This is a genomic window from Stenotrophomonas geniculata, assembly GCF_034508895.1.
Lineage (GTDB): Bacteria > Pseudomonadota > Gammaproteobacteria > Xanthomonadales > Xanthomonadaceae > Stenotrophomonas > Stenotrophomonas geniculata.
The window spans coordinates 169,528-224,723 of sequence record NZ_CP140571.1 but is presented as its reverse complement, the minus strand read 5'-3'; the positions used below and the strand labels follow the sequence as shown (position 1 = coordinate 224,723).

The window sequence follows — 55,196 nt, the reverse complement described above, 5'->3', positions numbered from 1 at the left end:
GCGGTGGCCGGCGCCGCGCAATGGACCTCGAACTTCGCGATCACCGTGACCTTCCCGATGCTGCTGGCCGGCATCGGCCTGGCCGGCGCCTACGGCATCTATACGGTGGCGGCCATCCTCTCGATCGTCTTCGTGGTCCGCTACGTGCGCGAGACCAAGGGCAAGGAGCTGGAGCAGATGGAAGGCTGACGGCGACTGGCTTCGGTTGCATTCCGTTGGCGTCTGCCTGTCCAGAGTGTGAGGGGGCAGGCCGCCCTCTCCAGGACACGCAAAAGCCCATCCATGGTGCTCGATGGCGCCATCCATGGCGCCAACGGTCCTGGAGAGGGCGGCCCGCCCCCTCCTGACAGTTTCATGGTGCGTGCGGATGCGGCGAAGTGCTGGTCGGTTGTTGCCGCAGCTCGCGGGAAACCGTCCAGAGTCGGTGGGGTCACCCAGGGCAGGACCGTTGGCGCCAAGGATGGCGCCATCGAGCCCCCATGGATGGGTTCACGGCGTGTCCTGCCCTGGGTGAACCCACCGGCTCAAGTCGATAGCAGGGAGGCGCTACTGCGACCAAGCCGATCGATGCCATCACAACCCCGGAAAACAGAAAAGCCCGCACAAGGCGGGCTTTTTCGGTTCCTGCTGCGGCGACTGGCGCTCCCTAGGGGACTCGAACCCCTGTTTTAGCCTTGAGAGGGCCACGTCCTAACCACTAGACGAAGGGAGCGTAACTGTGTCGCTGCCGAGGCAGGAGCGCTAGTATATGCACCTCGATGCCATTGGGCAATCCCGAAACTTCAACCGGAAGCGCCAACATCATTTCCTCTGCTACATCACCGTTCAGCCTGCGCGTCATCCCGCGCGACCAGCACACGATCTCCCGCAAGGACATCAGCCCGAACGCCCTGCGCGTGCTTTATCGCCTGCGCGATGCCGGCTTCGGCGCCTACCTTGTCGGCGGCGCGGTGCGTGACCTGCTGGTCAATGGCCAACCCAAGGATTTCGACGTGGCCACCGATGCCACGCCCGAACAGGTCAAGCAGCTGTTCCGCAACTGCCGCCTGATCGGTCGTCGGTTCCGCCTCGCCCACGTCGTGTTCGGCCGCGAGATCATCGAAGTCGCCACCTTCCGTGCCAACAGCGATGACGGCAGCGGCGACCGCGAGATGGAAAACGGCATGCTCGTACGCGACAACGTGTACGGCACCATCGAAGACGACGCCATCCGCCGCGACTTCACCTGCAACGCCCTGTACTACGCCATCGAGGACTTCTCGGTGCGTGATTACACCGGCGGCTTCGAAGACGTCCAGGCGCGCCTGATGAAACTGATCGGCGACCCCGAGCAGCGTTATCGCGAAGACCCGGTGCGCATGCTGCGTGCGGTGCGCCTGGCGGCCAAGCTCGGCTTCCAGATTGAAGAGGGCACCGCCGCGCCGATCCCGCACCTGGCTGGCCTGCTCAACGAAGCCGCACCGGCACGCCTGTTCGAGGAGGTGCTCAAGCTGTTCCTGTCCGGGCACGGCGTGGCCAGCTTCGAAGGCCTTGAGCGTTACGGCCTGCTCGACGTGCTGTTCCCGGAAAGCGCCAAGGCATTGAAGTCCAACCGCACCGGTGCGCTGCGCCGCATGCTGGTCGAGGGCCTGGCCAACACCGATGCGCGCGTGGCCAACGACGAGCCGGTCTCGCCGGCGTTCCTGTTCGCGCTGCTGCTGTGGCCGGCGTTCTGCCGCGCGCAGGCGACCCTGCTCAAGCAGGGCGTGGCACCTGAGGAGGCACAGCGCCGTGCTGCCGACCGTGTGACCGTGCAGCAGCTGAGCACCATCGCATTGCCGCGCCGCTTTTCGCTGCCGATGCAGGAAATCTGGCTGCTGCAGTCGCGCTTCAGTTCGCGCCAGCGCAAGCGCGTGTTCCGTACCCTGACCCACCCGCGCTTCCGCGCCGCGTTCGATTTCCTCAGCCTGCGCCAGGTCGCTTCGTCCGAGCATGCAGTGGATGTCGAGTTCTGGCGCGAAGCACAGGCGCAGTCCGGTCGCGAGCTGGAGTCGTCGCTGGATGCGATGCACAGTGAAGACGGCGATGACGAGAGCGGGGCACCGCGCAAGCGCCGCCGTCGGCGTCGACGTCCCGGTGCTGCTGCGGCGGGCGAGTAAGCGATGACCCTGGCCTGGATCGGCCTCGGCGCCAACCTTGGCGACGCGGCCGCGACCGTGGGCGCGGCGATTGCCGCGCTGAACGGCCTGCCAGGAACGCGCCTGCGACAGGCCTCGCGGCTCTATGCAACCCCGGCCTGGGGCAATGAAGACCAGCCGCCGTTCGTCAACGCGGTGGCCTCGGTCGAAACCACATTGCCGGCCGATGAGCTGCTGCAGGCGATGCTGGCGCTGGAGCGGGGCTTTGGCCGCGTGCGCGATCCGGCGGTGCACTGGGGGCCGCGCGCACTGGACCTGGACCTGCTGCTGTATGGCGCGCAGGTGCTCGACCATCCCGGCCTGCAGGTACCGCATCCCTACATGCACGAGCGTGCCTTCGTGCTGGTGCCGCTGGCCGAAATCGCGCCGGATCTGGCCATTCCCGGCCATGGCCGCGTGCAGGATGCAGTGATGCGGGTGGATGCCTGCGGGATCGCGCCGATAGGGTGATAATGCCCAGGTTATCTCCCCCGGTTATCAGCACATGAGCACCCACGCAGACAGCAAGCCCTGGACCGTTCCCGCCCTGGCCGAGGCCAAGCGCAATGGCCAGAAGCTGGTCATGTTGACCGCCTACGACGCCGGCTTTGCCCGTACCTTCGATGCCAATGGCGTCGACCTGATCCTGATCGGCGATTCGCTGGGCATGGTCGTGCAGGGCCATGATTCGACCCTGCCGGTGACCGTGGCCGACATGGTCTACCACACCCGCGCCGTGGCCCGCGTGCTGCAGCGTGCGCTGCTGGTGGCCGACCTGCCGTTCGGTGCCGATGCCACCCCGGAACGCGCGCTGGATGCATCGCTGCAGCTGCTGCAGGCCGGTGCCGAGATGGTCAAGATCGAAGGTGCCGGCTTCAAGGTCGACATCATCCGTTACCTGGTCGAGCGTGAGATTCCGGTCTGCGCTCACCTGGGCCTGACCCCGCAGTCGGTGCTGCGCCTGGGCGGCTTCAAGATCCAGGGCCGTGGCGATGCCGCGCGCCAGCTGGTGAAAGATGCCAGGGCCGTGGCCGCTGCCGGCGCCAGCATCATGGTGCTCGAATGCGTGCCGACCCCGGTCGCCGCCGAAGTGACCGCGGCGGTGGATGTTCCGACCATCGGCATCGGTGCCGGCCCGCAGTGCGACGGCCAGGTGCTGGTGCTGCACGATTTCCTCGGCCTGGACAGTGGCCATCGCCGTCCCAAGTTCGTCAAGGATTTCCTTGCCGAAGGCGGTTCGGTGGCCGGTGCCACCCGCGCCTATGCCGACGCCGTGCGCGACGGCAGCTTCCCCGACGAACAGCACGCCTACGCCCAATGATCCAGACCTTCAACGAGCTCGGCGCGCTGCGCGAGCAGATCGCCCAGTGGAAGCGCGAGGGCCTGCGCGTGGCGCTGGTGCCGACCATGGGCAACCTGCATGGTGGCCACCATTCGCTGGTGACCCTGGCCCGCCAGTACGCCGACAAGGTGGTGACGAGTATCTTCGTCAACCCGACCCAGTTCGGGCCGAACGAGGACTTCAGCCGTTATCCGCGCACGCCCGAGGCTGACGTGGCCGGGCTGGAGCAGGCCGGCTGCGATGCGGTGTGGCTGCCCAGCGTCGAGGCGATGTATCCGCTGGGCGTGGACAAGACCACGCAGATGCACGCGCCGGGTGTCAGTGAAGTGCTGGAAGGCGCCAGCCGCCCGGGCCACTTCGACGGCGTGTGCACGGTGGTGGCGCGCCTGTTCCTGCAGGTGCAGCCGGATGTGGCCGTGTTCGGCCGCAAGGATTACCAGCAGCTGGCCGTGATCAGGCAGATGGTGGCCGAGCTGTCGTTCCCGATCCAGATTGTCGGTGCCGAGATCGTGCGCGACGAGGATGGCCTAGCCAAGAGTTCGCGCAACCAGTACCTCAACGCCGAACAGCGACCGGTTGCGACGACCATTCACCGCACGCTGCTGGGCATGCGCGAAGGCTACGTGGCCGGGCACACGCGGGTGCAGATCGAGGCCGACGCCACGGCGGCGCTGCAGGCGGCCGGTTTCCAGGTCGACTACGCCGTGCTGCGCACGCCCGAGCTGGCCGAGCCGACGTTCGACGGCGGCGGCCGCGTGGCGCTGATCGCCGCGCGCCTGGGCACGACGCGCCTGATCGACAACCTGGAGTTCTGAGCCGCACGCGGCTTGGGGGCGCCCGCAACGGGCGCCTCTGCACTTCCCATGGACGGGAGACCGGAAATGAAAGCGCCCAGCACTGATACCGGCCGCCTCGCCCAAGCCTCGATCCTGGCGGTGCTGGCGGCAGGCATGTTGCCGGCCCAGCTGTTTGGCGGCCTGTTGTTCGCGCTCGAATTCAGGCGTACGCCGATGCCTGCGCTCACCGGTGGTGGGCTGATGTTCGTACTGGCCGTCTGCAATGCCATCGCGGTGTTGCTGCCGATGGCGCTGATCCTGCAGTCTCAGCAGCGCCTGCGCCGGGCCGGCTTCGTGCTGGTCGGCTTCGGGCTGGGCGCGCTGGCCATGGCCACCTGCGCCTGGCCGGGGGAAAACCAGGGGCCCTGGCTGCAGCGCCTGCGCTACGTCGATACCTTCGATGTGATCAGCTATGCCTTGCAGGTGCTGGCCGCGGGAGGCTTCGGGCTGGTCGCCGGGCTGGCCTTCCATACGGTGTTCCGGCTGTCTCTGGAAGGCAGTTCCGGGCACGCAGCGCCGCCGCCGCCGGGGGAGGGCACCTGAACAGCCTTCAGCGTCCTGCTGCAGCCCCCTGACGATGGTCAAGCGGGTGCTAGAATCCGCTCTTTCCTTTGCCGTTGCAGCGCCCCCATGCACCTGTCCCTGCTCAAGACCAAGATCCACCGCGCCACCGTCACCCATTCCGAGCTGAACTACGAAGGCTCGATCGCCATCGATGACAACCTGCTGGCTGCCACCGGCATCCGCGAGTTCGAACAGGTGCACATCTGGGACGTGACCAACGGTGCGCGCTTCTCGACCTATGCCATCCGCGCCGAAGCCGGCAGCGGCGTTGTCTCGCTCAACGGTGGCGCCGCGCGCCACGTGCAGGTCGGTGACATCATCATCATCGCCGCGTTCGCCAGCATGACCGAGCAGGAAGCTGACAGCTTCAAGCCGAAGCTGGTGTACGTTGATGGCAAGAACCAGATCACCCACACCAACGACACGATCCCGACCCAGGCCGCATGACAACGAACAACGGATTCGACTCGCTGCATTCCCATGCCCAGCGCCTGAAGGGCGCAAGCATCCCCAGCCTGCTCGCCGCCGAACCCGGCCGCGTGCAGGATCTGGCGCTGCGGGTCGGTCCGTTGTACGTCAACTTCGCCCGGCAGAAATACGATGCCGCGGCGCTGCAGGCATTGCTGGCTTTGGCCGCCGAGCGTGATGTCGGCGGTGCCATCACCCGCCTGTTCCGTGGCGAGCAGGTCAATCTGACCGAAGGTCGCGCCGCGCTGCACACCGCGCTGCGTGGCGATGTGGTCGATGCGCCGGTGGCAGCCGAGGCCTATGCCACCGCGCGCACGATCCGCCAGCGCATGGGCGTGCTGGTGCGCGCGCTGGAAGACAGCGGCGTCACCGACGTGGTCAGCGTCGGCATCGGCGGTTCCGATCTCGGTCCGCGCCTGGTCGCCGATGCGCTGCGCCCGGTCAGCGGTGCGCGACTGCGCGTGCATTTCGTGTCGAACGTGGACGGCGCCGCCATGCAGCGCACGCTGGCTACGCTGGATCCGGCGAAGACCGCCGGCATCCTGATCTCCAAGACCTTCGGCACGCAGGAAACCCTGCTCAACGGCCAGATCCTGCACGACTGGCTGGGGGGCAGCGAGCGCCTGTATGCAGTCAGTGCCAATCCGGAACGTGCCGCCAAGTCCTTTGCCATCGCCGCCGATCGCGTGCTGCCGATGTGGGACTGGGTGGGTGGCCGTTATTCGCTGTGGTCGGCGGTCGGTTTCCCGATCGCGCTGGCGATCGGCTTCGAGCGCTTTGAACAGTTGCTGGAAGGCGCGGCGCAGATGGATGCGCATGCGCTGGATGCACCGCTGGAGCGCAACCTGCCGGTGTTGCACGGCCTGACCGACATCTGGAACCGCAACCTGCTGGGCCATGCCACGCACGCGGTGATGACCTACGACCAGCGCCTGGCGCTGCTGCCGGCCTACCTGCAGCAGCTGGTGATGGAAAGCCTGGGCAAGCGCGTGCAGCGTGACGGCCAACCTGTCACCACCGACACCGTGCCGGTGTGGTGGGGCGGGGCGGGCACCGATGTGCAGCACAGCTTCTTCCAGGCGCTGCACCAGGGCACCAGCATCGTTCCGGCAGATTTCATCGGCTGCGTGCACAACGACGATCCCTACACGATCAATCATCAGGCCTTGCTGGCCAATCTGCTGGCGCAGACTGAAGCACTGGCCAATGGCCAGAGCAGCGACGACCCGCACCGTGATTACCCGGGCGGCCGCCCGAGCACGCTGATCCTGCTCGACGCGCTGACCCCGCAGGCGCTGGGCGCACTGATCGCCATGTACGAACACGCTGTGTACGTGCAGTCGGTGATCTGGAACATCAATGCCTTCGACCAGTTCGGTGTCGAGCTTGGCAAGCAGCTGGCCAGTGGCCTGTTGCCGGCGCTGCAGGGTGAGGATGTGGCGATTGCCGATCCGATGACCCGCGAGATCCTGGCGCAGCTGAAGGGCTGACCCGGCCTGCGGATGTGCCGGCGCCGGCCGGCCATCCCATGCCTCTCCGGTTGCCTTCGATCCGGTCGCGCATGAGTGTCTGCGCGGCCACTCATTCCGTTCTGTTTCCGTGCTGCACATGCCGCGCATCCGCGTGCCTGCCGCAGCGCAGCTTGACTGCGCATCGCGTGCCAATGCAGTGTGCACGGGCGGCTGTACCTGTCATCCAGTATCGCTCGCAGCATGAAGTTGATGCCAGGGACTGGCCGTATCCGAAGGGACGTGGAATCGATCCATGTCCTCAACGCCTCATGTTGTGAATGACAGGAGATTGCGAATGGATCTGAATGACGATGTTGTGTCCGGCTGGCTCAATGGCTCGGACGATGTGGATGGGTGCGCCAACCCTGCGGGTTCGCTGTTCATCTATGGCGCTGGGGCCACCGAGTCCGCGCTCACGTCGGCCTCCGACACCCTGATCACGGGTGGCGGTACCGAATGCACCACCACGATGTCGGTGGTCAATCACTGCCTGTGCTGTTGATGTAGCCCGAGCCGGCACGCAGCGGCTTGCGCTGCGTGCCGGCGACTGGAACAGACTCTGGACACTTTGCAGGGGGCGTAATGACCGCTTCTCCGGCTGCGGCCGCGTTTGCGCGCATCACCGAACATTTCCTTGCCGAGGCGCGCGCCGCGTTGGCGGCTGGCCTGCGTGACCCCGCCATCGATCTGCGGCCGGACGAGCGCGCGCTCCTGCATGAGCAGGGCGATGCGGCGCTTCGTGAACATGCCCAGCTCAAGCTCAACCGCGTGCTGTTGCTGGAACTGCATGCGGCCGCGCGCGGTGGTGACATCGGCCCGCTTGAGGGCGCCGGTGCGCTGGACGAATTCGTGGCCCTCGCCACCGGCGAGGGCTTCCATGAGCATCTGCAGCGACGCTACCCGGTGCTGCTGCCGCGGCTGTCGCGCATGCTCGAAGGACAATGTGCGGCCGTGGTGGAGCTGGCCGCGCGCATCGGCCGTGATCGTGCGCTGCTGACGGACCTGCTCGGCAGTCCGGCAGGATCGCTGCGTGCGGTGTCGCTGGGGCGCGGTGACCTGCACGGTGGCGGACGGACCGTGGCGCGGTTGCAGTTCGACGGCGGTACGCTGATGTACAAGCCGCGCTCGCTGCGTATCGATGCCACGCTTGATGGCCTGCTTGCCGCCGTCTTCGGCGAGGGCCCTGGCCGGGTACGCGTGCCGCACGTGGTGGATCGTGGCAGCCACGGCTGGGCCGCATTTGCCGCGCACCGCTATTGCTCCGGTGACGAGGAGCTGCGGGCCTATTACCGCGGTCTCGGCCACTGGCTGGCCATCCTGCGCCTGGTGGGCGGGACCGACATCCACCTGGAGAACCTGATCGCGGTCGGGCCGGTGCCGGTGGTGGTCGACGCCGAAAGCGTGTTCTCGCAGGTCATCGACGTCGAACCCTCCGGTCTGGGCGATGCCTACGACACGGCCGTCAAGCTGATGCGCAATTCGGTGCTGCGGACCGGTATCGTGCCGTTCCGCACCACCGGCCTCGGCATGGAAGGCGTGGACCTGTCCGCCGCCGGCGCACTGCCGGGCGAGCAGCCGCGCGTGCAGGTGCCGGTGATCATCGAAGACGGGACGGCGCCGGCGCGGCTGGGCCTGGTCGAGGCAGAGGTCGCCATCGCACAGAACCATCCAAGCCCGCAGCCGGATGTTTCGTTGTACTGGGACCACATCAGCGAGGGCTTCATCGACGCCAGTGGGCGCCTGCGCGCGCTCGATGCCAAGGGCGAACTGATGCCACTCCTGGTGGCTTTCGAAGGCTGTCAGGTGCGCGACGTGCGGCGGCCGACAATGGCCTACGCAGAGCTCGGGCGGATGCTCTGGCATCCAGCCTCGCTGCACAACGAAGCCCAGGCGGTTGAACGCGCGATCGATCTGCTGGTGCGCAATGCGGCGGTGTCGCCGGCTGCGCCATCGGACCTGGACACCGTCCGCGGCGAAGTGGATGACCTGCGCCACGGCGATATTCCGATTTTCACCTCGCAGCTGGATGCGGCCCGTATCCGCGCCATCGCCGACAACTGGCGTGCGATGCGCATCGACCTGGAAGACGTGACCATCCGCAGCACGCTGGTGGCCACCGATCTGAACCAGCATGCGCTGGCCCGCGCCGAGGCCCGGTCGGGCTACAGCTACGCGGCGCGGCAACCGCGCGCGGACGATCTGGATCAGCGCCGACGTACGCTGGCGGCACGTGCGGTGGAGAATCTTCTGCGGCTTGCCGTGCATGGTGAAGACGGTTCGATGACCTGGATCACGCCCGAGGTGACGCGTACCGGGTGGACGGTTCAGCCCGTGCAGCCTGACCTGTACTTCGGGCTGGGAGGCATCGCTTTCGCGCTGGCCGCCTACCGTCGCGAAGTGGAGCAGGGGCGCGCCGACGCCGTGGCGGGGCTGGATCCGGCCATCGAGGGCGCCATCGCGGTGTTCCAGACCATGTGCGAACGGCATCCCGCCGAGATTGATGGCGGATTCGTCGGTACGGGTTCCCAGATCTGGACACTGCTGGCACTGCACGATCTGCTGCAGCGGCCAGCCTTGCTGGCGTTGGCCGAGCACTGCGCGGACGCGGCGGAACGCCGCGGCTTCCAGGGGCCGGTGAAATTCGAACTCATTGATGGCGTGTCGGGCATGATCCTGCCGTTGCTGGCGCTCGCCGAGGCCACCGGCAATACGCGGTGGCTGGCATTGGCGGCTGCAGCGGGGCGCCGCATGCAGGATGCGGCGATCGTCGATGCCGACGGCGCACGCTGGCCGACGCCACAGTTCCGCGAGCCGATCGGTGGCTTCGGCCACGGTGCGATGGGCATGGGCTGGGCGCTGGCACGGCTGGCGCGTTCGGATGCCGGCAGCGTGCCTGAGCGCGCGGCCTGGCGGCAGTTGGCCGAAGGAGCGTTTGCGTTCCAGGCGGCGCTGTTCGAACCGCATACCGGGCACTGGCGCGACATCCATCTCCAGGACGGGCAGAAGAACTTCCCGACCTGGTGTCATGGCAGTGTCGGCATCGGTCTGGCCGCTGCGGATCTGTACGCCCGTACCGGCGATCCGGCGCAGTTGCGCGACATGCGCCGCGCGGTTGCCGATACGCGTGGCAAATGGGGGTTCAGCCACACCCTGTGCCACGGCGATGTGTCCACCCGGGAGCTGCTGGTGCTGGCGGCTGCGCTGGATCCGGAGGGATGTCCCTATCCGCAGGATGAGGCGGCCATCGAGATCGTTTCTTCAATCGAGGAGCACCAGGGCATGGTCGGCGGACTGACCCGCGCGGCCTTCACTCCGGGCCTGATGATCGGCCTGGCAGGTGCGATCTATGGTTTCCTGCGCATGCATCCGGCCTGCGCGCTGCCGTCGCCGTTGCTGCAGGAGACGACAGTGGCCCGGGTCGATGCACCGGCATCGCGTTCCAGTACCGCGCAGGACCGAGCGGTGCTGGCCGAGGTCTGAGCCGGACGGGGCCGCGATCAACGGCTGGGATCGCGTTCCGGGCTCGGTCGCTTGGCCAGCTTGCGCTGCAGCGAACGCCGGTGCATGCCGAGCAGGCGTGCGGCCGCCGATACGTTGCCACCGGTCTCGTGCATCGCCTGCTGGATGTGTTCCCACTGCAGGCGGCTGATCGGCGTCATCGCGTCCGGCACTTCCATTTCGCCATCGTCGGCCGGGCCGTCATCTTCCTCGCCGAGGGCGCGCAGGATCATCGGCACCGTGGCCGGCTTAGGCAGGTAGTCGTCGGCGCCGAGCTTGATCGCCTCCACGGCGGTGGCGATGCTGGCGTAGCCGGTCACCAGCAGGATGCGCATGTCCGCGCGCAGCGCGCGCAGTGGTTGGATCAGTGCCAGGCCGGAATCGCTGCCCAGCTTCAGGTCGATCAGCGCGAACGCCGGCGGATGCTGGCGGGCCAGTGCCAGTGCACTGGCGGCGTCCTGCGCGGTCTGGGTTTCCAGCCCCTTGCGGGCCAGGCTGCGCTGCAGGGTACGCAGGTACAGCTCGTCGTCGTCGACCAGCAGGCCCAGGGTGGAGTGGTGAAGGCTCATGGGGTGTCCTCGCGTGGGGCCAGCGGCAGGCGGAAGCCGACGCGGCTGCCGGCCCCCTGGGCCGGGCGCATCCACATCTCGCCGTCGAGGCGTTCGATGGTGGCATGGGACAGGGCCAGGCCGACGCCCAAGCCCTCGCTTTTGCTGCTGCCGAACAGCTTGCCCGGCAGCACCGCGGCGCGGGCGTCGAAGCCGTGGCCGTAGTCGCGGACTTCGCCGATCAGGTCGTCGCCTTCGATGCGCAGGTCCAGGTCCACGCGCGGCCGGCCGGCCTGTTCGCCGGCATCAGCGGCATTGTTGAGCAGGACCATCAGCAGATGGCCCACGCCCGGGTCGAGTGGCAGCCGCAGCGGCGCATCGTCGTTGCGGTGCAGGTCGATGGTCGGCCGCACCAGGCGCCACTGTTCCAGTACCTGCTGCGCGCTGGAGTGGCTGCGCCCCGGTGCATCGGCCGAGGCCGGTGCGGCCAGCGCCAGCACGCGCTCACGGCACTGCACCAGCAGCTCGCGCAGGGTTTCCATGTCTTCGCGGACTTCGGGCTCTTCGCTGCGCTCGGCGACGTCATCGGCGAGCAGGGTCATGGTCGCCAGCGGCGTGTTCAGTTCATGTGCCACCGAGGCGGCATGGGTGGCCAGGGCGACGATGCCCTCGTTGCGGGCGAAGCGTTCGCGCAGCGCCGACAGTTCCAGTTCGCGCTGGCGCAGCGCCAGCGCCAGGCGGGTGGAGAAGGCCAGCACCACTGCGGCGGAAATCAGGAAATTGGCGACCACGCCCCAGCGGTTGAGGTCCTGCGCACGGAAATAGCCATCCGGCAGCGATTGGCCGAAGATGCCGCTGGCGGCGTAGCCGAGCAGGCAGGCCAGCGCGACCGCCAGCGCCCAGCGCAGGGGCAGGGCGAAGGCGGCCAGTGCGATCAGGATCAGGAACAGTGAACTGAACGGGTTGGCCATGCCACCGCTCCAGCCCACCATCCAGGTCAGGATGATTACGTCCACCAGGATGTGGCCGAATGCGGTCAGCGGCGCGGTGTCGGCCGCTTCCGGGCGCAGCTGGGTATAGACGTTGAACAGGGTCAGCACGGCCACGCCGGCCCACAGCGGCAGCTGCGGCAACGGCAGGCCCAGCACCCAGGTGGCGACCAGGATGGTGGCGGCCTGGCCACCTACGGCAAGCCAGCGCAGGCTGCATAGGGTTCGGAGAAACGGGGCGTCGGGACCGGTCATTCACGCTCATCCTATGCGTTCACGCGTGACCGTGCCTGCGACAATCGGCCGCAGCCGTGCCGCCGGCTGAATGCGAGTCACCCGGAATGCGGGAGCGGGCGGTAGAATGCGCCCATGCACGACGCCGTCACCCGCCCGACTCCCCCCTCCGATGCCACCTCCTGGCCCCGCCGCCAGACCCATGCCGTGCAGATCGGCGGGGTCACCGTAGGTGGAGGCAAGCCGGTGGTGGTGCAGTCGATGACCAACACCGACACGTCTGACGTGGCCTCCAGCGTGAAGCAGGTGGCCGAGCTGTGGCGTGCCGGTTCGGAAATGGTGCGTTTGACCGTCAACACCGTTGAAGCCGCTGCGGCGATCCCGCGCATCGTCGACAAGCTGGCGATGATGGGCATCGACGTGCCGCTGATCGGTGACTTCCATTACAACGGCCACCAGTTGCTGACCGCCGAACCGGCGTGTGCCGAAGCGCTGGCCAAGTACCGCATCAACCCGGGCAACGTCGGCTTCGGCAAAAAAAAGGACCTGCAGTTCGCCCAGCTGATCGAGTTCGCGATCCGCTACAACAAGCCGGTGCGCATCGGCGCCAACTGGGGCTCGCTGGACCAGGCCCTGGCGGCGAAGCTGATGGACGAGAACAACCTGCGCGAACAGCCCTGGGACGCCGGTCGCGTGCTGCGCGAGGCGCTGATCCGCTCGGCGCTGGATTCGGCCGAGCAGGCAGTGGAACTCGGCCTGCCGCGCGACCGCATCGTGCTGTCGGCCAAGGTCAGCGGCGTGCAGGAACTGATCGCGGTGTATCGCGACCTGGCCCAGCGCTCGGACTTCGCCCTGCACCTGGGCCTGACCGAGGCCGGCATCGGCAGCAAGGGCATCGTCGCCTCGTCCGCGGCGCTGAGCGTGCTGCTGCAGGAAGGCATCGGAGACACCATCCGCATCTCGCTGACCCCGGAACCGGGCCAGTCGCGCACGCAGGAAGTGATCGTCGCCCAGGAACTGCTGCAGACCACCGGCCAGCGTGCCTTCACGCCGCTGGTCACGGCCTGCCCGGGCTGCGGCCGCACCACCTCCGAGTTCTTCCAGGAGCTGGCCAAGGTGGTGCAGAACCACGTGCGCGAGAAGATGCCGCTGTGGAAGATCCACCACCCGGGGGCGGAGAACATGACCCTGGCGGTGATGGGCTGCATCGTCAACGGGCCGGGTGAGTCGCGCCATGCCAACATCGGCATCTCGCTGCCGGGCACGGGTGAAACGCCTGCAGCGCCGGTGTTCGTCGATGGCGAGAAGAAGGTGACCCTGCGTGGCGACAACATCGCCCAGGAGTTCGTCGCCCTGATCGACGATTACGTCGAACACAAGTATGTCCGAAGCGCCGGATAAGCCTGCGATCCTCGCTGCACCGGAGTCCGCCTCCGGCTTCCGCCACTGGATGGCGCGCAACGCCTGGCGCCTGGTCCTGCTGTTCGGCGGTGTGTTGCTGCCGCTGGCCGGCTTCGTCGCCCTGGCTGACGAGGTGCACGAGTTTGAATCGTTCCATTTCGACGCGCCGCTGCTGTGGCAGATGCATGGCCTGCATTCGCCGCTGCTGGACCGCTTCTTCGTGCTCATCTCCAAACTGGGCTACGAATGGTTCCTGATCCCGGCCGACGTGCTGATCATCGGCGCGCTCCTGGGCTACCGGCGTTGGCGCGAGGCCACCTTCGTGGCGGTCAGCTTCGTCGGCTCGGCGCTGCTGAACATGGGCAGCAAGCACTTCTTCCAGCGCCAGCGCCCCAGCCTGTGGGAATCGATCGCGCCGGAATCGACGTTCAGCTTCCCCAGCGGCCACGCGATGGGCTCGATGACCCTGGCGGTGACCCTGGTACTGCTGGCCTGGAACACCCGCTGGCGCTGGCCGGTGCTGCTGCTGGCGCCGGCATTCAGCCTGCTGGTCAGCGTGTCCCGGGTCTATCTGGGGGTGCATTACCCCTCCGATATCCTGGCCGGATGGTGTGCCGCGCTGGTTTGGGTGATAGGGTGCTATCTGGTCATGTTCAGTCGCCGGCACCCTTGGCGACGTCACGGCCCGCCGCCAGCGAAGGCCAGCGAAGCATCATCACAGGGGGATTGACGTGGATGGCCCTTGAGGGACGTCTACGTGATAGATCAGTTGTTTCGTTGCAGCAGGTTCTGCAAGACAGGGGGCAAGCACAACGCGCGGTACTGTGATGCGCAAGGCAGATTGCCGGGGTCGCATTCCGAACGCGCTTGCAGGGGTATCGGCACCCCACCTAGCTTGACCTGCAATGGCCGCATTCGAAGAGGTACGTGAATGACGATTCGAGTCTACCTGGTGGATGACCACGCACTGGTCCGCACCGGTATGAAGATGATTCTGTCGGGGGGAAACCGACATCGAGGTGGTGGGCGAAGCCGAGACCGGCGAGGACGCGCTGCGCGAGGTCCGCCAGCTGCTGCCGGACGTAGTGCTGTGCGACCTGCATCTGCCGGGTGTGAGCGGCATGGAAGTGACTGAGCGCATCGTGCGCAGCCACCGCAATACCCGCGTGGTGATCGTGTCGGTGCTGGAAGATGGCCCGCTGCCGAAGCGGCTGCTTGAAGCTGGTGCTGCCGGCTACATCGGCAAGGGCTGCGATGCGCAGGAACTGCTGCGCGCGGTGCGCGACGTGGCCGGTGGCCGTCGCTACCTGGGTACCAGCATCGCGCAGAACCTGGCGCTATCGACGGTGGAAGGCAACGGTTCGCCGTTCGACAGCCTGTCGCCGCGCGAGCTGGAAGTGGCGTTGCTGCTGACCCAAGGCCTGCGCCAGGAAGACATCGCCCGCCGTCTGAGCCTGAGCGCGAAGACGGTGAACACGCATAAGGCGCGGTTGTTCGAGAAGATGGGGATCCACGACAACATCGCGTTGGCGCGGATGGCCAGCCAATACGGGCTGGTGGATCCGGCACGGCCGCTGTAAGGGATTCGGCCTTCTGTAGAGCCGAGCCCATGCTCGGCTGCGCTTCATTCCGCTGGAGTGGAGCCGAGCGTGGGCTCGGCTCTACAGCTGCGTTCGGCTCAGTGGCCGCGAACGCGCTGGATGATCTTGGCGGCGTCAGCGGCGCTGGCGCGCACCTTGTCCCATTCGCCATTGGCGATCCAGTTGCCCGGCACCATCCACGAACCACCAATGCAGACCACGTTCTTCTGTTCGAGGTACTCGGCGGCGGTGTTTTCGGTGATGCCGCCGGTCGGGCACAGCTTCAGGTCGGCGACCGGGCCGGCCAGACCCTTGATCATCGCCAGGCCACCCACGGCCGTGGCCGGGAACAGCTTGCACACGCGGAAGCCGCGCGCATAGAGCGACAGAAGCTCGGTCGGCGTGGCCGCACCCGGCACCACCGGTAGCGGCGCAGCGGCCAATGCATCGGCCAGCGCCGGCGGCGTACCAGGCGTCACCAGGAAGTCCGCGCCCGCATCGATCGACTGCTGCATCTGCTCCACGGACAGCACCGTGCCCGCGCCCACCACCACATCCGGCAGCTCGCGCTTGAGCATCGCCAGCGCTTCCATCGCCACCGGTGTCCGCAGCGTCAGCTCGATGGCCGGCAGGCCACCTTCCAGCAGCGCCGCACTGACCGCCCGCGCCTGGTCCAGCGTATGAATCGTCACCACCGGCAGGATGCCCGCCGCATGCAACAGCTCCGCCGCCTTCACCTGATGTTGTTCGATACCCATGCTTTTGCCCTTGCCTTTGCTCTTCTTGATTCAGTGGCCGCAGCGCAGATGACGCGCCGGGAATTGTCCAAGGGCAGTAGAGCGCCCTGGCCGGGACTGTGAGCGGCATGGATGCCGCGATCGAGCCCCCATGGATGGGTTTACGGCGTGTCCCGGCCAGGGCGCTCTACTGCCCAGGCCGGGAAGCCTGCCGCGGCTTTTCGCTTCAGGCGTCCTTCGCCTCATGCGGTGCCGCCGCCGCCGCGGCATCATGCCCCAGCTCGTACTCCGCGTCGTAATCCCACGGCCCACCATCGGCCGCCGCCGGCCCACACGAAATCGAAATCGCCCCCTGGTCGGCCGGACCCACCATGCGACGGTTGATCGCAAACAGATTGCGGCCCAGGTCATGCGCGGCCGGCGCGGTGTTCGGCGCCAGCGGACGTGCTGCCCATTCCGCCGCATCCACCAGCACTTCCAGCGTGCCGGCCTCGCCATCCAGGCGGATCATGTCGCCTTCGCGCACTTTGGCCAGCGGGCCACCGCGCGCCGCTTCCGGCGTCACGTGGATCGCCGCCGGAATCTTGCCCGAGGCGCCGGACAGGCGGCCGTCGGTGACCAGTGCCACACGCCGGCCCTGGTTCTGCAGCAGGCCCAGCAGCGGCGCCAGCGAATGCAGTTCGGGCATGCCGTTCGCACGCGGGCCCTGGTATCGCACCACCGCCACAAAATCCTGCGGCAGCAGGCCACCGGCGTGCAGCTTGTTCAAAACCTGTGGTGCATCCACCACCACCGCCGGTGCTTCGATCGTGCGGTACTGCGGCTTCACCGCCGACAGCTTGATCAGCGACTTGCCCAGGTTGCCGCGCAGCAGGCGCAGGCCGCCCTGGTGTTCGAACGGGTTGTCGACACCGCGCACTACTTCGTCATCGGCGCTGCGTTCCAGGCCCGGCAGATAGACCAGCTGGCCGGCGCGCAGCTGCGGCTCGCGCGCATAGTCGGCCATGCCGCCACGCGCGACGCTCACGAGGTCGCCGTGCATCAGGCCCGCCTTGATCAGCTCGCCGAACACGAACGCCGGGCCGCCGGCCGCAGCGAAGCGGTTCACGTCGGCGTCGCCGTTCGGATAGACGCGGGCCAGCAGCGGGATCAGCTGCGACAGCTCGTCGAAGTCGTCCCAGGTCAGCACGATGCCGGCGGCGCGTGCCACGGCGATCCAATGGATGGTGTGATTGGTCGACCCACCGGTCGCCATCAGCGCGATGACCGCGTTGATGATCGCGCGCTCGTCGATGATCCGGCCCAGCGGACGGAAGTCATCGCCCAGCGCGGTGATGTCCAGCGCACGTTCGGCGGCTTCGCGGGTCAGTGCATCACGCAGCGGCGTGCCCGGGTTGACGAACGACGCACCCGGCAGCTGCACGCCCATCGCTTCCAGCAGCACCTGGTTGGAATTGGCGGTGCCGTAGAAGGTGCAGGTGCCAGCGCCGTGGTACGACGCGGACTCGGCTTCCAGAAGCTCTTCGCGGGTGGCTTCGCCGGCGGCGTAGCGTTCGCGCACTTCGGCCTTCTGCTTGTTCGGAATGCCCGGGGTCATCGGGCCGGCCGGCACGAACACCGCCGGCAGGTGACCGAAGGCCAGTGCACCGATCAGCAGGCCCGGCACGATCTTGTCGCACACACCGAGGTAGACGGTGGTGTCGAACATGTCGTGGCTGAGCCCGATGGCGGTCGCCTGTGCGATCACATCGCGCGAGAACAGCGACAGTTCCATGCCGCCTCGGCCCTGGGTGACGCCGTCGCACATCGCCGGCACGCCGCCGGCCACCTGTGCGGTGGCGCCCAGCTCGCGGGCGATCTCGCGGATCTGCTCGGGATAGGTCTCGAACGGCTGGTGCGCCGACAGCATGTCGTTGTAGGCGGTGATGATGCCCAGGTTCGGCGTCACGCCACCGCGCAGGCGGCTCTTGTCGGTGCCGCTGCAGGCGGCGAATCCGTGGGCGAGGTTGCCGCAGCTCAGGCGGCTGCGGAACGGGCCCTCACGCAGGGAGGCATCGATCGCGGCCAGATAGGCGGCACGCGAGGCGGCGCTGCGGCGGATGACACGCTCAGTGATGGCTTGCAGTTGCGGATGGAGGCTCATTGGCTACCGGCGTTCGTGGTGGCGAGAGGCAAGCGGCGGCGCGGCGCCGCCGCCGACATCAATCAGCCCAGTGCACGCGCAGGCGCGCGCCGTCCAGGTTGATTGCATTGAGGATCGGGTACTGCTGGGCGTCGTTGCTGTCCAGCGCCTGGCGCAGCACCTGCAGCTTCTGCTTGCCGCGCAGCAGCAGCAGGCGCTGGCGGCACTGGCCCAGCCCGTGCGGGGTCAGCGTGATGCGCAGCGGCCACTGGTTCGCGCCCGGGCAGCCGGTGGCGTCCAGTGCCGCGTAGGGCAGGGTGCTTTCCAGTGCGCGGGCCAGGTCCTTCGAGCCCGGGAACAGCGAGGCGGTGTGGCCGTCGTTGCCCATGCCCAGTGCCACCAGGCTCGGCGGCTGGCTGTGCTGGGCCTGCAGGTTGGCGGTGTAAACGCATTCCGGCAGCGGCTTTCCGATCCGTACCAGCGGATCGAAATGCGCACCTTCGGCGCGTTTGAGCAGGTGCTCGCGCACCAGCCAGGCGTTGCTGTCGCGATCCTGCGGCGACAGCCAGCGCTCGTCGGCCAGGCTCACTTCCACCCGGTCCCAGTGCACGTCCAACTCGGCCAGCGCCTGGTAGACCGGCGCCGGCGTGGTGCCGCCGGACAACAGGATGCGGGCGCGGCCCACTTCGTTGATGTCGTGGTTGAGGGTCTGCGCCATCTCGGCGGCCACTGCCTCGATCCAGCCATCGGCATCGCCGTGGCTGATGAACTCGATGCGGTCGTCGTGGAAGGTGGGACTCATGCGGCAACTCCAGGTGCGTCACGTTCGGCGTCGGCGGCATAGGCGGCGGCGCCCAGCAATCCGGCGTGGGGATGCATCACGGCCAACGAGGGAACGCGCGCCATGATCGAAGAGAACCGCCCCTTGTGTTCGAAGCGCTGGCGGAAACCAGAGTGCTGCAGCGAATCGAGCATCTTCGGAGTCAGACCACCGGTCAGGAACACGCCATCCCAGGCACCCTGGGTCAGTACCAGGTCGCCGGCAATGGCGCCGAACACCGCGCAGAACACGTCCACGGTGCGCATTGCCTGCGGATCGCCATGCAGGGCACGGGCGGTCACGTCCACCGGCTGCAGCTGGCCGGGATCGATACCGGCCATCTCGCACACCGCGCGATGGATGTTGACCAGGCCGGGGCCGCAGATCAGTCGCTCGTTGGAGACGCGGCCGAACTGCTCGGACAGGATTTCCAGGATGCGGATCTCCTCCGGGGTTCCCGGCGGGAAGCTGACATGGCCGCCTTCGGTTTCCAGCGGATAGCAGCGTCCGTGGCGCAGGATCAGGCCACCGACACCCAGGCCGGTGCCCGGACCGATCACCGCGTAGTTGCGCGGCTGGCCCGGCTTGCCCGGCACCCAGGCGGCACCACCGACCTGGACCACGTCATCGGGCTGCAGCAGTGAAATCGCCATCGCCTGTGCGGCGAAATCGTTGATCAGGTGCAGTTCGTCGAACCCGAGCATCGCTGCGGTGCGGCTGCGCGAGATCACCCACGGATGGTTGGTGATGCGCGCTTCGTCACCATCAACGCGACCGGCCACTGCGAACACGCCGCGGCTGGCGGTGGCGCCGATCTGTTCCAGATGGTGGCGCGCGGCATCACCCAGCGATGGGAACTCCGCCACCGCGTACTCGCGGATGCTGTCCTTCTGCAGCGGTGCGTCCTGCGAGGTGTCGGCCAGGGCGAAGCGGGCGTTGGTGCCGCCGATGTCGGCGACCAGCACCGGCTGCGAGCTGGCACTCATGCCGAGGCTCCGCTGTCCGGCGCGTCCACGCCCTGCGGCAGGAACTCGCCCGCATTGCTCGGGCCCCATTGGCCGGCGGGGTAGGGCTCCAGCGGCAGCTTGGCGTCCTTCCAGGCATCGGCCACGCTGTCGATCCACGCCCAGGCGGCGCGCACTTCGTCATCGCGCACGAACAGCGTGTGGTTGCCGTTGAACGCATCCAGGAACAGGCGCTCGTACGCGATGCGGCGGTGCAGGCCGGTCGGCACCGACAGCTCCAGCTCCAGCGGGTGCAGTTCCAGCGCGCCCCATTCCGGGCCGGCCAGGCTGCTCATCAGGCCCAGTTCGATGTTTTCCTGCGGCTGCAGCTGGAACACCAGGCGGTTTGGTGCGGCCTGCGCGCGCTGCGGGCGCTCGAACAGCCAGTGGGTGACCGGCTTCAGCGTGACCACCACGCGGGTGGTGCGCTCGGGCAGGCGCTTGCCGGTGACCAGGTGGAACGGCACGCCGCTCCAGCGCCAGTTGTCGATGTGCGCAGTGACACCGGCGAAGGTCTCCACGTCGCTGCCTTCCGGCGGCTGGTAGGCCTGTGCCGGCTGGCCGTTGATGGTGCCGGCGGTGTAGCGGCCGCGGATGCTGTCACGCGCGGCGTGCTTGGCATCAAGCGGACGCAGGGCGCGCAGCACCTTGACCTTCTCGTCGCGGATGCGGTCGGCTTCCAGCGACGCCGGCGGTTCCATCGCCACCATGCACAGCAGCTGCAGGATGTGGCTCTGCACCATGTCGCGCAGCGCGCCGGAGCGGGCGTAGTAGGCGTCGCGGCCATCCACGCCTTCGCTCTCGGCCACCAGGATGTGCACCGATTCGATGTAGTTGCGGTTCCACACTGCCTCCAGCAGCGTATTACCGAAGCGCAGCGCGATCAGGTTCTGCACTGCCGCCTTGCCCAGGTAGTGGTCGAGGCGGAACACGCGGTCCTCGTCGATCCACTGGCCGATGGTAGAGATGATCTCCTCGGCGCTCTCGCTGTCGCTGCCGATCGGCTTCTCCAGCATCAGGCGTGCCGGTGCGGCAAGTGCGCCGCCCTTGGCCAGGCCTTCGCAGGTGGAGATGTACAGACCCGGCGGGATGGCCAGGTAGCTGACGCACTTGCGGTGCACCAGGTCGGAGACCGCGGCGGCAACCGAGTCGACGTCGCGCAGGTCCACCGAACGGTAGTCGATGCGGCGCAGCAGGGCACTGATGTCGTCCTGCGAGGCCATCGGCATGGCCTGCTGCAGGCGCGGGCGCAGGATGTCATGGAAGGCTTCGGTGTCATGCCCGGACAGGGCCAGCGCACGGATACGGAAGTCCTCCGGCAGCAGGCCGTCGCCAAGCAGGCGAAGCAGCGAAGGGAACAGGTAGCGCTGGGCCAGATCACCTGTGGCACCGAACAGGAAGAGGGTGTCGTGCATCGCTCGAGTTTCAGATCCGGGTGACATCGTTGTCAATCGCTTCATGGCTGGGTTCGGGGGACATCCGCGCAACTGCCTGTCCGAGGTTCGTCAGGGGCGATCTCCGGGGTAGCGGAAGACCGTTCCATTCGAAACCACTGCCCCGGCGGAAGCTTCGTTCCACCGCCGACGCAGATCGGTGCGCACCGATCATCGGATAGTGCCACGTGAAAACGTTTACATGGCAGAATGGGCAACTGTATTCGATTGCAGTGCTCGCCGTCATGCCGCAAGCGCGCAATCATCACTGCCATCGGGAGGGCCGAGGCAGTCCCAAAAGACAGCCCGGCTTCGGGCGGACCGGATAGGTGATATGGCAAAAGTGCAGTTGCAGGGTGTGCGCAAGGTCTATGACAACGGCCAGGTCGCGGTGAAGGACGCCAGCTTCGAGGTCGCCGATGGCGAGCTGATGGTGCTGGTCGGTCCGTCCGGCTGTGGCAAGTCGACCCTGCTGCGGATGGTGGCTGGCCTTGAAGAAATCAGCGGCGGCACGCTGACCATCGGTGATCGCGTGGTCAACGACGTGGCGCCGAAGGATCGCGACATCGCGATGGTGTTCCAGAGCTACGCGCTGTATCCGCACATGACCGTGGCCGAGAACCTGGCCTTCGGCCTGAAGCTGCGCGGGCATGACAAGGCGACCATCGACAAGCGCATCGCCGAGGCGGCGCAGACGCTGGGCCTGACGGAGATGATGGACAAGCTGCCTAAGGCGATGTCCGGCGGCCAGCGCCAGCGTGTTGCGCTGGGCCGGGCGCTGGTGCGCGAGCCGGCGGTGTTCCTGCTCGACGAACCGCTGTCCAATCTGGATGCCAAGCTGCGCCACAGCGTGCGCACCGAAATCGCGCAGCTGCATCGCAAGCTGGGCACCACCATGATCTACGTGACGCACGACCAGGTTGAAGCGATGACCCTGGGCCAGCGCATCGTGGTGCTGAAGGACGGCATCATCCAGCAGATCGATACGCCGATGGCGCTGTACGACCGCCCGGCCAACCTGTTCGTGGCTGGTTTCCTCGGCAGCCCGGCGATGAACGTGCTGCGTGGCACGCTGCAGGGCGATGCCGGTGGGGTGACCGTGGTCGACGGCGAATGGCGTGCACCGCTGGGTCAGGCCACGATCGATCCGGCGTGGTTGCAGAAGCCGATCGCGGTGGGCGTGCGGCCGGAGCACCTGCAGCCGGCGGCCGCCGATGATGCGCATGCGTTCACTGCGCGCATCGAAGGCATTGAGCCGGTCGGCAACGAGATCTTCGTCAACCTCAGCAGTGGCCAGCATGCGCTGACCATGCGCGTGGCGCCGCAGGCGCTGCCGGCGGTGGGCGAGCAGATCCGCGTGGCGATCCACCCGCAGGGGTTGCATTTCTTCAACCCGGAAACCGGCGAGCGGCTCTGACTCTGTAGCCGAACCCGCGCTCGGCTGCTTCGTTGCGGTGCGGACCAACGGTCCGCACCCACCATGGCGGCGGTAGCGCCGGGCCGTGCCCGGCGTGAACCTCAGCGCGCCAATCCATCCAGTAGCGGCACACGCTGCGCCACCGCACCACCCACCTGCAGCTCGGCGTCGCTGGCCTCCAGCGGCAGCACCGCCAGCGCCAGTTCACCGGCCACGCTGGCAATCGTGCCCAGCGCTGCGCCGTCCTGTTGTACGCCATCGCCGGCCTGCGCCGGTGCTGCGGCATGCAGCAGCTGCACCGCGCGCTTGGCCTTGCCGAGGAAGTGGGTGCGCGCGACGATTTCCTGGCCGGGATAGCAGCCCTTCTTCACGCTGTAGCCGTTCAGGCGGTCCAGGCCCAGCTGCTGGGGGGTCCACACTTCGCGCTGGCTTTCTTCCAGTCGCGGCAACCCGTAGCGCAGGTCGGCCTGGCGCCAGGCCAGGGCGAAAGCGGCCTCATCGGTTTCGCTGCCGGCGGCAAATGCATCAGCTGCGCCAATGCGCAGGGTGCGCGGCAGCGCATCGCTGCCCAGGTCAAGTTCCCAGCCGGCCGCTGCGGCGTGCGCAATCGCGGCGTTGCTGGCGGCTTCGGGCGCGGTGAAGGCGCCGGCCACCGCCAGATCGCTGCGCACCTGCACCTTCACCTTGCGACGGAACACGAAGCGCTGCAGTTGCGACGCAATCGCATCGGCATCGCCGTCGGCCAGCACCAGCATCACGTGGTCGTCGGCCAGCCGAAGCAGCTGGAACACCGCCAGGGTGCGGCCTTTTGCGCTCAGCCAGGCGCTCCACTGCCAGTGCAGCAGGGGCAGGGCAGTGACGTCGCCGCTGAACTGGGCGTGGGCGAAAACGGCCGCATCCGTGCCCTGCAGGCTCAGCAACTGGTGGCCGGGCAGGCGCGGATATCCGACGAAAGCAGGGGGCAGGTTGTCAGGCACGTGAACGAGGTCTAAAATTTGTGCGTTGCGAGACCGAACATGATAGGCCAAACAACCCCCACTCCCGACGACGAATCTGAAGCCCCGCTGGTCCCCGCGGCACCCGTGCCCGTGGAACAGGAAAAAGCAGAGGAATTCGGCGGCCGCGGCGGACTTGATCCGGTGCGGTATGGCGATTGGGAGAAAAACGGACGCTGCATCGATTTCTGATCAGCATTGAGCCAACGCGGCCGTGTGCCGCCCAGCCGAGACAACGAGCCCAGCGAATGGCGACCAGACAACGCCCACTTTCCCCGCACCTTCAGGTGTATCGCTGGCAGATTCAGATGGCCACCTCGATCCTGCATCGAGCCACTGGCGTCTTTCTGTCTGTTGGTGCCCTCATCATCGCTGCCGGCCTGCTGGCCCTGATGATGGGGCCCGAGTCCTGGAACTGCTTCACCGGCCATGCCGGGGCCTGGTATGGCCGCGTGTTCCTGTTCGCGTGGACATGGTCGTTCGCCTATCACCTGTGCAATGGCATCCGCCACGTGGTGCAGGACTTCGCCATCGGCTTCAGCATCCCCGCCTTCATCCGCAGCAGCTGGCTGTCGGTCACCGGCAGCCTGGTGATCACCCTGCTGGTGTGGGCCTATGTGATGTTCGGAGGTGCCGCGTGAGCAAGTTCCGTACCCCGCTGAAGAACGTGCGCGGCCTTGGCTCGGCCAAGACCGGCACCGAGCACTTCGTGCACCAGCGCCTGACCGCCGCCGCGCTGGTGGTGCTGGGCATCTGGTTCCTGGTCTTCGTGCTGGGCCTGCTGGGCTCGGACTACGCGACCGCCGCCGCCGCCGTGGCCAAGCCGTGGAACGCAGTGCCGCTGATCGGCCTGCTGATCGCCATGTTCTGGCACGCGCAGCTCGGCATGCAGGTCGTGCTGGAAGACTACATCCACGAATCGCTGCTGGCCCTGGTGCTGCAGACCGCGGTGAAGTTCGTCGCCGTGCTCGGCATGATCGTCAGTGTGTTTGCGGTGGGCCGCATCGCCCTCGGCGTTGCCTGAGCCCAGGCACCAACACAGGAATCCAGATTAGATGTCCGCTTACAAGATCACCGAACACAAGTACGACATGGTCGTGGTCGGCGCCGGCGGCGCCGGCCTGCGCGCCACGTTCGGCCTGGCCGCCAAGGGCCTGCAGACCGTGTGCCTGACCAAGGTCTTCCCGACTCGTTCGCACACCGTTGCCGCCCAGGGCGGTATCTCGGCCGCACTCGGCAACATGGGCGAGGACGACTGGCGCTACCACTTCTTCGACACCATCAAGGGGTCGGACTGGCTGGGCGACCAGGACGCGATCGAATACATGTGCCGTGAGGCCATCCCGGCCATCATCGAGCTCGAGCACTACGGCGTGCCGTTCTCGCGCACCGCCGAAGGCAAGATCTACCAGCGTCCGTTCGGTGGCATGACCACCAAGTACGGTGAAGGCCCGGCGGCGCAGCGTACCTGCGCGGCGGCCGACCGTACCGGTCATGCGATGCTGCACACCCTGTACCAGCAGTCGCTGAAGCACGACGCGCGCTTCATGATCGAGTACTTCGCGCTCGACCTGATCTTCGACGAGGAAGGCGCCTGCCGCGGCGTGCTGGCCCTGGACATGTCCGATGGCACGCTGCATCTGTTCCGCGCCCAGGGCGTGGTGCTGGCCACCGGCGGCTACGGCCGTGCCTACTTCAGCGCCACGTCGGCGCATACCTGCACCGGCGACGGTGGCGGCCTGGCCATGCGTGCCGGCATCGCCATGCAGGACATGGAGTTCGTGCAGTTCCACCCGACCGGCATCTACGGCGCCGGCTGCCTGATCACCGAGGGTGTCCGCGGTGAAGGTGGCATCCTGCGCAACAGCAGTGGCGAGCGCTTCATGGAGCGCTATGCACCGCACTACAAGGATCTGGCCTCGCGCGACGTGGTCAGCCGTTCGATGACCATCGAGATCCGCGAAGGCCGCGGCGTCGGCGAGCACAAGGATCACATCCTGCTCGACCTGACCCACCTCGGTCCGGGCGTGATCGACGACAAGCTGCCGGGCATCGCCGAAAGCGCCCGCATCTTCGCCGGCGTCGACGTGCACAAGCAGCCGATCCCGGTCATCCCGACCGTGCACTACAACATGGGCGGCATCCCGACCAACTACCACGGCGAAGTGGTGCAGAAGGTCGGCGACAACGACAATGCCGTAGTGCCGGGCCTGTACGCGATCGGTGAAGCGGCCTGCGTCTCCGTGCACGGCGCCAACCGACTGGGCTCGAACTCGCTGCTGGACCTGGTGGTGTTCGGCCGTGCGGTGGCCAACCGCTGCGCCGAGACCATCAAGCCGGGCGCGTCGCACAAGCCGCTGGCGTCTGATGCCTGCGACAAGGCGCTGGGCCTGCTGGACAAGCTGCGCCACGCCAACGGCGATACCCCGACCTCGGTCATCCGCGATCGCATGCAGCGCACCATGCAGGCCGATGCCGCCGTCTTCCGCACCAGCCAGACGCTGAAGGAAGGCTGCGAGAAGATGGACAAGATCTTCGACTCGTTCCAGGACGTGAAGGTCTCCGACCGTTCGCTGGTGTGGAACTCGGACCTGATCGAGACCTACGAGCTGAACAACCTGCTGCTCAACGCGGTGGCGACGATCAACTCGGCCGAACAGCGCAAGGAAAGCCGCGGCGCGCATGCGCACGAGGACTTCCCGGACCGCGACGACGTCAACTGGCAGAAGCACACCCTGGTCAGCGTCGACGAGAAGGGCAAGTGCAGCTTCGACTACCGTCCGGTGCACATGTACACGTTGACCGACGACGTGTCCGTGGTGCCGCCGAAGCCGCGCGTGTACTGATCCGACCCCGCCTACCATGCAATCCGCGCCCAAGGGCGCGGGCCGCCTGAGCCAACGAGAGCAGCCATGGCCGAGTTTTCACTCCCCAAGAATTCCAAGATCACGAAGGGCAAGCACTTCCCCGTCAAGAACGGCGGCAAGAACGTGCGCACCTTCAAGATCTACCGCTGGAGTCCGGACGACGACAGCAACCCGCGCACCGATACCTATGAAGTCGATCTGGACGCCTGTGGCCCGATGGTCCTGGACGCCCTGATCAAGATCAAGAATGAGATCGACCCGACCCTGACCTTCCGCCGCTCCTGCCGCGAAGGTATCTGTGGTTCGTGCGCGATGAACATCGACGGCACCAACACCCTGGCCTGCACCCGAGCCATCTCGGACTGCGGCAAGAAGGAAGTGCCGATCTACCCGCTGCCGCACATGAACGTGGTCAAGGATCTGGTTCCGGACCTGACCCACTTCTACGCGCAGTACGCCTCGATCAAGCCGTGGATCCGCACCCAGACCCCGGCACCGCCGGACCGCGAGCGCCTGCAGTCGCCGGAAGACCGCAAGAAGCTGGACGGCCTGTACGAGTGCATCCTGTGCGCCTGCTGCTCGACCAGCTGCCCGAGCTACTGGTGGAACGGCGAGCGTTACCTGGGCCCGGCGATCCTGCTGCAGGCCTACCGCTGGATCATCGATTCGCGCGATGAGGACACCGGTGCGCGCCTGGACGACCTGGAAGATCCGTTCAAGCTGTACCGCTGCCACACCATCATGAACTGCGCCCGGACCTGCCCGAAGGGCCTGAACCCGGCGTTGGCGATCGCCGAGATCAAGAAGCTGATGATGGAACGCCGCGCCTGATACGGTCCGGCTGTACCCGGTAGAGCCACGCCGTGCGTGGCTGCACCTCCCAGCAGAGCCACGCCATGCGTGGCTTTGCTGTATCTGGAGAAACACGATGGAAGAAGATGTTCTGCTGAAGAAGCTGCGCTGGCGCTGCCGCCGCGGCATGCGCGAGCTGGACCAGCTGTTCGGCCGTTACCTCGACCACGAATGGAGCACTGCGCCGACCGAAGAGCGCGAGGTTTTCCTGTTCCTGCTCGACTGCGAGGACGATAAGTTGTGGCGTTGGTTCATGGGTTATGAGGCCTGCCCGCATGCGCACGCAATCCCCCTCATGCAGAAGATCCTCGCCCTCAAGCCTTGAGTGGCGGCCCTCACGGCTGCAGGCCGCCGCCCAGCTGGCGGTGCTGCTGGCCGCACCCTGGCTGCTGCGCGCATCGGATCTGCCGCCGCAGCTGTTGATGCCCGCGGTGTTGCTGGCCTGGGGCATCGGGTTGGCCGAACTGGCCTGGCGCCAGCGCAGGCCACGCGTGCAGGTGCTTCTGTCGGTACCGTCCGAGCCGCTGCAGGTGGCCGGGCAGGACGTCGATGCGCCACAACTGGTCGTGCGCGGCCCCTGGCTGCTGTTGCTGTGGCGTGAGGATCGGCGCCGCCGGCGCCTGCTGTTCTGGCCGGATGTGCTCGATTCCGGGGAGCGACGTGAACTGCGACTGGCCGTCGCCGCACGCAGCGTTTCCCGTCGGCCCCGGTCGATGGCACCATAAGCTGAATTGACCGGCGTGCCTGCATGTTCAAACCCATTCCCGTGGCCATCGGCCTGCGCTACCTGCGCGCCAAGCGCCGCAACGGCTTCATCTCCTTCATCTCGATGGCATCGATCCTGGGCATCGCGCTCGGCGTCACGGTGCTGATCACCACCCTGGCGGTGATGAGCGGTTTCCAGAAGGAAATCCGCAGCCGCCTGCTGCAGATGACCGCGCACACCACCATCAGCCGTGACGGCGAGCCGATGCCGGACTGGATGCGGGTGGTCGACGTGGCCAACAAGGATCCGCGCGTGGCCGGTGCCGCGCCGTACATCGAGATCCAGTCGATGATCAGCGGTCCGCGCGTGCAGGGTGCGATCATCCAGGGCATCGATCCGGCGCTGGAGCCGAAGGTGTCGGTGATCGACAAGAAGATCACCAAGGGCAGCTATGACAGCCTCACGCCGGGCAGCTTCAACGTGCTGCTGGGCAAGGAGCTGGCGCTCTGGCTGGGCGTGGACGTCGGCGACCAGGTGCTGGTGACCTTTGCAGAAGTGCAGGGCACGCCTGCCGGCGCGGTGCCACGGATGAAGCGCTTCACCGTCAGCGGCATCTTCGAGGCCGGTTACAACGAAGTCGACCGTGGCGTGGGCTTCGCCAACATGCAGGACCTGGAGCGCGTACTGCGCAGCGACGGTGCCACCGGCGTGCGCCTGAAACTGCACGACATGGACCGCTCGCTGGAAGTGGGCGTGGACCTGGCGCAGAACCTCGGCGGTGCCTACCGCGTGAGTGACTGGACCCAGCAGAACGCCAACCTCTACCACTCGCTGCGCATGGAGAAGGTGGTGATGGGCATCCTGCTGTCGCTGATCATCGCCATGGGCGCCTTCAACCTGGTGTCCTCGCAGGTGATGCTGGTGACCGACAAGCAGGCCGACATCGCCATCCTGCGCACCCTCGGCCTGACCCCGGGTGGCGTGATGCAGGTGTTCATGGTGCAGGGCTCGCTGATCGGCATCTTCGGCACGCTGGCCGGCCTGATCGGTGGCATTACCCTGACCCTCAACCTGGAGCGCATCCTCGGCGCCATCGAGAGCGTGTTCAACGTCAAGCTGATGCCGGAGGATGTCTACTACATCACCGGCCTGCCGACCGACATGCAGACCGGCGACGTGGTGGCGATCACCGTGGTCGCACTGCTGATGAGCTTCCTGGCCACCCTGTACCCCGCCTGGCGGGCAGCACGCACCCAGCCGGCGGAGGCCCTGCGTTATGAATAAGGTCTTCAACCGCGGCGATGAAGTGATCCGCGCCGAAGCACTGGGCAAGACCTACGCCGAAGGGCGCATGCAGACCCCGGTGTTCGATGGCCTGGACCTGACCGTGACCGCCGGCGAAACCGTGGCGATCATCGGTGCCTCCGGCGCCGGCAAGAGTACGCTGCTGCACCTGCTGGGTGGCCTCGACATTCCGACCGCGGGCGAGGTCTATGTGACCGGCCAGCGCATGTCGGCGCTGTCGGACACCGCGCGCGGCCTGCTGCGCAACCAGGCGCTGGGCTTCGTCTACCAGTTCCATCACCTGCTGCCGGAGTTCACCGCGCTGGAAAACGTGATGATGCCGGTGCTGCTGGCTGGCACCGCGGTGTCCGAAGCGAGCAGCCGCGCCACCACGCTGCTGGAAGCGGTTGGCCTCGGCCATCGCCTGGACCACAAGCCGGGCGAGCTGTCCGGCGGCGAGCGCCAGCGTGCTGCGGTGGCGCGAGCACTGGTCAATCATCCGGCCTGCGTGCTCGGTGACGAGCCGACCGGCAACCTGGATGACCGCACCGCTGCAACGGTGTTCGAGCTGATGCTGGAGCTGAATCGTGCACGTCACACCAGCCTGGTGCTGGTAACCCATGACCGCAGCCTGGCGCGTCGCCTGGACCGGGTGCTGGAACTGCGCGAAGGGCGCCTGCACGCACTGGCCCACGCCGACGTCTGAGCGGTCGGACGGACTCTGGTAGAAGCCGACCTTGGTCGGCTGCTCCTGCAGGGCAAGCGCCAACCAAGGTTGGCGACTACCGGAATCCGACGTTCTGGACCCGCTTTGTCAGAGGTCGACTTTGGTCGACCGCCGACCGGCGCCTGAATGGGGCCGTCGGCCGTCGCGTCGGCATTGCCAGGCCAGGCGCATGATGGCGACAGTTCCCCGAGGAGATCGCCATGAAGACCCCGCTTCTGCTGGCCGGCCTCTGCCTGGCCCTGGCCGCCTGTGCCACCACCGGCCGGCTCAGCAGCGCCGAGAAGCTTGACCTTTACCGTGCCCACGCCGGTGCGCCGCAGAACGACATGCAGTTCTTCGGCACCCTCAATGGCTGGACCGAGCTGGGTGACAGCGCGCTGGCGGTGTGGACGCGTCCCAGCGAGGCCTACCTGCTGGAGCTGAGAGGCCCCTGCCAGGACCTGCCGTATGCCACCGCCATCGGCCTGACCAGCCAGATGAACCGTGTCTCGGCGCGCTTTGACAAGGTGCTGGTGCGCGACCCCGCCGGCGGCCCGCGCATGCCGTGCTTCATCAACAGCATCCGCAAGCTGGACGTGAAGGCGCTGCGTGCTTCCGAACAGGAGCTGCGCCAGGCGCAGGTGCAGGAGCGCGAGGAATCCGGGAAATAAACGGGTAGCGCCGGGCCATGCCCGGCGGATGCCTGGACGCCGGGCATGGCCCGGCGCTACCGGCAGGTCAGGCTTCCGGAACGAAGCCTGCGGGCTTCTCCGCGTCCTTCTCGAACAGGAACTTGACCAGTTCGCCTTCAAGGAACGCGCGATGCTCCGGCGTGCGCGGTGACAGCCGGTTCTCGTTGATCAGCATGGTCTGGTGCGCCAGCCACGCGGCCCAGGCCTGCTTGCCGATGTTGTTGAAGATGCGTTGGCCCAGCTCACCGGGGTAGGGCACGAAGTCCAGGCCCTCGGCATCGCGTTGTTCGTACTGGCAGAAGACGGTTCGGGGCATGGCACTCACTCGTGGTTGCGGGATTTCTTGGAGGTTCGTTTCGGCGTCTTGATCGTGGCGCCGTCGAGCAGCTTGCGGATCGGCGCCGGAAGGCCCAGCGCGGGCAGTTCGTCGGCAGCCACCCAGCGCAGCGTGGGTTCTTCCACGCGCAGGCCGTGTACCTGCCGCGACAGTACCTGCAGATGCAGCTTGTAGTGGCTGAAGGTGTGCTGCAGCACCGGCAGTTCGTCGGCATCTTCCAGCGAGCCGTCCACATGTGTGTCGAACCAGTCCTGCAGGTCGCTGCCCGTCTCGGCCTGCGGCAGCGTCCACAGCTGCGCCCAGATGCCAGTATCCGGCCGCTTCTGCAGCAGCACGCGCTGCTGGGCGTCGCGCAACAGCAGGGCGACCGCTTCGCGTTCGGGCAGGGTCTTGCTGGGCTTGGGCGTCGGTAACTCAGCGGTGCGGCCTTCGCGGCGTGCCACGCAGTTGTCCTGCAGCGGGCAGATCACGCATGTCGGCTTGGCCCGACTGCAGACGGTGGCGCCCAGATCCATCTGCGCCTGGGTGTAATCGGCCATGCGCCCGGCCGGGACCTGCGCAACGTGCGCCTCGGCGATGGCCCACAACTGCTTCTCGATGGCCGGCAGGGCGGGAAACCCGTCGATGCCGTGGTAACGGCTCAGCACGCGCTTGACGTTGCCATCCAGGATCGCGAACGGGTCGTTCCAGGCTTGGCTGAGGATCGCGCCGGCAGTGCTGCGGCCGATGCCGGGTAGGGCGTGCAGTGCATCGAAATCTCGCGGCAGGTCGCCGTCATGCAGTTCCACGCAGCGCTTTGCGGCGGCATGCAGGTTGCGTGCGCGGGCGTAGTAGCCGAGCCCGGCCCACTGCGCCATCACCGCGTCGTTGCTGGCGGCGGCAAGGTCGGGCAGGGTCGGGAAGTGCTGCAGAAACCGCTGGAAGTACGGGATGACCGTGGCCACCTGGGTCTGCTGCAGCATGATTTCCGACAACCACACCCGGTAGGGGCTGCGCGGGTGTTGCCAGGGCAGGTCGTGGCGGCCGTGGTCGTCGAACCAGTGCAGCAGGCGGGCGACGAAGTCGTCGTGCTGGGCAGTGTCGGCGCTGGCGTGCGGCTGGCGGGGCATCGGTGTTCCAGAGAGGCAGCCACCCGTGGGTTCACCCTTGTAGAGCCACCCCATGGGTGGCTGCACCAGAGTGCGGTGGCTGCACGGTATATCAGGCACCCAGCGCTTCAGGCAGCAGGGCGTCGACGAAGGCTTCCGGATCGAACACGCGCAGGTCTTCCGGGCGCTCGCCGATGCCGGCGAAGCGGATCGGAATGCCGAACTCGCGGGCCAGCGCGAACACCACGCCGCCCTTGGCGGTGCCGTCCAGCTTGGTCACCACCAGGCCGGTCACGTTCACTGCGGCATTGAACTGGCGCAGCTGCGACAGCGCGTTCTGGCCGGTGGTGCCGTCGATCACCATCAGCACTTCGTGCGGTGCGGTGGGGTCGATCTTGCCGAGCACGCGGCGGATCTTGCCCAGCTCGTTCATCAGGCCGGACTGGGTATGCAGGCGGCCGGCGGTATCAGCGATCAGCACCGAGGTGCCGCGGGCCTTGCCGGCCTGCAGTGCGTCGAACGCCACCGAAGCGGCATCGGCGTTCTGCCCCTGGGCGACCACGGCCACGCCATTGCGCTCGCCCCAGGCCTGCAACTGGGCCACGGCGGCGGCGCGGAAGGTGTCACCGGCGGCCAGCATCAGGCTGTGGCCTTCGTCCTTGAAGCGCTTGGCCAGCTTGCCGATGGTGGTGGTCTTGCCGACGCCGTTGACGCCGACGGTCAGCACCACGAAGGGCTTGGCAGTGCGGTCGATCACCAGCGGCTTGGCCACCGGCTGCAGGATCGCGATCAGCTCGGCGCGCAGCGCGGCCAGCAGTGCATTGGCGTCGGCGAACTCGCGCGACTTCATGCGCTTGCGCAGGCCCTCGACCAGATCGGTGGTGGCACCTACGCCGACATCGGCGGTGATCAATGCAGTTTCCAGCTCGTCGAGCAGGTCGTCGTCGAGCTTGGGATTGCGCGAGAACAGGCCACCGAAGCTGCGCGCGATGACGCTGTTGCGCAGGCGCTCGCGCCAGCCGGGCTTGCCGGCAGTTGCGGGCACGGCGTCGACCGAGGCGGCGGCCGGCAGATCGTCGGTGACCGGTGCCGGTGCCGGGCTGGGCCCAGGCAGCGGCGCGGGTGCCGGTTCGATGGCCGGGGTCGCGATGGGGGCGACGTCGATCTGCGCCGTCGGCGCTGGAGCTGCCGGAACCGGTGCGGCTGGAGCCGGAATCACCGGGGTGGGTTCGACAGCGACTGGAACGACGGCTGCGGGGGACGACTCGACCGGTGCAGGCTCGGCCGCTACGGCTGCCGGTGCCGGCTCTTTGTCCTCGACCGGCGCGGCCGACGGAAACGCCGCCGCCAGCTCTTCAGCCGAGTAGTGCTGGGTCTTGGGTGCCTCCGCTGCGGGGGCATCCTGGGGCTTCTTGCGGCGGAAAAAACTGAGCATTGGCAAAAGGCGCTGAAATCAGAGGGATATGCTACCACTCGGGCCTGTCGGGCCGATGTGGGCTCAAGGTTGCGGCCCATCGGCCGTTAACCGGTCCGGAGGGCTGCGCAGTGCGGTCCGGAGACCGCCATGAACAACGTGATGGGAACGGCACGCGGTGGCATGCGTGCAGCCCAGCAGGGGGTGCAGCTGGCCGCGCACAACGTGGCCAATCTGGCGACCCCGGATGCCCAGCGCCTGCAGCTGCAGCGTAGTGCGGTGGAGCAGGGCGGAGTGCAGGCCTCGGTGACCCCTGCCGGTGCCGATGTCGATGTCAGTGCACCGCTGGGAGATCTGCTCGCGGCGAAAGCCGAGGTGTTGGCCTTCGCCGCCAATGCCACGGTGATCCGCCGCCAGGACCAGATGCTGGGCTCGCTGCTGGATCGCGAAGCCTGAACCCCCTCGGCAGGCGCCAACCGCCGCCCCTGGTGGGGGCCAACCCTGGTTGGCATGCTTGACCCGCCCTGGTAGGTGCCAACCTTGGTTGGCACGCTTTTGGGGCGCCAACCAAGGTTGGCCTCTACCAAGGCACCGCCGGGCCATGCCCGGCGACCTCCGCCTCGATCAGGCCGACAGCTCCAGCAGCAGTTTGTTCAGGCGCGCCACGTAGGCGCCCGGGTCCTTCAGGCTGTCACCGGCGGCCAGCGCGGCCTGGTCGAACAGCACCCGGCCCAGGTCGTCGAAACGTGCGCCATCGCCTTCGGCATCCAGCTTGGCGATCAGCGGATGGCCGGGGTTGATCTCCAGCACCGGCTTGCTGTCGGGCACCTTCTGCCCGCTGGCCTCCAGGATCTGCCGCATCTGCAGGCCCAGGTCCTGTTCGCCGATGGCCAGGACCGCCGGCGAATCGGTCAGGCGGTGCGACACGCGCACCTCGGCCACGTCATCGCCCAGCACCGTCTTCAGGCGCTCCACCAGGCCCTGCTTGTCCTTCGCGGCCGCTTCCTGTTCCTGCTTGTCGGCCTCGCTTTCCAGCGCGCCCAGGTCGAGGTCGCCACGGGCGATGTCAACGAAGCCCTTGCCGTCGAAATCGGTCAGGTAGCCCATCAGCCACTCGTCGATGCGGTCGGTCAGCAGCAGCACTTCCACGCCCTTCTTGCGGAACACTTCCAGGTGCGGGCTGTTGCGCACCTGGCTGTAGCTCTCGCCGGTCAGGTAATAGATCTTGTCCTGGCCTTCGGCCATGCGGGCGATGTAGTCGGCCAGCGACACGGTCTGCGCATCGGCCTCGCCACGGGTGGAGGCGAAGCGCAGCAGGCCGGCCACCTTCTCGCGGTTGTTGTAGTCCTCGGCTGGGCCTTCCTTCAGCACCTGGCCGAATTCCTTCCAGAACGTGGCGTACTGCTCGGGCTTGTCGTTGGCCAGCTTCTCCAGCATGTCCAGCGAGCGCTTGGTCAGCGCCGCCTTCATCGAATCGATGACCGGGCCGGACTGCAGGATCTCGCGCGAGACGTTCAGCGACAGGTCGTTGGAATCGACCACGCCCTTGATGAAGCGCAGGTACAGCGGCAGGAACTGCTCGGCCTGGTCCATCACGAACACGCGCTGCACGTACAGCTTCAGGCCCTTGGGCGCGTCACGGTGGTACAGGTCGAACGGCGCGCGGCCGGGCACGTACAGCAGCGAGGTGTACTCCAGCTTGCCTTCAACCTTGTTGTGGCTCCACGCCAGCGGGTCGCTGTGGTCATGTGCCACGTGCTTGTAGAACTCGGTGTACTCGGCGTCGCTGATCTCGGTGCGCGGGCGGGTCCACAGCGCGCTGGCGCGGTTGACGGTTTCCCATTCGACCGCAGCGCCTTCTTCGCCGCCTTCCTTCGGCATCTGGATCGGCAGGCCGATGTGGTCCGAGTACTTCTTGAGGATGCTGCGCAGGCGCCAGCCATCGGCGAAGTCATGCTCGCCTTCCTTCAGGTGCAGCACGATGCGGGTGCCGCGCTCGGCCTTGTCCACGGTGGCCACTTCGAAATCGCCTTCGCCACGCGAGGTCCAGCGCACGCCTTCGCCTGCAGCCAGGCCGGCGCGGCGCGAGGTCACTTCCACTTCGTCGGCGACGATGAAGGCGCTGTAGAAGCCGACGCCGAACTGGCCGATCAGCTGCGAATCCTTCTTCTGGTCGCCCGACAACTGGCGCAGGAAGTCGCCGGTGCCGGACTTGGCGATCGTGCCGAGGTGGGCGATGGCTTCGGCGCGGCTCATGCCGATGCCGTTGTCTTCGATGGTGATGGTGTGGGCGGCGGGGTCGAAGCTGACGCGCACGCGCAGTTCGCTGTCGCCTTCCAGCAGAGCCGGCTGGGTCAGGGCCTCGAAGCGCAGCTTGTCGGCGGCGTCGGCGGCGTTGGAGACCAGCTCGCGCAGGAAGATCTCCTTGTTGGAGTACAGCGAGTGGATCATCAGCTGCAGCAGCTGCTTGACTTCGGTCTGGAAGCCAAGGGTTTCGGTCTGGGTGGTCTCGGTCATCGATAGGGCTCCATGTGCAATGCCGCGCCAGCGCGTGCGGCCTCGCCAAGGGGTATGGCTGATTGTCCCGAAATCAAGGGGGTTGGTCGGCAGGGCTTGCAGCCCTGCACCTGCAGAGGCCGAAGCAACCGCAACTGCAACAGCAACGGCAAGAGCGGGCATTCCGTGGGATGGCGGGGCACTGTGGGTTTGCGGGGACGCCGTAAACCCATCCATGGGGGCTTGGGCGCGGCATCCATGCCGCTCACACCCCGCAAACCCACAGTGCCCCGCTTTCGACAGTTGGCTGGCGGCCAGTAGATCCACGCCATGCGTGGATGAAATCTCTCAGATATCGAAATCCAATCTGACCCCGCCTGTATGTCGAGCATCGGATCGCGTCTGGGGTAGAGCCCCTGAGTCAGGGGGCGGCCGCGAAGCGGCGGGGGTATGGAAGCTGGTAAGTGGGGCCCGCGTTTCGCGCAGCGAAGCGTGGGAGCGACAGCGCGCATGCGTTGGCGCGTCCCCGGGCGCCGCCCGGCCGAACTACAATCCCGCTCATGCTGAAATTCTCGAATACCTCCCGCCGGGGGCGCCGGTGAGCGGCCGTGGGGGCAATGACGGTCAGGTCCGCATCATCGGCGGGCGCTGGCGCAATACCCGCCTGCCGGTGCCGACCCTGCCAGGGCTTCGGCCCAGCAGCGACCGCGTGCGCGAGACCCTTTTCAACTGGTTGATGCCCAGACTGGGCGGCGCGCGGGTGCTGGACCTGTTCGCCGGCAGTGGCGCGTTGGGCCTGGAGGCGGTCTCGCGCGGCGCCGCCCACGCCACTCTGGTCGAGCGCGACGCGCAGCTGGGACGCAATCTGACCGCGGCCGTGGCCAAGCTGCAGGCCTCCGACCAGGTCACCGTCGTGCAGGCCGATGCCCTGCGCTGGCTGCAGGGCGCACCGGCACAGCAGGCCGATCTGGTGTTCATCGACCCACCGTTCGCCGATGGCCTGTGGCAGGACGTGCTGGCCCAGCTGCCGCGGCATCTGGCTGCCGATGCCTGGCTGTACCTGGAATCGCCGGCCGGCCACGCGCCGGTGCTGCCGTCGGACTGGCTGCTGCACCGCGAGGGGGGCACCCGCGAGGTGCGCTTTGCCCTGTACCGCCGCGCCACTGCTACACTTTGACCTCATCTGAACATCTGCAACCGCCCATGACCGTGGCCAACCGCCGCATTGCCGTTTATCCCGGCACGTTCGACCCCATCACCAACGGTCATATCGACCTGGTGAGCCGGGCCGCGCCGCTGTTCGAAAAGGTCGTGGTCGGCGTGGCGCAGAGCCCGTCCAAGGGCCCGGCGCTGCCGCTGGAGCAGCGCGTGCAGCTGGCACGTGGCGCACTCGGCCACCACAGCAACGTCGAGGTCATCGGCTTCGATACGCTGCTGGCCCATTTCGTACGTTCGGTCCAGGGCGGGGTGCTGCTGCGCGGCCTGCGCGCGGTGTCCGACTTCGAGTACGAGTTCCAGATGGCCAGCATGAACCGCCACCTGATTCCGGAGGTCGAGACCTTGTTCCTGACCCCGGCCGAGCAGCACAGCTTCATTTCGTCCTCGCTGGTCCGCGAGATCGCGCGCCTGGGCGGCGACGTGTCCGGTTTCGTGCCGGCCGCGGTGCTCGAAGCCCTGCGCAAGGTCCGCGAAGCGAAGGCCGCACAGTCGTAAGCCCCGCTGTACCCGCACCCCATTACGTACAACACCACGCACCATTCCGGGAGGAAACCCATGAACACCACCATGCGCGCGATGCTGATCGCTTCGTTGGCCCTGGCCTTCACCGCCTGCAAGAAGGAAGAGGCCGCTCCGGTCGACGAGGCCAAGCAGGCCCTGGTCGCGCCGTCCAAGGACGACGATGCAGGCTGGAAGAAGTACCTGCAGGAAGTGGCCATCCAGAACATGGGCAACATCAGCAACAGCCCGTTCCTGTACTACCTCTCGCCGGAATCGGACCCGGACTTCCAGGCCAAGTACGAGCGCCAGACCGAGAGCGCGACCCAGGCCGTGGCCCGTGGCGTGCAGCCGGGCAACATGCTGGCCTTCGGTTCGTCGGCCTCGGGCAAGATGGCTGACATGATCCAGGCTGTGTTCAAGGACGTGGCGCCGGATTCGATGAAGGGCGTGCGCGTCGTCTTCATCGGCCAGTCGGCCGACAACGCCCGCGTGCAGGCGGCGGTCCAGCCGACCGGCGCCGAGTACATTTTCGTCGAAGCCAAGTAATACCGAGCCATGGCGGCCATGCTCCGGCATGGCCCGGGCGGCACCCCGCAAGGGTGCCGCTGATGACCTGACCGGCCCGCGCGCCCGCGCTGGCCGGTCCTTTGTCCCAAGGCGCGGGCGAGGAGTATCGCCATGTCGCTGAAAATCAACGAGCTCTGCGTCAACTGCGACGTCTGCGAGCCGGCCTGCCCGAACCAGGCCATTTCGATGGGTGAAACCATCTACGTGATCGACCCTGCGCGCTGTACCGAATGCGTCGGTCATTTCGACGAGCCACAGTGCGTGGTCGTCTGCCCGGTCGAGTGCATCGACCCGGATCCGGAGATCGTGGAAACGGAAGACCAGCTGCTGGCCAAGCTGCGCCAGCTGCAGCACGATCACCCTGAACTCTACGCGGAGCCCCCATCCGAATGAAGACGCTGATCGTCCGCCCCCTGTTGCTGCTCGGCCTGCTGCTGAGCCCGATGGCCTGGGCCGACAGCCCGGCCCGTGCCGAGCGCCCCGATGGCGCAGCCATTGCCAGCGGCCACGCGCTGGCCACCCAGGCAGGTATCGATATCCTGGCGCAGGGCGGCAACGCCTTCGATGCCGCGGTCGCGGTGTCATCCACGCTGGCGGTGGTCGAGCCGATCAGTTCCGGGCTGGGCGGCGGCGGCTTCTTCCTGCTGCACGACGCGGCCACCGGCAAGGATGTGATGCTGGATGCACGCGAGACCGCACCGGCCGCGGCAACTCCGCAGGCCTTCCTCGACAAGCAGGGCAACCTGGACCGTGATCGTTCGGTCAACGGCGCCTGGTCGGCCGGTATCCCGGGCCTGCCTGCAGCGCTCGTCGAGCTGTCGGCCAAGCACGGCAAGCTGCCGCTGTCTGCATCGCTGCAGCCGGCGATCCGCATCGCGCGCGAAGGCTTCCCGGTGTACGACCGCATGGCCAAGGGCTATGCGTCGCGCCGAGAAGTGATGGAGCGCTATCCCGGCACGCGCGAGGTCTACCTGCGCAACGGCAAGCCGATCGCCACCGGTGACCTGTTCAAGCAGCCGGAGCTGGCACAGACGCTGGAGCGCCTGGCCGCGGATGGCTTCGATGGCTTCTACAAGGGCCAGACCGGAAAGCTGTTGCTGGCAGGCGTGAAGCAGGCTGGCGGCAAATGGAGCGCCGAAGAGTTGGCCGGCTACCGCGTGAAGCAGCGCGAGCCGATCGTCTTCAATTACAACGGCTGGAAGATCACCACCGCGCCGCCGCCGTCGTCCGGTGGCATCGCGCTGGCCAGCATGCTGCAGATCCTGGAAGGCTGGGACATCAGGAAGATGGACCCGGCGCACCGTACCCACCTGGTGGTGGAGTCGATGCGTCGCGCGTACCGCGACCGCACCTTCTTCCTCGGCGATCCGGACTTCGTGCAGATCCCGCAGAAGGTGCTGACCAGCAAGGATTACGCACAGGGCCTGCGCGCTACCATCCATCCGGAGAAGGCCACGCCCAGCGACCTGCTGTCGGGCAATCCGACTCCGCTGGAAGACGACGAGACCACGCATTTCTCCATCATCGACCGCGACGGCAACCGCGTCGGCGCCACCCAGACCGTCAACCTGCTGTACGGCTCGGGGTTGATTCCCAAGGGCACCGGCGTACTGCTGAACAACGAGATGGACGATTTCGCGCTGAAGCCGGGCACGCCCAATGCGTTCGGCGTGATGGGCTATGAAGCCAATGCGCCGAAGCCGGGCAAGCGCATGCTCAGCTCGATGACGCCGACCTTCATGGAGAACGCCGACAAGGTCGTGGTGCTGGGCACCCCGGGTGGCAGCCGCATCATCACCATGGTGCTGCTGGGCATCCTCGGCTACGACGACGGCCTGGATGCACAGCAGGTTGCCGCGCTGCCGCGCTACCACCACCAGTGGCTGCCGGACCTGATCGAAGCCGAGGACGATGCGTTCGACGCGGCGACGGTGAAGCAGCTGCAGGCGATGGGGCACAAGATCGACCTGCCGGGCAATGTGGCCGCAGGCGGCCGCGGGTCCAGCCATGTGTGGGGCAACCTGCAGACCGTGGAATGGGACCGCAAGGCGAACAAGCTGTTCGGCGGCAGCGACCCGCGCAATCCGGTGGGCAGTGCACAGGTCGTCCCGGCGCGCTGATCCGGTCGTGCCGGCTGCTGGCCGGCAATCCGGCTGATTATCGAAACCCCGCCTTTGCCGGCGGGGTTTTCTGTTTCCATTCTAGCGATTATTTAACGAGACGGCGCCGATAATCGACACATGAAACTCTGGTCAATTCGTGGAAACTCGCAGCGCCTCGATGGCGGCGCGATGTTCGGCAACGCGCCGCGCGCGTTGTGGGAAAAATGGGCGGCACCGGACGAGCTCAATCGCATCGAGCTGGCCTGCCGTGCGCTGCTTGCCAGCCCGCTGGAAGGCAAAACCGTGCTGTTTGAAACCGGTATCGGCGCGTTCTTCGACCCGCGCATGCGCGAGCGCTACGGCGTGCAGGAAAGCCAGCATGTGCTGATCGATTCGCTGCGCGAAGCCGGCTTCGAGCACGAGGATATCGACGTGGTGGTGCTCAGCCACCTGCACTTCGATCATGCCGGCGGCCTGCTGGCGGCGTGGAGCGAAGGGCGTGAGCCCGAGCTGCTGTTCCCCAACGCAACCTTTGTGGTCGGCGCGCAGCATTGGCAGCGCGCCGTGCAGCCACACCCGCGCGACCGCGCCAGCTTCATTCCGGAACTGCCGGGCCTGCTGCAGGCCAGTGGCCGGCTGGAAGTGGTGGACGGGGAGTACTCGAAGGCGCTCGGCCGCAGCGTGCGCTTCAGCTACAGCGACGGGCATACGCCGGGGCTGATGCTGGCCGAGATCGTCGGTCACGCGCATGCCGGCGAAAGTGCGCACGGTGGCGTGGTGTTCTGTGCCGACCTGATCCCGGGGCGCTCATGGGTACACGTGCCGATCACCATGGGCTACGACCGCAATGCCGAGCTGCTGATCGACGAAAAGCGGCAGTTCCTTGAAGACAAGCTGGCGCGCAACGTGCGGCTGTTCTTCACCCACGACCCGCAGGTGGCGTTGGCGCAGCTGGGCAGGGATGACAAGGGGCGTTTCGTGACCCTGCACGAACAGGGCGAGCTGAAGGCACGCGCCCTGGGGTAATGGAAAGGCCGGGCAACGCCCGGCCTTCACTGATGGCGGCAGGTCCACGCCATGCGTGGATGGCCGTTTCATCCGGATGCGACCGTTACGATGCCTTCAGGCAACTGCTCATGAAGGTCTTGCGCGCATCACCGGTCAATTTTTTCGTGCCGGCATCGGCGTTGCATTTGCGCATGCGTTCCTGCGGCGTTGTCGCGGCCTTGGTCTCGGCGGCATGGCCGCTGAGGCAGGAGCTCTGTGCAGTCTTGTAGGCATCCCCCTTCAAGCCCTTGTTCTTGGCTGAGCATTCGGCCATGCGCTGCTGCTGCGGCGTGGTGGCATTGGCAGCCAGGGGCAGGCCGACCAGCAGGACGGCGGCCAGCAGGAAAGAGGCTTTCATCGGGAGCTCCAAGGGGGGCGGGTGCGCGGAGCATTCGCTTCCAGCCTGCAAGGCCACGTGAAGAACCATGCCATTGCCGCGCCTGCTTGCGGCAACGTTCAGATCGGCGTATTACTTAGCCATATGGGTAAGTATGATCCCGCCATTCAAGACGTCTTCCAGGCACTGGCCGACCCGACCCGTTGCGCGATCGTGGCTGTGCTGGGGCAGGGGCCTCGCACGGTGTCGATGCTGGCCGGGCCCTTCGAGATGGCTTTGCCTTCTCTGATGAAACATCTGGCCGTGCTGGAGCGCAGCGGCGTGGTGCGCAGCCACAAGCGGGGGCGCGTACGCACCTGCGAACTGGTGCCGGCGCGGTTGAGCGAGGCCGAGCAGTGGCTGGCCGAACAACGTGCCGTATGGGAAGCGCGCGCCGACCGCATGGTCGATTTCGTTGAAACCCTTCACCGACAGGAGCAGGCCCATGGCCGTAGACGCAGGCAACAACCCTGACACCGACCTGGTCATCAGCCGTGTGTTGAATGCACCGCGTGCCGCCCTGTGGCGGGCCTGGACCGATCCGGAACTGCTGCGCCAGTGGTGGTGCCCGAAGCCGTGGACCACCGAGGTACGCGCATTCGACCTGCGCCCCGGCGGGGCCTTCCACACCTTCATGCAGGGCCCCGATGGTGGCAGCAGCGACAATCCGGGCAGTTTCCTGGAGATCGTGCCGCAGCAGCGCCTGGTGTTCACCTCGATGCTGGGCGCAGGCTGGCGACCGCAGTCACCCTGGCTGGGCTTCACCGCCGTCATCATGATGGAGGATGACGGGCAGGGCTGCCGCTATACCGCGCGGGTGATGCACCCGGACAAGGCCCTGCGTGACCAGCATGAGCAGCTGGGCTTCTTCGACGGCTGGAACACGGTCATCGGCCAGCTGGAAGCCTTCGCGGCCGGCCTGTAGGCCGCGCTTGGGGTCAGATCCCTTCGGCTGTGAAAGGGCGCTGACCCCGGTTCGCCGGATCAGCCGACGCGGGTCCCGAAGATACGGTCACCGGCATCGCCCAGGCCTGGCAGGATGTAGCCCTTGTCGTTGAGCTGGGCGTCGATGGCCGCGGTGTAGATCTCCACGTCCGGGTGCACGGCCTTGACCGCCTCGATGCCTTCCGGCGCGGCCACCAGGAAAATGCCCTTGATGCGGCGGGCGCCGGCACGCTTGAGCATGTCGATGGTGGCGATCAGCGTGCCGCCGGTGGCCAGCATCGGGTCCAGGATCAACGCGTCGCGCTCTTCCAGGCGGCCGGTCAGGCGCTCGAAGTAGGGCACCGGCTGCAGGGTTTCCTCATCGCGCTGCAGGCCCACCACGCTGACGCGGGCGGCCGGGATCAGCGACAGCACGCCGCTGAGCATGCCCAGGCCGGCGCGCAGGATCGGCACCACGGTGATCTTGGCGCCCGCAATGCGCTGCACGGTGACCGGGCCGGCCCAGCCGGGCAGGGTGTGCGGCTCGGTTTCCAGGTCGGCGGTGGCCTCATAGGCCAGCAGCGTACCCAGCTCGTTGGCCAGTTCGCGGAAATCCTTGGTGCTGAGCGCAGCGTTGCGCATCAGGCCGATCTTGTGCTGCACCAGCGGGTGGCGCACTTCGACGATCTTCATGGTCGGGAAGGGGAAAAGGAGAGAGGGCGCCATTTTGCCGGATTGGGCGGCCAACCCCAAACCGGGGCCGGAGACGGCCAGCATGAAATGCGCAGGCGCATGTCACGGCCATGCAATCTTGCGGACATACCGTGCAGACCCATTCTTAACAGGAATGGGGATTCCCAGTGCATATCAAGACTCCGTTGGCCGTTGCCATCACGCTGACCCTGGCAATGGGGGCCGCAGCACCGCTGCATGCCGCCGGGCAGCAGGCGGTAGCCGCCACCGGCGCCGTGGCGTCGGACGCGGTCGACCTGGACCGCATCGAAGTGCGCGCCCAGCTCGAATCGCAGATCCGCGCGGTCGACCTCAAGCGCAGCAGCGACGCCATCGAAGACGCGGTGTCCTCCGATGCGCTGGGCCAGTACCCGGACAAGAACGTGGCCGAGTCGCTGCAGCGGCTGCCGGGCATCAGCGTCACCCGCGACCAGGGCGAGGGCCGCTTCGTGGTGATCCGTGGCCTGGATGCCAATCTCAACAGCGTCAGCGTGGATGGCATCGCCGTGGGCACGCCGGAGGATTCCAGCCGAGCCGCGCCGCTGGACGTGATCCCGTCCGACTCCACCGAACGCCTGCGCGTGGTCAAGTCGCCGACCCCGGACATGCCCGGTGATGCCATCGGCGGCGCCGTGCTGGTGGAATCGGCCTCGGCCTTCGACCGCGACGGTCGCAGCCTGCGTGGCAAGATCGAAGGCAGCCACCAGCAGTTGTCCGGCGAGACCAGCCCCAAGGCCGCCTTCAACTACAGCGAAGTGTTCAACGACACCTTCGGCGTGGCCCTGGGCGTGAACTACCAGAAGCGGAAGTTCGAGTCGGACAACACCGAAGTGGAGTATGACGGCGAGGATGACGCCGCACCTGGCGACGTCACCGCGATCAACCTGCAGCACCGCAAGTACGAGATCGAGCGCAAGCGCATCGGCGCCAACCTCAACCTCGACTGGCGCCCGAACGAAGACAGCAAGTACTACCTGCGCACGCTGTACAGCCAGTTCGACGATGCCGAAACCCGCCAGCGTGTGATCTTCAACTTCGACGACGCCAAGATGGTCAGGACCGGCACCGACCAGTACCGCCTGGATGGCATGCCGAAGGATTCCATCGACAAGCGCATGCGCTACCGCACCAAGAAGGAAAACACCTTCGCGGCCAGCCTGGGTGGCGAGAACAAGCTGACCAACGCCGTGGTCGACTACAGGGTTGGCTACACCCGTACCGAAGAGCGCGTGAATGACGAGATGGAGGCGCGCTTCAAGCTCAACGGCAAGGCCTTCAACGGCACCCTGGACCAGAGCAGCCGCCTGCCCAGCTACAGCTTCGACAATCCGCAGTGGCTGGACAACAGAAACTACGCGTTCGACCGCTTCGTGCTTTCGCCCAAGCAGGTGAACGACAAGGAGCACAGCGCGCAGGTCAACGTGCGCTTCGACGGCGACAGCAGCAGCATCAAATTCGGCCTGCTGGGCCGCTGGCGCGACCGCGACGTCAATGTGGATGAGCGCGAACTGCGTGTCGGCCCGAAGGTGGCGCTGTCGAGCTGGAGCACCTCCTCGCCCGAACACCGCCACGGCAACCTGGGTGATGGCATGGATTCGGCCGCGATGCGTGCCTTCTGGGCGGCCAATGGCGGCCAGTACAGTGCCCGTCCGCAGGACGTCGGTGGCAACGCGATGACCTCGCTGGAAGAGGACTACGTGGCCAGCGAAGACATCTTCGCCAGCTATGCGATGGGCACCTGGGATGTGGGCGCGCTGCGCATCATCGGCGGTGTTCGCGTGGAAAACACCCAGTTCAAGGCAGTCGGCAACCAGGTGGACGTGGCCGCCAACGGCCGCAGCTTCACCGTCACCCCGCGCGTGGCCAACAGCAGCTACACCAACGTGCTGCCGGGCCTGCACCTGCGCTATGACGCGGCCGATGACTGGGTGCTGCGCGCCTCGGCCAACAAGACCGTGTCGCGCCCCTCGTTCGGTGACATTTCACCGCGCGTGGGCTACAGCCGCGGTGACGAGGAAGTGCGCCTGGGCAATCCGGAACTGGACCCGTACGAGTCGAAGAACATCGACCTGTCGGTAGAGAAGTACATCGGCAGCAGCGGCATCGTCTCGCTGGGCCTGTTCCACAAGTCGATCGATGGCTACATCGTGGAGACCGTGCGCACCAATGATCCGGCCTACGGCGGCCTGGACGTGACCCAGCCGATCAACGGCCGCAAGGCCACCGTGCGCGGTGCCGAGTTCAACTGGCAGCAGCAGCTGGCCTTCCTGCCGGAGGGTCTGGATGGCCTGCTGGTCGGCGCCAGTGGCACGTGGCTGGATACCGAGTTCGATGCCGGCATCAAGGACCGCCCAGGCGAGGACTTCACCCTGCCGCGCGCCTCCAAGCACGTCTACAGTGCCCACATCGGCTATGAGAAGTACGGTCTGAGTACGCGGCTGGCGGCGGTGTACCGCAGCGAGTACCTGGACAGCATCGGCAAGGGCCGCGCCTTCGACATCTACGTCGCGCCGAACACCCAGCTCGACTTCTCGCTGGACTACAAGTTCACCCCGCGCGTGAGCATGTATCTCGAAGCGCAGAACCTGCTGGACAAGCCGCTTGAGCTGTACCAGGGCACGCGCTCGCGCACCCTGCAGATGGAAGAGTATGGCCGCACCTACGCGCTGGGCCTGAAGGTGGCACTGTGATGGGGCGTCGCATCACTGCCTTGGCCACCGCGCTGGCGGTAGCGCTGGCTGCCGGCTGCACGCCGGCCACCGGCAATGACCCCGCCATGGCCGTGACGTCAGCGAAGGCCAGCGGCGAGCGAGCGGTGACCACCATCGCCGAGGCCTTCCTTTCGCCGATGACCCCGGCTGACAACATCGACTCGCCTGCGGCCTGGCGAGCTCCGGATGGCAGGCTGTGGCTGATCGCCACCGCAAAGGCCACCGACAAGCTGGTGGTCTACGACGGCAGCACCGGCCAGCACCTGCGTGACGTGGGCAGCAGCGGCACCGCACCGGGGCAGTTCGACCGCCCAAACGGCATCGCGGTGATCGACGATCTGCTGTGGATCGTGGAGCGCGACAATCATCGCGTGCAGGTATTGAGACTGCCGGACTTCGCACCGCTGGCGACGTTCGCTGCGGAGGACCTGCGCAAGCCGTACGGGCTGTGGGTAGACCGCCGCGCCGATGGCTACAGCGTCTACGTCACCGACTCCTGGGACAACGGCGAGGATGCGCAGGGCCGTGACATCCTGCCGCCGCTGGCCGAGCTGGACAAGCGCGTGCGCCAGTATCACGTGACCCGCGATGGTGCGAAGGTCGAGGCGAAGCTCGTCGCCAGCATCGGTGACACCAGCGAAGCCGGTGCACTACGCGTAGTCGAATCGATCTGGGGCGACCCGGATAACGACCGCCTGCTGATTGCCGAAGAGGACGAGAGCTACGCCAGCGAGTTCAAGGTCTACACCCTGTCAGGTCGCTTCACCGGTACCACCTTCGGTCGCGACGTGTTCAAGGCCCAGGCCGAAGGCGTGACCCTGCGCACCTGTGGCAAGGACGGCTGGTGGATCACTACCGAACAGGGCAAGCAGCGCAGCGTGTTCCACCTGTTCGACCGGCATACGCTGAAGCCGGTCGGTGCGTTCCAGGGCAATACCGTGGCCAACACCGATGGCATCTGGATGATGCAGCAACCCAGTGCGCGCTTCCCGCACGGTGCGCTGTATGCCGTGCACGACGACCAGGGCGTGGTGGCGTTCAACTGGGAGAGCATCGCCAAGCAGTTGGCGCTGCCGCTGGAGTGTGGCGCATGAGCGGGCACTGCGTGATGCGTACGCTGGCGCTGAGCTTGCTGCTGGCGTTGCCGTCATTGTCGTTCGCAGCGGCCGAACCGAATATCCAGGTGCCGGCGGGCAGCCGCCACTACGCAGCAACGACGGTACCTGACCGCATCGTCGCCTCGCCGGCGGTCGATCCCAGCCATGGATTCGCTGTCGCCTGGCGTACCGACGGCAGCGTGCAGGCACCGCTGCTGGAGATTGCCCTCGCCGGAGATTCGCCGGCCATCGAGGGCATCCGCCAGGTGCGCGCAACGACCCGCTCGCGACAGACCGAGAACGGTCTGTCGCATCATCATCGCGCCGACATCAGCGGCCTGCAGCCGGATACCCAGTACGTCTACCGCGTGCAGGGCAGCGGCAGCTGGAGCGCCTGGAACCAGTTGCGCACACTGGCCGCGGCCGACCAGCCGCTGACCCTGCTGTACTTCGGTGATACCCAGAACAAGAACGTCAGCCATGTCAGCCGGGTAGTGCGCGCCGCACAGAAGGCCGCACCGCAGGCGCGCATGAGCCTGTTTGCCGGCGACCTGGTCAGCGGCGGCGACAACATGGATGACAGTGAGTGGGGCGAGTGGTTTGCTGCGACCAGTTGGCTGGCGCAGGAAACCCTGGTGGCCCCGGCCATCGGCAACCACGAGTATTTCGAGGAGTTCGAGGACACCCCGCAGGAACGCCGCGTGCTGGGCGAGCATTGGCCGGTGACGTTTGCGCTGCCGGGCAATGGCGCCAGCGCCGCGCAGCAGACCAGCTACTGGTTCGATGCGCAGGGAGTGCGCGTGGCCGTGGTCGATGGCACTTCGGCACTCGACCTGGGCACCGCCAAGGCACAGGCACAGTGGCTGGACAAGGTACTGGGCGGCAATCCGCAGCCGTGGACCCTCGTGCTGCTGCACCAGCCGTTCTACTCGCCGCGCGAAGGACGCGAGAACGCCGCGTTGCGTGACGTGCTGCTGCCGGTGGTACGCCGCCATAACGTCGACCTGGTGCTGCAGGGCCACGATCACACCTATGGTCGCCGTGGTGAAGGGCAGGCCGCGACGCCGCAGTATGTGGTCACCGTGGCGGGGCCGAAGCAGTATCGCCTTTCCGACGAAGCGCGCAGGACGATGGACCCGGTGGCCGAAGACACCCAGCTGTTCCAGGTGTTGAACATCGATCCGCAGCACCTGCGCTATGAAGCACGCACCGTGACTGGCCGTCTCTACGATGCCTTCGAACTGCGCCGTGATGCCAAGGGTGGCAAGCAGCGCACGGAGCTGACCGAAGGCCGCATCACGCCGCGTGACTGCCCGCGCGCGCAGACTGCCAAGGGCCGCGCTGATCGCTGCTGGGAATGAGGAAATCCAGATGAAAACCGTACGCCGTCTTGTCCCCATGGCTGCCATCGGCGGGGTCCTGCTCCTGCTCGCGACGGCGGTGACCGCCGCCGATACCGTGCTGCATCCGTTCCTGGTGGCGCAGCCGAAGCAGGCCCCGCAGGAGGTGAATCTGGCGGTGGAGATTCCGGCCGGCAGCTTCACCAAGTACGAGATCAAGGACGATGGCCTGGTCCATGTGGACCGCTTCCAGTCGATGCCGGTCGCCTATCCGGCCAACTACGGTTCGATGCCGCGCACCCTGGCCGGTGACAACGATCCGCTGGATGCACTGGTGCTGACCCGCGAACCGCTGCATCCGGGCGTGATCGTGCGCTTCCGGCCGATCGGCTACCTGAAGATGATCGACGGCGGCGAGCACGACGAGAAGATCATCGGGGTGCCCACCGACAAGGTTGATCCGAGCTACGCCAACATCCGCGATCTGGCCGATCTGCCGGAGACCGAACGGCAGCGCATCGAGGCCTTCTTCCGGGTCTACAAGGACCTGCCGGCCGGGCGCAACCCGGTGCAGCTCAACGGTTGGGGCAACGCCGCCGAGGCGCGCCGGCTGATCAGTGAAGCGATGGAGCGATTCAAGCAGTAGACCCACGCCATGCATGGATGGCCGGGCGCGCGCATCTCCTTCACCACCGCTGGCTATCATGTGCGCCTTCCACAACGAAGGCAGTGCCTGTGTCGGTAGCGTTGGTATGGTTCCGCCGTGATCTGCGGCTGCAGGACAATCCGGCCCTGCAGGCCGCGCTGGATGCCGGTCACGACGTGGTGCCGGTCTACATCCATGCGCCGCACGAAGAAGGCGGGTGGGCGCCGGGTGCCGCCTCCGATGCGTGGCGCCACCGTTCACTGGCCGCGCTGGATGCGGACCTGCGCACGCGGGATTCCTCGCTGGTGCTGCGCAGTGGTGACAGCCTGCCGGCCCTGCAGTTGCTGATCGAGCAGACCGGCGCCGGGGCGGTCTACTGGAACCGCAAATACGAACCGGCCACCCAGCCACGCGACGCCACCATCAAGCGCATGCTGCGCGAGCAGGGCATCGACACGCACAGCTGCAATGGCAGCCTGTTGTTCGAGCCTTGGGACATCGCCACCCAGCAGGGCCAGCCGTACAAGGTATTTACGCCGTACTGGCGCAACGTACTCAGTCATTGGCGCCTGCCTTCGCTGCAGGCCGCACCGAAGGCACTGGCGGCACACGCGGTCGACAGCCTCGCACTGGATGATCTCCAGCTGGCACCGACGCTGGACTGGGATACCGGCTTCTGGGAACACTGGCAGCCGGGTGAAGCCGGTGCGCTGGAGGCGCTGTCGGTGTTTGAGGATGGCGCGTTGCGCGGTTACCGTGAGCAGCGCGACCTGCCGGATCGCGTGGGCACCTCGCGAATGTCGCCGCACCTGCATTTCGGCGAGATCGCGCCGTGGCGTATTGCCCATGCGCTGGAAGGCCTGCGCAGTGCGGGCACTGACGCCGACATCGACGGCTATCTGCGGCAACTGGGCTGGCGTGACTTCGCTTACCACCTGCTGCATCACTTCCCGAAGACGCCGACTGACAACCTCAATCCGCGTTTTGACCGTTTCCCGTGGGCCAAACCGAGTGCAGCGCAGCTGCACGACTGGCAGCGCGGCCACACCGGTGTGCCGATCGTCGACGCCGGCCTGCGCGAGCTGTGGCACACCGGTTACATGCACAACCGGGTGCGGATGATCGTGGCCAGCTATCTGTGCAAGCACCTGCGCGCGCACTGGCTGCATGGCGCACGCTGGTTCTGGGACACCCTGGTCGATGCCGACCTGGCCAACAACACGATGGGCTGGCAATGGGTGGCTGGGACCGGTGCCGATGCCGCGCCGTACTTCCGTGTGTTCAACCCAGTCACCCAGGCCGAGAAGTTCGACCCGCAGGCCCGCTACATCAGTCGCTGGGTGCCCGAACTGGCGGCGCTGCCGGTGAAGGCGCGCTTCGCGCCGTGGCAGCATCCGCTGCTGCTGGCGGCGCATGCCCCGGGCTATCCGCGTACGCCGCTGGTGGATCTGGCGGCTGGCCGCGATGCCGCGCTGGCTGCCTACCGGCAGTCAGGAGCGGGGTAAAGTGCGGGTTGAGTGATCCGGTCAGTTAGCTGAACGCGGCCCTGTCGGCGTGCCCGATCATCATTCCGGCATCGCATCGGGCTGTTTATTCTTTTTGCGCCCGCAGGCCGCCGGCCGACCGGAAACCAAGGAGAACCTCATGATCCGCAACACCACCCGCAACGTCGCATTGGCCCTGATGAGTGCGGCCGTCCTGTCGGCCTGCGCCACCGGCGGCTCCTACGTACAGAGTGACCAGTACGGCAACCCGACCGAGCAGCAGAACCGCACCGGCCGCAACGCACTGATCGGTACCGCCATCGGCGTGGCCGCCGGCCTGCTGACCGGCGACAGCGCCACCGAGCGCCGTCAGCATGCCCTGATTGGTGCTGGTATCGGCGCGCTCAGCGGCGCCGCGGTCGGCCAGTATCAGGATCGCCAGGAACGCGCACTGCGCGAGCGCACCGCCAACACCGGCATCGATGTGCAGCGCCAGGGCGACAACATCATGCTGAACCTGCCGGACGGCATCACCTTCGACTTCGGCAAGTCGACCCTGAAGCCGCAGTTCTACGGTTCGCTCAACGGCGTTGCCGGTACCCTGCGCGACTACAACCAGACCATGATCGAAGTGGTCGGCCATACCGACAGCATCGGCAGCGACGCGGTCAACAACCGCCTGTCGAAGGAACGCGCCGACTCGGTCGCGCAGTACCTGATCGGCCAGGGCGTGCAGAGCGTGCGTATCGAAACGCTGGGCGCCGGCAAGTCGTACCCGATTGCCGACAACAGCACCGATGCCGGCCGTGCAAAGAACCGCCGCGTCGAGATTCGGGTGATTCCGCTCAAGCAATAACGCATAGCGTTATTGCGGTTCCGGCGCAGCCGGAACGAAAATGCCGCCCTTGCAGGCGGCATTTTTGTAGGTGCCGAGCTTGCTCGGCACGCCGATAGCGCATGTAGAGTCGAGCCGTGCTCGACTCCTCTTCTGGTAGATGCCGACCTTGGTCGGCGCGGTCCCAACAGCAGTCGAGCATGGCTATGCCGGTCGTCCTGACCGGCACCCGTCGGGCCGTCGCAAACGACGTTGGCAGCGGCTCCTGCCGCTACCTTCGACTCTACAGAACGCCGCGCCGCGCGCTGGCCAGATCCATGCCGTGCGTGGATGCGTCCGGTTACGCCGCCGAAGCCGCGACCTTCTCCAGGATTCGCTTGCCGCTGCTTTCCAGCGCCGCGTCTTCCTTTTCCTTCTGCTGCTGCGCCAGCTTCGCGCCCGGGCATTGCGCCAGCATGTAGTTGGCGTCGAAGTTGAGCTTCTCGACCAGGAAGTCGACGAATGCCCGCACTTTCGGGGAGACCAGGCGGCCACCGGCGAACACCGCGTTGAAGTCCACTTCCGGGCCCGTCCAGCCGGCCAGCACGCGGCGCACCATGCCCGATTCAACGAACGGCTTGGCCATCACGTCGCCGGTCAACAGCAGGCCTTCGCCACACACCAGCGCACCATTGAGCGCGGACATGTCGTTTGCGGTCATCAGCGGGGTAACAGGGAAATCGCGCAGCTCGCCGCCGTTCTCGCCCAGTTGCCAGGTAAAACGAGGCGAGTTGCCGGTGTGGTACGGCTTGCGCATCGCCAGGATGCGATGGAACTGCAGTTCTTCCGGATGCAGCGGCTCGCCATAGCGTTCGATGTAGGCCGGGCTGGCGAACACCTGCGTGCGCAGGCTGCCGAGCTTGCGCGCGACCAGATTGGAATCGGGCAGGGCACCCACGCGCAGCGCCAGATCGGCTTCGCCGGCAATCAGGTCCAGCTTCTCGTTGCCCATATGCATGTCCAGGCGGATTTCCGGGTACTGCGCATGGAACTGGCCCAGCAGCGGCGCAATCCAGGTGATGCCGATCGAGTAAGGCACAGTGAAGCGCAGCCAGCCACGCGGCCCGGACTGCAACTGGCTCACTGCGCTCTCGGCTTCTTCAAGCTCGCGTGCGATGCGCTGGCAATGTTCGTGATAGATCGAGCCCGCTTCGGTCAGGCCGAGGCGGCGCGTGGTCCGGTGCAGCAGGCGCGCACCCAGGCGCGTCTCCAGTTCCTGCACCTTGCGGCTGACCGTGGTCTTGGGCAGGCCGAGCGATTTGGCAGCGGCAATGAAACTGCCTTGCTCGACCACTTTGACGAAGATCAGCGTCTCGTTGAGATCGTGGGACATGGTCTGGGATCCTGGACGTCGGGGATGGGACAATCGTGACAGAACGATTGGACCGGGAGCGGGATGATTATTCCCCTTAATCAGGACTAATCAAGTAAAGGTTTGAGGTCTATCGTGGCGCCATTCGTTATTTGGAGCCCGTCCGCCATGAGCCTGCGCAACATTCTTGCCCGTCTCCGGAACGCCGGCCAGAGCAGCCTGGACCTGGCAATGACCGTTGAAGTCCGCCCGAGTTCCTTGGTACACAAGGACTTTCGTGAGTTTACCGCGCCGATGCGTCAGCAGCGTGGCGGTGCCGTCCGCCTGGTCCCGCACAAGGGCGACCGGCTGCGTCGAATCGGGACTATCCCGGATTTGGGAGGAAATGTCCCGTGAATGGGATGCTGACGCCCGAAGTCCTGGTCCTCGGCGGCACCGGTGCCGTCGGCCAGGGCGTGGTTGGCGCATTGCTGGAAGCCGGCAGCCCGGTGCTGGTGGTCGGTCGCGATCCGGGCCGGCTGGCGGCGCTGCATGAGCAGTTCGCCGACGAGCCGGGCCTGGAGACGCTGCTGGGTTCGCTCAGCGATGACGGCTCGGCGCGCGCACTGGCCGAACGCATCGCGCATCGCCCGCGTCCGCTGGCCGCCGTGATCGCCGCAATGGGTGGTCCTTACCGTCGCGGCCGGGTGACCGACCGCAATGGCGATGAACTGCTGGGCGCGATGCAGGCCGACCTCATGCCGCACGTGCACGCGGTGCGTCATCTGCTGCCGCTGCTGCAGGACAACGTGCATGCGCGCCGCTACGTGATGATCGGCAGCCCGGCCAACGCCAAGCCATGGGCGGGCTACGGCGAGACCTCGATCACTACTGCCGCGCTGCGCATGTACGCGCAGGTGGTGCACCAGGAAGCGCAGGCGCTGGGCGTGCGTGCGCAGATGCTGGAAGTCTGCAGCCCGGTGTGTACGCCTGCCAACGCGGCCAATGCCTGCATCGAGTGGCCCAGCTCGCTGCTGGTCGGCCGCCGCGTGGTCTCCCTGCTTGATGGCTGCCGCGACAACCGCGCCATCGTCCGCTGCGACAGCAGTGATGCCGAATTGCCGCGCGGCCTGCTGCACCTGGACGTTCCTCCCCTCTGGCGCGATACCGCGGGCGTCGCTTGACCTCGACCATGGTTGAGGTCGCAGGATACGCCGCCTGTTTTTTGCAACACGTTCTCATCTAGCTGTACCACCCCTCCGTACGGATGCATGCCATGACTTCCCCCAATTCCACTCCACATCGTTTCGGCCATCGCATTGCGATGGTCGGCGTGTCGATCCTCGCCGCCGCCGTGCTTGCGGCCTGCAGCGGCGGCCACGCCGAAGAAGCCGGTGCGCCGCCGCCGCCGCAGGTCAGCGCTGCACCGGTGCTGGTCAAGCAGGTCAGCCAGTGGGACGAGTTCAGCGGCCGCGTCGAAGCGGTACAGAGCGTTGAACTGCGCCCGCGCGTGTCCGGCTACATCGACAAGGTCAACTATGTCGAAGGCCAGGAAGTGAAGAAGGGCGAAGTGCTCTTCACCATCGACGCGCGCAGCTACCAGGCCGAGTACGATCGCGCCGCTGCCGAACTCGCCCGCGCCCGCACCCAGGCCACGCTGGCCCGCAGCGAATCCGAGCGTGCCAAGCGGCTGTCCGAGCAGCAGGCGATCTCCACCGAGACCGCCGAGCAGCGTCGCGCTGCAGCCGACCAGTCCGGTGCCGCCGTGCAGGCGGCGCAGGCTGCGCTGGATGCGGCCCGCCTCAACCTAGAGTTCACCAAGGTGCGCGCACCGATCGACGGCCGTGCCGGCCGCGCGATGGTCACCGCCGGCAACCTGGTCACCGCCGGCGACAGCGCCAGCGTGCTGACCACGCTGGTCTCGCTGGACACCGTGTTCGTCTACTTCGATGCTGACGAAAGCACCTTCCTGCGCTACGCCCAGATGGCACGCAAGGGCGAACGCCCGAGCGAGCGTGACAGCGATCTGCCGGTGAAGGTCGGCCTGTCCGGCGAAGAGGGCTACCCGCATTCGGGCAAGGTCGACTTCCTCGACAACCAGGTCGCCCGCAGCACCGGCACCATCCGCGTCCGCGCGCTGCTGGACAACGCCGATCGCCAGTTCACGCCAGGCCTGTTCGCCCGCGTGC

General features: G+C 66.8%; 56 protein-coding genes, 1 tRNA gene and 1 pseudogene (2 of these 58 only partly in view). 42 read left to right on the top strand and 16 right to left on the bottom strand.

Annotated features, from left to right (window positions below; genetic code table 11):
- A protein-coding gene (locus RI032_RS01060) for a sugar porter family MFS transporter (RefSeq protein WP_043403359.1) crosses the window boundary here: on the top strand, positions 1–189 show its final stretch. Its footprint begins 1,236 nt before the window's first position; the window shows 189 of its 1,425 coding nt (coding positions 1,237–1,425); its start codon lies beyond the left edge, outside the window; the stop codon is at positions 187–189.
- A gap of 448 nt (positions 190–637) precedes the next feature.
- Here the strand turns inward: RI032_RS01060 and RI032_RS01055 are convergent.
- A tRNA-Glu gene (locus tag RI032_RS01055) sits at positions 638–712 on the bottom strand.
- 52 nt (positions 713–764) lie between these two features.
- Between RI032_RS01055 and pcnB the strand changes: the two genes are divergently transcribed.
- From pcnB to RI032_RS01010, 9 genes are all read left to right on the top strand, one after another.
- Complete coding sequence (pcnB, locus tag RI032_RS01050) at positions 765–2,138, top strand: polynucleotide adenylyltransferase PcnB (protein ID WP_029550838.1); 1,374 nt, start codon at positions 765–767, stop codon at positions 2,136–2,138.
- A 3-nt stretch (positions 2,139–2,141) separates the two neighbouring features.
- Entirely contained in the window at positions 2,142–2,627 is a 486-nt protein-coding gene (gene folK, locus RI032_RS01045; protein WP_057503086.1) for a 2-amino-4-hydroxy-6-hydroxymethyldihydropteridine diphosphokinase, read from the top strand.
- A gap of 34 nt (positions 2,628–2,661) precedes the next feature.
- On the top strand, positions 2,662–3,477 hold the full coding sequence (panB, locus tag RI032_RS01040; RefSeq protein ID WP_322547722.1) for a 3-methyl-2-oxobutanoate hydroxymethyltransferase: 816 nt from the start codon (positions 2,662–2,664) through the stop codon (positions 3,475–3,477).
- The gene (gene panC / locus RI032_RS01035; protein ID WP_043402539.1) at positions 3,474–4,313 is read left to right on the top strand and encodes a pantoate--beta-alanine ligase; all 840 of its coding nucleotides are present in this window, start codon (positions 3,474–3,476) and stop codon (positions 4,311–4,313) included. Before panB ends, panC begins: the two co-directional genes overlap by 4 nt.
- A gap of 66 nt (positions 4,314–4,379) precedes the next feature.
- Positions 4,380–4,877 (top strand): hypothetical protein, encoded by a 498-nt coding sequence (locus tag RI032_RS01030; RefSeq protein ID WP_049453343.1) that lies wholly within the window; start codon positions 4,380–4,382, stop codon positions 4,875–4,877.
- An 87-nt stretch (positions 4,878–4,964) separates the two neighbouring features.
- Positions 4,965–5,345, top strand: coding sequence for an aspartate 1-decarboxylase (panD, locus tag RI032_RS01025; protein WP_005409061.1), 381 nt, complete (start codon positions 4,965–4,967; stop codon positions 5,343–5,345).
- Entirely contained in the window at positions 5,342–6,856 is a 1,515-nt protein-coding gene (gene pgi, locus RI032_RS01020; protein WP_164192148.1) for a glucose-6-phosphate isomerase, read from the top strand. Before panD ends, pgi begins: the two co-directional genes overlap by 4 nt.
- Positions 6,857–7,172: 316 nt before the next feature.
- Entirely contained in the window at positions 7,173–7,379 is a 207-nt protein-coding gene (locus RI032_RS01015; protein WP_049400943.1) for a DUF6229 family protein, read from the top strand.
- A gap of 80 nt (positions 7,380–7,459) precedes the next feature.
- A complete protein-coding gene (locus RI032_RS01010; RefSeq protein ID WP_322547721.1) occupies positions 7,460–10,357 on the top strand; it encodes a type 2 lanthipeptide synthetase LanM family protein in 2,898 nt (965 codons plus the stop codon).
- 17 nt (positions 10,358–10,374) lie between these two features.
- On the opposite strand, the gene RI032_RS01005 is transcribed toward RI032_RS01010, so the two are convergent.
- Positions 10,375–10,944, bottom strand: coding sequence for a response regulator transcription factor (locus RI032_RS01005; protein ID WP_012510702.1), 570 nt, complete (start codon positions 10,942–10,944; stop codon positions 10,375–10,377).
- A complete protein-coding gene (locus RI032_RS01000; RefSeq protein ID WP_322547720.1) occupies positions 10,941–12,167 on the bottom strand; it encodes an ATP-binding protein in 1,227 nt (408 codons plus the stop codon). The genes RI032_RS01005 and RI032_RS01000 overlap by 4 nt, the downstream gene beginning before the upstream one ends.
- Positions 12,168–12,281: 114 nt before the next feature.
- Here RI032_RS01000 and ispG point away from each other — a divergent pair, with 114 nt between their 5' ends.
- The 3 genes and pseudogenes from ispG (at position 12,282) to RI032_RS00985 (ending at position 15,127) form a co-directional block, all read left to right on the top strand.
- Complete coding sequence (gene ispG / locus RI032_RS00995) at positions 12,282–13,547, top strand: flavodoxin-dependent (E)-4-hydroxy-3-methylbut-2-enyl-diphosphate synthase (RefSeq protein WP_014036794.1); 1,266 nt, start codon at positions 12,282–12,284, stop codon at positions 13,545–13,547.
- Positions 13,528–14,277, top strand: a complete 750-nt coding sequence (locus tag RI032_RS00990; protein WP_071305406.1) for a phosphatase PAP2 family protein — start codon at positions 13,528–13,530, stop codon at positions 14,275–14,277. The genes ispG and RI032_RS00990 overlap by 20 nt, the downstream gene beginning before the upstream one ends.
- A 201-nt stretch (positions 14,278–14,478) precedes the next feature.
- Positions 14,479–15,127, top strand: a pseudogene (locus RI032_RS00985) (response regulator).
- Between the two features lie 98 nt (positions 15,128–15,225).
- Here RI032_RS00985 and eda read toward each other — a convergent pair.
- From eda to zwf, 5 genes are all read right to left on the bottom strand, one after another.
- Positions 15,226–15,885, bottom strand: coding sequence for a bifunctional 4-hydroxy-2-oxoglutarate aldolase/2-dehydro-3-deoxy-phosphogluconate aldolase (gene eda, locus RI032_RS00980; RefSeq protein ID WP_322547719.1), 660 nt, complete (start codon positions 15,883–15,885; stop codon positions 15,226–15,228).
- Between the two features lie 205 nt (positions 15,886–16,090).
- Complete coding sequence (gene edd, locus RI032_RS00975) at positions 16,091–18,007, bottom strand: phosphogluconate dehydratase (protein ID WP_322547718.1); 1,917 nt, start codon at positions 18,005–18,007, stop codon at positions 16,091–16,093.
- A gap of 58 nt (positions 18,008–18,065) precedes the next feature.
- Positions 18,066–18,788 (bottom strand): 6-phosphogluconolactonase, encoded by a 723-nt coding sequence (gene pgl, locus RI032_RS00970; RefSeq protein WP_010484329.1) that lies wholly within the window; start codon positions 18,786–18,788, stop codon positions 18,066–18,068.
- A complete protein-coding gene (glk, locus tag RI032_RS00965; protein ID WP_010484331.1) occupies positions 18,785–19,792 on the bottom strand; it encodes a glucokinase in 1,008 nt (335 codons plus the stop codon). Before glk ends, pgl begins: the two co-directional genes overlap by 4 nt.
- Entirely contained in the window at positions 19,789–21,225 is a 1,437-nt protein-coding gene (gene zwf / locus RI032_RS00960) for a glucose-6-phosphate dehydrogenase (RefSeq protein ID WP_057503078.1), read from the bottom strand. The genes glk and zwf overlap by 4 nt, the downstream gene beginning before the upstream one ends.
- A 352-nt stretch (positions 21,226–21,577) precedes the next feature.
- Between zwf and RI032_RS00955 the strand changes: the two genes are divergently transcribed.
- On the top strand, positions 21,578–22,660 hold the full coding sequence (locus RI032_RS00955) for an ABC transporter ATP-binding protein (RefSeq protein ID WP_010484335.1): 1,083 nt from the start codon (positions 21,578–21,580) through the stop codon (positions 22,658–22,660).
- Positions 22,661–22,761: 101 nt separating this feature from the next.
- Here the strand turns inward: RI032_RS00955 and ygfZ are convergent, their stop codons facing one another.
- Entirely contained in the window at positions 22,762–23,637 is an 876-nt protein-coding gene (ygfZ, locus tag RI032_RS00950; RefSeq protein WP_010484337.1) for a CAF17-like 4Fe-4S cluster assembly/insertion protein YgfZ, read from the bottom strand.
- A 39-nt stretch (positions 23,638–23,676) separates the two neighbouring features.
- On the opposite strand from ygfZ, the gene RI032_RS20640 reads away from it, so the two are divergent.
- From RI032_RS20640 to RI032_RS00905, 10 genes are all read left to right on the top strand, one after another.
- The gene (locus tag RI032_RS20640; RefSeq protein WP_005409075.1) at positions 23,677–23,847 is read left to right on the top strand and encodes a DUF1674 domain-containing protein; all 171 of its coding nucleotides are present in this window, start codon (positions 23,677–23,679) and stop codon (positions 23,845–23,847) included.
- Positions 23,848–23,903: 56 nt separating this feature from the next.
- Positions 23,904–24,296, top strand: coding sequence for a succinate dehydrogenase, cytochrome b556 subunit (gene sdhC / locus RI032_RS00945; RefSeq protein WP_005409076.1), 393 nt, complete (start codon positions 23,904–23,906; stop codon positions 24,294–24,296).
- Entirely contained in the window at positions 24,293–24,679 is a 387-nt protein-coding gene (sdhD, locus tag RI032_RS00940; protein WP_005409077.1) for a succinate dehydrogenase, hydrophobic membrane anchor protein, read from the top strand. The genes sdhC and sdhD overlap by 4 nt, the downstream gene beginning before the upstream one ends.
- Positions 24,680–24,710: 31 nt before the next feature.
- Positions 24,711–26,501 carry a succinate dehydrogenase flavoprotein subunit gene (gene sdhA, locus RI032_RS00935; protein WP_109814986.1) on the top strand — a complete coding sequence of 597 codons (1,791 nt, stop codon included), beginning with the start codon at positions 24,711–24,713 and terminating at the stop codon, positions 26,499–26,501.
- 66 nt (positions 26,502–26,567) lie between these two features.
- On the top strand, positions 26,568–27,353 hold the full coding sequence (locus tag RI032_RS00930) for a succinate dehydrogenase iron-sulfur subunit (RefSeq protein ID WP_005409079.1): 786 nt from the start codon (positions 26,568–26,570) through the stop codon (positions 27,351–27,353).
- A 97-nt stretch (positions 27,354–27,450) separates the two neighbouring features.
- A complete protein-coding gene (locus tag RI032_RS00925; protein WP_005409080.1) occupies positions 27,451–27,699 on the top strand; it encodes an FAD assembly factor SdhE in 249 nt (82 codons plus the stop codon).
- On the top strand, positions 27,650–28,099 hold the full coding sequence (locus tag RI032_RS00920) for a hypothetical protein (protein ID WP_322547717.1): 450 nt from the start codon (positions 27,650–27,652) through the stop codon (positions 28,097–28,099). The genes RI032_RS00925 and RI032_RS00920 overlap by 50 nt, the downstream gene beginning before the upstream one ends.
- 23 nt (positions 28,100–28,122) lie before the next feature.
- Positions 28,123–29,364 (top strand): lipoprotein-releasing ABC transporter permease subunit, encoded by a 1,242-nt coding sequence (locus RI032_RS00915; protein ID WP_019338333.1) that lies wholly within the window; start codon positions 28,123–28,125, stop codon positions 29,362–29,364.
- Positions 29,357–30,070 (top strand): lipoprotein-releasing ABC transporter ATP-binding protein LolD, encoded by a 714-nt coding sequence (gene lolD / locus RI032_RS00910; RefSeq protein WP_164192142.1) that lies wholly within the window; start codon positions 29,357–29,359, stop codon positions 30,068–30,070. The genes RI032_RS00915 and lolD overlap by 8 nt, the downstream gene beginning before the upstream one ends.
- Positions 30,071–30,291: 221 nt before the next feature.
- Positions 30,292–30,741 carry a DUF6491 family protein gene (locus RI032_RS00905; protein WP_322547716.1) on the top strand — a complete coding sequence of 150 codons (450 nt, stop codon included), beginning with the start codon at positions 30,292–30,294 and terminating at the stop codon, positions 30,739–30,741.
- A gap of 67 nt (positions 30,742–30,808) precedes the next feature.
- On the opposite strand, the gene RI032_RS00900 is transcribed toward RI032_RS00905, so the two are convergent.
- The 3 genes from RI032_RS00900 to ftsY all read right to left on the bottom strand — a co-directional run bounded on the left by RI032_RS00900 (position 30,809) and on the right by ftsY (position 33,622).
- Positions 30,809–31,078 (bottom strand): oxidative damage protection protein, encoded by a 270-nt coding sequence (locus tag RI032_RS00900; RefSeq protein WP_019661206.1) that lies wholly within the window; start codon positions 31,076–31,078, stop codon positions 30,809–30,811.
- Between the two features lie 5 nt (positions 31,079–31,083).
- The gene (mutY, locus tag RI032_RS00895; protein WP_109814987.1) at positions 31,084–32,208 is read right to left on the bottom strand and encodes an A/G-specific adenine glycosylase; all 1,125 of its coding nucleotides are present in this window, start codon (positions 32,206–32,208) and stop codon (positions 31,084–31,086) included.
- 91 nt (positions 32,209–32,299) lie between these two features.
- Complete coding sequence (gene ftsY, locus RI032_RS00890) at positions 32,300–33,622, bottom strand: signal recognition particle-docking protein FtsY (RefSeq protein ID WP_322547715.1); 1,323 nt, start codon at positions 33,620–33,622, stop codon at positions 32,300–32,302.
- A gap of 129 nt (positions 33,623–33,751) precedes the next feature.
- On the opposite strand from ftsY, the gene RI032_RS00885 reads away from it, so the two are divergent.
- A complete protein-coding gene (locus tag RI032_RS00885) occupies positions 33,752–34,057 on the top strand; it encodes a hypothetical protein (RefSeq protein WP_010484366.1) in 306 nt (101 codons plus the stop codon).
- Positions 34,058–34,225: 168 nt separating this feature from the next.
- Here the strand turns inward: RI032_RS00885 and htpG are convergent, their stop codons facing one another.
- A complete protein-coding gene (gene htpG / locus RI032_RS00880) occupies positions 34,226–36,118 on the bottom strand; it encodes a molecular chaperone HtpG (protein ID WP_322547714.1) in 1,893 nt (630 codons plus the stop codon).
- A gap of 577 nt (positions 36,119–36,695) precedes the next feature.
- Between htpG and rsmD the strand changes: the two genes are divergently transcribed.
- From rsmD to RI032_RS00850, 6 genes are all read left to right on the top strand, one after another.
- The gene (rsmD, locus tag RI032_RS00875; protein WP_010484370.1) at positions 36,696–37,274 is read left to right on the top strand and encodes a 16S rRNA (guanine(966)-N(2))-methyltransferase RsmD; all 579 of its coding nucleotides are present in this window, start codon (positions 36,696–36,698) and stop codon (positions 37,272–37,274) included.
- A gap of 26 nt (positions 37,275–37,300) precedes the next feature.
- Entirely contained in the window at positions 37,301–37,810 is a 510-nt protein-coding gene (gene coaD, locus RI032_RS00870; protein ID WP_010484372.1) for a pantetheine-phosphate adenylyltransferase, read from the top strand.
- Between the two features lie 60 nt (positions 37,811–37,870).
- A complete protein-coding gene (locus RI032_RS00865) occupies positions 37,871–38,362 on the top strand; it encodes a hypothetical protein (RefSeq protein WP_010484374.1) in 492 nt (163 codons plus the stop codon).
- Between the two features lie 132 nt (positions 38,363–38,494).
- The gene (locus RI032_RS00860) at positions 38,495–38,776 is read left to right on the top strand and encodes a YfhL family 4Fe-4S dicluster ferredoxin (RefSeq protein WP_010484376.1); all 282 of its coding nucleotides are present in this window, start codon (positions 38,495–38,497) and stop codon (positions 38,774–38,776) included.
- Positions 38,773–40,503 carry a gamma-glutamyltransferase gene (gene ggt / locus RI032_RS00855; RefSeq protein ID WP_057503073.1) on the top strand — a complete coding sequence of 577 codons (1,731 nt, stop codon included), beginning with the start codon at positions 38,773–38,775 and terminating at the stop codon, positions 40,501–40,503. Before RI032_RS00860 ends, ggt begins: the two co-directional genes overlap by 4 nt.
- A 120-nt stretch (positions 40,504–40,623) precedes the next feature.
- Positions 40,624–41,511, top strand: a complete 888-nt coding sequence (locus tag RI032_RS00850; protein WP_053442833.1) for an MBL fold metallo-hydrolase — start codon at positions 40,624–40,626, stop codon at positions 41,509–41,511.
- 85 nt (positions 41,512–41,596) lie between these two features.
- Here RI032_RS00850 and RI032_RS00845 read toward each other — a convergent pair whose 3' ends face one another.
- Complete coding sequence (locus RI032_RS00845) at positions 41,597–41,890, bottom strand: PsiF family protein (RefSeq protein WP_019338338.1); 294 nt, start codon at positions 41,888–41,890, stop codon at positions 41,597–41,599.
- A 57-nt stretch (positions 41,891–41,947) separates the two neighbouring features.
- Here RI032_RS00845 and RI032_RS00840 point away from each other — a divergent pair, with 57 nt between their 5' ends.
- Positions 41,948–42,382 carry an ArsR/SmtB family transcription factor gene (locus RI032_RS00840; RefSeq protein ID WP_322547712.1) on the top strand — a complete coding sequence of 145 codons (435 nt, stop codon included), beginning with the start codon at positions 41,948–41,950 and terminating at the stop codon, positions 42,380–42,382.
- Entirely contained in the window at positions 42,354–42,833 is a 480-nt protein-coding gene (locus RI032_RS00835) for an SRPBCC family protein (protein WP_248854572.1), read from the top strand. Before RI032_RS00840 ends, RI032_RS00835 begins: the two co-directional genes overlap by 29 nt.
- Before the next feature lie 59 nt (positions 42,834–42,892).
- Here the strand turns inward: RI032_RS00835 and upp are convergent, their stop codons facing one another.
- Complete coding sequence (upp, locus tag RI032_RS00830) at positions 42,893–43,525, bottom strand: uracil phosphoribosyltransferase (protein WP_004153184.1); 633 nt, start codon at positions 43,523–43,525, stop codon at positions 42,893–42,895.
- 215 nt (positions 43,526–43,740) lie between these two features.
- On the opposite strand from upp, the gene RI032_RS00825 reads away from it, so the two are divergent.
- The 6 genes from RI032_RS00825 (at position 43,741) to RI032_RS00800 (ending at position 51,698) form a co-directional block, all read left to right on the top strand.
- Complete coding sequence (locus tag RI032_RS00825) at positions 43,741–46,254, top strand: TonB-dependent receptor (protein WP_425603859.1); 2,514 nt, start codon at positions 43,741–43,743, stop codon at positions 46,252–46,254.
- A complete protein-coding gene (locus RI032_RS00820) occupies positions 46,254–47,369 on the top strand; it encodes an NHL repeat-containing protein (protein WP_322547710.1) in 1,116 nt (371 codons plus the stop codon). The genes RI032_RS00825 and RI032_RS00820 overlap by 1 nt, the downstream gene beginning before the upstream one ends.
- Positions 47,366–48,733, top strand: coding sequence for a purple acid phosphatase family protein (locus RI032_RS00815; RefSeq protein WP_425603819.1), 1,368 nt, complete (start codon positions 47,366–47,368; stop codon positions 48,731–48,733). Before RI032_RS00820 ends, RI032_RS00815 begins: the two co-directional genes overlap by 4 nt.
- Before the next feature lie 10 nt (positions 48,734–48,743).
- Positions 48,744–49,358, top strand: coding sequence for an inorganic diphosphatase (locus RI032_RS00810; RefSeq protein WP_322547709.1), 615 nt, complete (start codon positions 48,744–48,746; stop codon positions 49,356–49,358).
- Between the two features lie 89 nt (positions 49,359–49,447).
- Positions 49,448–50,863 carry a cryptochrome/photolyase family protein gene (locus RI032_RS00805; RefSeq protein ID WP_322547708.1) on the top strand — a complete coding sequence of 472 codons (1,416 nt, stop codon included), beginning with the start codon at positions 49,448–49,450 and terminating at the stop codon, positions 50,861–50,863.
- Positions 50,864–51,002: 139 nt separating this feature from the next.
- A complete protein-coding gene (locus RI032_RS00800; protein ID WP_010484399.1) occupies positions 51,003–51,698 on the top strand; it encodes a YiaD family glycine zipper/OmpA-like lipoprotein in 696 nt (231 codons plus the stop codon).
- A 319-nt stretch (positions 51,699–52,017) separates the two neighbouring features.
- On the opposite strand, the gene RI032_RS00795 is transcribed toward RI032_RS00800, so the two are convergent.
- Positions 52,018–53,049: a LysR family transcriptional regulator gene (locus tag RI032_RS00795; RefSeq protein ID WP_005409107.1), complete on the bottom strand. Its 1,032-nt coding sequence runs from the start codon at positions 53,047–53,049 to the stop codon at positions 52,018–52,020.
- A 147-nt stretch (positions 53,050–53,196) separates the two neighbouring features.
- Between RI032_RS00795 and RI032_RS00790 the strand changes: the two genes are divergently transcribed.
- The 3 genes from RI032_RS00790 to RI032_RS00780 all read left to right on the top strand — a co-directional run.
- Positions 53,197–53,424: a hypothetical protein gene (locus tag RI032_RS00790; protein WP_217015644.1), complete on the top strand. Its 228-nt coding sequence runs from the start codon at positions 53,197–53,199 to the stop codon at positions 53,422–53,424.
- Complete coding sequence (locus RI032_RS00785) at positions 53,421–54,191, top strand: SDR family NAD(P)-dependent oxidoreductase (RefSeq protein WP_049400332.1); 771 nt, start codon at positions 53,421–53,423, stop codon at positions 54,189–54,191. The genes RI032_RS00790 and RI032_RS00785 overlap by 4 nt, the downstream gene beginning before the upstream one ends.
- Before the next feature lie 92 nt (positions 54,192–54,283).
- Positions 54,284–55,196, top strand: the 5' portion of a protein-coding gene (locus tag RI032_RS00780; RefSeq protein WP_032128263.1) for an efflux RND transporter periplasmic adaptor subunit. It continues 314 nt past the right edge of the window; 913 of the gene's 1,227 nt are visible here — the first part of the coding sequence; its start codon is at positions 54,284–54,286; the stop codon falls past the right edge of the window.

What these genes read in the sequence shown, in the direction of transcription:
- folK (WP_057503086.1), top strand. Translation starts at nt 2,142, where the DNA reads ATGACCCTGGCCTGGATCGGCCTCGGCGCCAACCTTGGCGACGCGGCC.
- panB (WP_322547722.1), top strand. Translation starts at nt 2,662, where the DNA reads ATGAGCACCCACGCAGACAGCAAGCCCTGGACCGTTCCCGCCCTGGCC.
- panC (WP_043402539.1), top strand. Translation starts at nt 3,474, where the DNA reads ATGATCCAGACCTTCAACGAGCTCGGCGCGCTGCGCGAGCAGATCGCC.
- RI032_RS01030 (WP_049453343.1), top strand. Translation starts at nt 4,380, where the DNA reads ATGAAAGCGCCCAGCACTGATACCGGCCGCCTCGCCCAAGCCTCGATC.
- panD (WP_005409061.1), top strand. Translation starts at nt 4,965, where the DNA reads ATGCACCTGTCCCTGCTCAAGACCAAGATCCACCGCGCCACCGTCACC.
- pgi (WP_164192148.1), top strand. Translation starts at nt 5,342, where the DNA reads ATGACAACGAACAACGGATTCGACTCGCTGCATTCCCATGCCCAGCGC.
- RI032_RS01015 (WP_049400943.1), top strand. Translation starts at nt 7,173, where the DNA reads ATGGATCTGAATGACGATGTTGTGTCCGGCTGGCTCAATGGCTCGGAC.
- RI032_RS01010 (WP_322547721.1), top strand. Translation starts at nt 7,460, where the DNA reads ATGACCGCTTCTCCGGCTGCGGCCGCGTTTGCGCGCATCACCGAACAT.
- RI032_RS01005 (WP_012510702.1), bottom strand. Translation starts at nt 10,944, where the DNA reads ATGAGCCTTCACCACTCCACCCTGGGCCTGCTGGTCGACGACGACGAG.
- RI032_RS01000 (WP_322547720.1), bottom strand. Translation starts at nt 12,167, where the DNA reads ATGACCGGTCCCGACGCCCCGTTTCTCCGAACCCTATGCAGCCTGCGC.
- ispG (WP_014036794.1), top strand. Translation starts at nt 12,282, where the DNA reads ATGCACGACGCCGTCACCCGCCCGACTCCCCCCTCCGATGCCACCTCC.
- RI032_RS00990 (WP_071305406.1), top strand. Translation starts at nt 13,528, where the DNA reads ATGTCCGAAGCGCCGGATAAGCCTGCGATCCTCGCTGCACCGGAGTCC.
- eda (WP_322547719.1), bottom strand. Translation starts at nt 15,885, where the DNA reads ATGGGTATCGAACAACATCAGGTGAAGGCGGCGGAGCTGTTGCATGCG.
- edd (WP_322547718.1), bottom strand. Translation starts at nt 18,007, where the DNA reads ATGAGCCTCCATCCGCAACTGCAAGCCATCACTGAGCGTGTCATCCGC.
- pgl (WP_010484329.1), bottom strand. Translation starts at nt 18,788, where the DNA reads ATGAGTCCCACCTTCCACGACGACCGCATCGAGTTCATCAGCCACGGC.
- glk (WP_010484331.1), bottom strand. Translation starts at nt 19,792, where the DNA reads ATGAGTGCCAGCTCGCAGCCGGTGCTGGTCGCCGACATCGGCGGCACC.
- zwf (WP_057503078.1), bottom strand. Translation starts at nt 21,225, where the DNA reads ATGCACGACACCCTCTTCCTGTTCGGTGCCACAGGTGATCTGGCCCAG.
- RI032_RS00955 (WP_010484335.1), top strand. Translation starts at nt 21,578, where the DNA reads ATGGCAAAAGTGCAGTTGCAGGGTGTGCGCAAGGTCTATGACAACGGC.
- RI032_RS20640 (WP_005409075.1), top strand. Translation starts at nt 23,677, where the DNA reads ATGATAGGCCAAACAACCCCCACTCCCGACGACGAATCTGAAGCCCCG.
- sdhC (WP_005409076.1), top strand. Translation starts at nt 23,904, where the DNA reads ATGGCGACCAGACAACGCCCACTTTCCCCGCACCTTCAGGTGTATCGC.
- sdhA (WP_109814986.1), top strand. Translation starts at nt 24,711, where the DNA reads ATGTCCGCTTACAAGATCACCGAACACAAGTACGACATGGTCGTGGTC.
- RI032_RS00930 (WP_005409079.1), top strand. Translation starts at nt 26,568, where the DNA reads ATGGCCGAGTTTTCACTCCCCAAGAATTCCAAGATCACGAAGGGCAAG.
- RI032_RS00925 (WP_005409080.1), top strand. Translation starts at nt 27,451, where the DNA reads ATGGAAGAAGATGTTCTGCTGAAGAAGCTGCGCTGGCGCTGCCGCCGC.
- RI032_RS00920 (WP_322547717.1), top strand. Translation starts at nt 27,650, where the DNA reads ATGCGCACGCAATCCCCCTCATGCAGAAGATCCTCGCCCTCAAGCCTT.
- RI032_RS00915 (WP_019338333.1), top strand. Translation starts at nt 28,123, where the DNA reads ATGTTCAAACCCATTCCCGTGGCCATCGGCCTGCGCTACCTGCGCGCC.
- lolD (WP_164192142.1), top strand. Translation starts at nt 29,357, where the DNA reads ATGAATAAGGTCTTCAACCGCGGCGATGAAGTGATCCGCGCCGAAGCA.
- RI032_RS00905 (WP_322547716.1), top strand. Translation starts at nt 30,292, where the DNA reads ATGAAGACCCCGCTTCTGCTGGCCGGCCTCTGCCTGGCCCTGGCCGCC.
- RI032_RS00900 (WP_019661206.1), bottom strand. Translation starts at nt 31,078, where the DNA reads ATGCCCCGAACCGTCTTCTGCCAGTACGAACAACGCGATGCCGAGGGC.
- mutY (WP_109814987.1), bottom strand. Translation starts at nt 32,208, where the DNA reads ATGCCCCGCCAGCCGCACGCCAGCGCCGACACTGCCCAGCACGACGAC.
- ftsY (WP_322547715.1), bottom strand. Translation starts at nt 33,622, where the DNA reads ATGCTCAGTTTTTTCCGCCGCAAGAAGCCCCAGGATGCCCCCGCAGCG.
- RI032_RS00885 (WP_010484366.1), top strand. Translation starts at nt 33,752, where the DNA reads ATGAACAACGTGATGGGAACGGCACGCGGTGGCATGCGTGCAGCCCAG.
- htpG (WP_322547714.1), bottom strand. Translation starts at nt 36,118, where the DNA reads ATGACCGAGACCACCCAGACCGAAACCCTTGGCTTCCAGACCGAAGTC.
- coaD (WP_010484372.1), top strand. Translation starts at nt 37,301, where the DNA reads ATGACCGTGGCCAACCGCCGCATTGCCGTTTATCCCGGCACGTTCGAC.
- RI032_RS00865 (WP_010484374.1), top strand. Translation starts at nt 37,871, where the DNA reads ATGAACACCACCATGCGCGCGATGCTGATCGCTTCGTTGGCCCTGGCC.
- RI032_RS00860 (WP_010484376.1), top strand. Translation starts at nt 38,495, where the DNA reads ATGTCGCTGAAAATCAACGAGCTCTGCGTCAACTGCGACGTCTGCGAG.
- ggt (WP_057503073.1), top strand. Translation starts at nt 38,773, where the DNA reads ATGAAGACGCTGATCGTCCGCCCCCTGTTGCTGCTCGGCCTGCTGCTG.
- RI032_RS00850 (WP_053442833.1), top strand. Translation starts at nt 40,624, where the DNA reads ATGAAACTCTGGTCAATTCGTGGAAACTCGCAGCGCCTCGATGGCGGC.
- RI032_RS00845 (WP_019338338.1), bottom strand. Translation starts at nt 41,890, where the DNA reads ATGAAAGCCTCTTTCCTGCTGGCCGCCGTCCTGCTGGTCGGCCTGCCC.
- RI032_RS00835 (WP_248854572.1), top strand. Translation starts at nt 42,354, where the DNA reads ATGGCCGTAGACGCAGGCAACAACCCTGACACCGACCTGGTCATCAGC.
- upp (WP_004153184.1), bottom strand. Translation starts at nt 43,525, where the DNA reads ATGAAGATCGTCGAAGTGCGCCACCCGCTGGTGCAGCACAAGATCGGC.
- RI032_RS00825 (WP_425603859.1), top strand. Translation starts at nt 43,741, where the DNA reads ATGGGGGCCGCAGCACCGCTGCATGCCGCCGGGCAGCAGGCGGTAGCC.
- RI032_RS00820 (WP_322547710.1), top strand. Translation starts at nt 46,254, where the DNA reads ATGGGGCGTCGCATCACTGCCTTGGCCACCGCGCTGGCGGTAGCGCTG.
- RI032_RS00815 (WP_425603819.1), top strand. Translation starts at nt 47,366, where the DNA reads ATGAGCGGGCACTGCGTGATGCGTACGCTGGCGCTGAGCTTGCTGCTG.
- RI032_RS00810 (WP_322547709.1), top strand. Translation starts at nt 48,744, where the DNA reads ATGAAAACCGTACGCCGTCTTGTCCCCATGGCTGCCATCGGCGGGGTC.
- RI032_RS00800 (WP_010484399.1), top strand. Translation starts at nt 51,003, where the DNA reads ATGATCCGCAACACCACCCGCAACGTCGCATTGGCCCTGATGAGTGCG.
- RI032_RS00795 (WP_005409107.1), bottom strand. Translation starts at nt 53,049, where the DNA reads ATGTCCCACGATCTCAACGAGACGCTGATCTTCGTCAAAGTGGTCGAG.
- RI032_RS00790 (WP_217015644.1), top strand. Translation starts at nt 53,197, where the DNA reads ATGAGCCTGCGCAACATTCTTGCCCGTCTCCGGAACGCCGGCCAGAGC.